This is a genomic window from Klebsiella sp. CTHL.F3a, assembly GCF_019890895.1.
In the GTDB taxonomy this organism is placed as follows: domain Bacteria; phylum Pseudomonadota; class Gammaproteobacteria; order Enterobacterales; family Enterobacteriaceae; genus Klebsiella; species Klebsiella grimontii.
Map to the genome: position 1 here is coordinate 1,539,720 of NZ_CP082360.1, position 56,332 is coordinate 1,596,051.

General features: G+C 57.8%; 54 protein-coding genes and 1 pseudogene. 42 read left to right on the forward strand and 13 right to left on the reverse strand.

Annotated elements, in window-relative coordinates:
- Nucleotides 1-119 precede the first annotated feature (119 nt).
- Together purN and purM are read right to left on the reverse strand one after the other, a co-directional pair.
- Nucleotides 120-761 carry a phosphoribosylglycinamide formyltransferase gene (purN, locus tag K7H21_RS07370; protein ID WP_004123497.1) on the reverse strand — a complete coding sequence of 214 codons (642 nt, stop codon included), beginning with the start codon at nt 759-761 and terminating at the stop codon, nt 120-122.
- Nucleotides 758-1,795, reverse strand: coding sequence for a phosphoribosylformylglycinamidine cyclo-ligase (gene purM, locus K7H21_RS07375; protein ID WP_004123495.1), 1,038 nt, complete (start codon nt 1,793-1,795; stop codon nt 758-760). The genes purN and purM overlap by 4 nt, the downstream gene beginning before the upstream one ends.
- Before the next feature lie 265 nt (nt 1,796-2,060).
- Between purM and bglK the strand changes: the two genes are divergently transcribed.
- The 5 genes from bglK (at nt 2,061) to K7H21_RS07400 (ending at nt 7,386) form a co-directional block, all read left to right on the forward strand.
- Nucleotides 2,061-2,954 carry a beta-glucoside kinase BglK gene (gene bglK / locus K7H21_RS07380; RefSeq protein WP_223035676.1) on the forward strand — a complete coding sequence of 298 codons (894 nt, stop codon included), beginning with the start codon at nt 2,061-2,063 and terminating at the stop codon, nt 2,952-2,954.
- Nucleotides 2,955-2,963: 9 nt separating this feature from the next.
- Entirely contained in the window at nt 2,964-4,394 is a 1,431-nt protein-coding gene (locus tag K7H21_RS07385) for a 6-phospho-beta-glucosidase (RefSeq protein WP_112165530.1), read from the forward strand.
- A 183-nt stretch (nt 4,395-4,577) separates the two neighbouring features.
- Complete coding sequence (gene upp, locus K7H21_RS07390) at nt 4,578-5,204, forward strand: uracil phosphoribosyltransferase (RefSeq protein ID WP_004123492.1); 627 nt, start codon at nt 4,578-4,580, stop codon at nt 5,202-5,204.
- Between the two features lie 95 nt (nt 5,205-5,299).
- Nucleotides 5,300-6,589 carry a uracil permease gene (uraA, locus tag K7H21_RS07395; protein ID WP_223035677.1) on the forward strand — a complete coding sequence of 430 codons (1,290 nt, stop codon included), beginning with the start codon at nt 5,300-5,302 and terminating at the stop codon, nt 6,587-6,589.
- 95 nt (nt 6,590-6,684) lie between these two features.
- Entirely contained in the window at nt 6,685-7,386 is a 702-nt protein-coding gene (locus K7H21_RS07400) for a DnaA inactivator Hda (RefSeq protein ID WP_211811628.1), read from the forward strand.
- Nucleotides 7,387-7,414: 28 nt separating this feature from the next.
- On the opposite strand, the gene arsC is transcribed toward K7H21_RS07400, so the two are convergent.
- Together arsC and bepA are read right to left on the reverse strand one after the other, a co-directional pair.
- Nucleotides 7,415-7,774 (reverse strand): arsenate reductase (glutaredoxin), encoded by a 360-nt coding sequence (gene arsC, locus K7H21_RS07405; RefSeq protein WP_223035678.1) that lies wholly within the window; start codon nt 7,772-7,774, stop codon nt 7,415-7,417.
- A 9-nt stretch (nt 7,775-7,783) separates the two neighbouring features.
- Nucleotides 7,784-9,247 (reverse strand): beta-barrel assembly-enhancing protease, encoded by a 1,464-nt coding sequence (gene bepA, locus K7H21_RS07410; RefSeq protein ID WP_004123486.1) that lies wholly within the window; start codon nt 9,245-9,247, stop codon nt 7,784-7,786.
- Between the two features lie 229 nt (nt 9,248-9,476).
- Between bepA and K7H21_RS07415 the strand changes: the two genes are divergently transcribed.
- Nucleotides 9,477-10,544, forward strand: coding sequence for an AI-2E family transporter (locus tag K7H21_RS07415; RefSeq protein ID WP_004123481.1), 1,068 nt, complete (start codon nt 9,477-9,479; stop codon nt 10,542-10,544).
- 78 nt (nt 10,545-10,622) lie between these two features.
- Here the strand turns inward: K7H21_RS07415 and bcp are convergent, their stop codons facing one another.
- Both bcp and K7H21_RS07425 read right to left on the reverse strand, forming a co-directional pair.
- Nucleotides 10,623-11,093 (reverse strand): thioredoxin-dependent thiol peroxidase, encoded by a 471-nt coding sequence (bcp, locus tag K7H21_RS07420; RefSeq protein ID WP_004104423.1) that lies wholly within the window; start codon nt 11,091-11,093, stop codon nt 10,623-10,625.
- A gap of 3 nt (nt 11,094-11,096) precedes the next feature.
- Nucleotides 11,097-11,666, reverse strand: coding sequence for a glycine cleavage system transcriptional repressor (locus K7H21_RS07425; RefSeq protein WP_004123480.1), 570 nt, complete (start codon nt 11,664-11,666; stop codon nt 11,097-11,099).
- A gap of 153 nt (nt 11,667-11,819) precedes the next feature.
- Between K7H21_RS07425 and dapA the strand changes: the two genes are divergently transcribed.
- The 6 genes from dapA (at nt 11,820) to ypfH (ending at nt 18,350) form a co-directional block, all read left to right on the forward strand.
- Entirely contained in the window at nt 11,820-12,698 is an 879-nt protein-coding gene (gene dapA, locus K7H21_RS07430; protein ID WP_004123477.1) for a 4-hydroxy-tetrahydrodipicolinate synthase, read from the forward strand.
- A 16-nt stretch (nt 12,699-12,714) separates the two neighbouring features.
- Complete coding sequence (bamC, locus tag K7H21_RS07435; RefSeq protein ID WP_004123476.1) at nt 12,715-13,749, forward strand: outer membrane protein assembly factor BamC; 1,035 nt, start codon at nt 12,715-12,717, stop codon at nt 13,747-13,749.
- A gap of 108 nt (nt 13,750-13,857) precedes the next feature.
- Nucleotides 13,858-14,571 (forward strand): phosphoribosylaminoimidazolesuccinocarboxamide synthase, encoded by a 714-nt coding sequence (gene purC, locus K7H21_RS07440; RefSeq protein WP_004104417.1) that lies wholly within the window; start codon nt 13,858-13,860, stop codon nt 14,569-14,571.
- A gap of 120 nt (nt 14,572-14,691) precedes the next feature.
- Nucleotides 14,692-15,561, forward strand: coding sequence for a KPN_02809 family neutral zinc metallopeptidase (gene ypfJ / locus K7H21_RS07445; protein ID WP_004123474.1), 870 nt, complete (start codon nt 14,692-14,694; stop codon nt 15,559-15,561).
- 12 nt (nt 15,562-15,573) lie between these two features.
- Nucleotides 15,574-17,574, forward strand: coding sequence for a tRNA(Met) cytidine acetyltransferase TmcA (locus tag K7H21_RS07450; RefSeq protein ID WP_223035679.1), 2,001 nt, complete (start codon nt 15,574-15,576; stop codon nt 17,572-17,574).
- Between the two features lie 77 nt (nt 17,575-17,651).
- On the forward strand, nt 17,652-18,350 hold the full coding sequence (ypfH, locus tag K7H21_RS07455) for an esterase (protein WP_004123469.1): 699 nt from the start codon (nt 17,652-17,654) through the stop codon (nt 18,348-18,350).
- A 220-nt stretch (nt 18,351-18,570) separates the two neighbouring features.
- Here ypfH and K7H21_RS07460 read toward each other — a convergent pair whose 3' ends face one another.
- From K7H21_RS07460 to K7H21_RS07470, 3 genes are read right to left on the reverse strand one after another with little or no spacing between them, the layout of a single operon-like run.
- Nucleotides 18,571-18,774: a YpfN family protein gene (locus K7H21_RS07460; RefSeq protein ID WP_004123464.1), complete on the reverse strand. Its 204-nt coding sequence runs from the start codon at nt 18,772-18,774 to the stop codon at nt 18,571-18,573.
- A gap of 27 nt (nt 18,775-18,801) precedes the next feature.
- Nucleotides 18,802-19,929: a succinyl-diaminopimelate desuccinylase gene (dapE, locus tag K7H21_RS07465; RefSeq protein ID WP_004123461.1), complete on the reverse strand. Its 1,128-nt coding sequence runs from the start codon at nt 19,927-19,929 to the stop codon at nt 18,802-18,804.
- Nucleotides 19,930-19,932: 3 nt separating this feature from the next.
- Nucleotides 19,933-20,286, reverse strand: a complete 354-nt coding sequence (locus K7H21_RS07470) for an ArsC family reductase (RefSeq protein ID WP_004123458.1) — start codon at nt 20,284-20,286, stop codon at nt 19,933-19,935.
- A 386-nt stretch (nt 20,287-20,672) separates the two neighbouring features.
- Between K7H21_RS07470 and ypfM the strand changes: the two genes are divergently transcribed.
- On the forward strand, nt 20,673-20,732 hold the full coding sequence (gene ypfM / locus K7H21_RS07475) for a protein YpfM (RefSeq protein ID WP_100181659.1): 60 nt from the start codon (nt 20,673-20,675) through the stop codon (nt 20,730-20,732).
- A 137-nt stretch (nt 20,733-20,869) separates the two neighbouring features.
- Here ypfM and acrD read toward each other — a convergent pair whose 3' ends face one another.
- The gene (acrD, locus tag K7H21_RS07480; protein ID WP_087828504.1) at nt 20,870-23,983 is read right to left on the reverse strand and encodes a multidrug efflux RND transporter permease AcrD; all 3,114 of its coding nucleotides are present in this window, start codon (nt 23,981-23,983) and stop codon (nt 20,870-20,872) included.
- A gap of 381 nt (nt 23,984-24,364) precedes the next feature.
- Between acrD and aegA the strand changes: the two genes are divergently transcribed.
- The 3 genes and pseudogenes from aegA (at nt 24,365) to K7H21_RS07495 (ending at nt 28,118) form a co-directional block, all read left to right on the forward strand.
- A complete protein-coding gene (gene aegA, locus K7H21_RS07485; RefSeq protein WP_004123454.1) occupies nt 24,365-26,329 on the forward strand; it encodes a formate-dependent uric acid utilization protein AegA in 1,965 nt (654 codons plus the stop codon).
- Between the two features lie 58 nt (nt 26,330-26,387).
- Nucleotides 26,388-26,985 (forward strand): annotated as a pseudogene (gene nudK, locus K7H21_RS07490) (GDP-mannose pyrophosphatase NudK).
- Nucleotides 26,986-27,050: 65 nt separating this feature from the next.
- Nucleotides 27,051-28,118: a DUF1176 domain-containing protein gene (locus K7H21_RS07495; protein ID WP_024359326.1), complete on the forward strand. Its 1,068-nt coding sequence runs from the start codon at nt 27,051-27,053 to the stop codon at nt 28,116-28,118.
- On the opposite strand, the gene tkt is transcribed toward K7H21_RS07495, so the two are convergent.
- On the reverse strand, nt 28,087-30,081 hold the full coding sequence (gene tkt / locus K7H21_RS07500; RefSeq protein WP_139529060.1) for a transketolase: 1,995 nt from the start codon (nt 30,079-30,081) through the stop codon (nt 28,087-28,089). The two genes, K7H21_RS07495 and tkt, sit on opposite strands and share 32 nt — an antisense overlap.
- A gap of 290 nt (nt 30,082-30,371) precedes the next feature.
- Between tkt and maeB the strand changes: the two genes are divergently transcribed.
- The 18 genes from maeB to eutR all read left to right on the forward strand — a co-directional run bounded on the left by maeB (nt 30,372) and on the right by eutR (nt 47,653).
- Nucleotides 30,372-32,651, forward strand: coding sequence for an NADP-dependent oxaloacetate-decarboxylating malate dehydrogenase (gene maeB, locus K7H21_RS07505; RefSeq protein WP_223035680.1), 2,280 nt, complete (start codon nt 30,372-30,374; stop codon nt 32,649-32,651).
- Between the two features lie 158 nt (nt 32,652-32,809).
- Complete coding sequence (gene eutS, locus K7H21_RS07510; protein ID WP_004123425.1) at nt 32,810-33,145, forward strand: ethanolamine utilization microcompartment protein EutS; 336 nt, start codon at nt 32,810-32,812, stop codon at nt 33,143-33,145.
- 12 nt (nt 33,146-33,157) lie between these two features.
- Nucleotides 33,158-33,637, forward strand: coding sequence for an ethanolamine utilization acetate kinase EutP (eutP, locus tag K7H21_RS07515; protein ID WP_049112883.1), 480 nt, complete (start codon nt 33,158-33,160; stop codon nt 33,635-33,637).
- A complete protein-coding gene (eutQ, locus tag K7H21_RS07520; protein WP_223035681.1) occupies nt 33,615-34,307 on the forward strand; it encodes an ethanolamine utilization acetate kinase EutQ in 693 nt (230 codons plus the stop codon). Before eutP ends, eutQ begins: the two co-directional genes overlap by 23 nt.
- Entirely contained in the window at nt 34,304-35,107 is an 804-nt protein-coding gene (eutT, locus tag K7H21_RS07525) for an ethanolamine utilization cob(I)yrinic acid a,c-diamide adenosyltransferase EutT (RefSeq protein ID WP_004123421.1), read from the forward strand. Before eutQ ends, eutT begins: the two co-directional genes overlap by 4 nt.
- Nucleotides 35,104-36,120, forward strand: coding sequence for a phosphate acetyltransferase (pta, locus tag K7H21_RS07530; RefSeq protein ID WP_004123420.1), 1,017 nt, complete (start codon nt 35,104-35,106; stop codon nt 36,118-36,120). Before eutT ends, pta begins: the two co-directional genes overlap by 4 nt.
- Nucleotides 36,121-36,156: 36 nt before the next feature.
- The gene (gene eutM, locus K7H21_RS07535) at nt 36,157-36,447 is read left to right on the forward strand and encodes an ethanolamine utilization microcompartment protein EutM (protein WP_000387720.1); all 291 of its coding nucleotides are present in this window, start codon (nt 36,157-36,159) and stop codon (nt 36,445-36,447) included.
- 114 nt (nt 36,448-36,561) lie between these two features.
- The gene (gene eutN / locus K7H21_RS07540; RefSeq protein ID WP_004123418.1) at nt 36,562-36,849 is read left to right on the forward strand and encodes an ethanolamine utilization microcompartment protein EutN; all 288 of its coding nucleotides are present in this window, start codon (nt 36,562-36,564) and stop codon (nt 36,847-36,849) included.
- 11 nt (nt 36,850-36,860) lie between these two features.
- Nucleotides 36,861-38,264, forward strand: coding sequence for an aldehyde dehydrogenase family protein (locus K7H21_RS07545; RefSeq protein ID WP_004123415.1), 1,404 nt, complete (start codon nt 36,861-36,863; stop codon nt 38,262-38,264).
- Nucleotides 38,265-38,274: 10 nt separating this feature from the next.
- On the forward strand, nt 38,275-39,114 hold the full coding sequence (gene eutJ / locus K7H21_RS07550; protein WP_004123414.1) for an ethanolamine utilization protein EutJ: 840 nt from the start codon (nt 38,275-38,277) through the stop codon (nt 39,112-39,114).
- Nucleotides 39,104-40,291, forward strand: a complete 1,188-nt coding sequence (gene eutG, locus K7H21_RS07555; RefSeq protein ID WP_004123413.1) for an ethanolamine utilization ethanol dehydrogenase EutG — start codon at nt 39,104-39,106, stop codon at nt 40,289-40,291. The genes eutJ and eutG overlap by 11 nt, the downstream gene beginning before the upstream one ends.
- Nucleotides 40,292-40,461: 170 nt before the next feature.
- Nucleotides 40,462-41,694, forward strand: coding sequence for an ethanolamine utilization protein EutH (gene eutH, locus K7H21_RS07560; protein WP_223035682.1), 1,233 nt, complete (start codon nt 40,462-40,464; stop codon nt 41,692-41,694).
- Nucleotides 41,691-43,094: an ethanolamine ammonia-lyase reactivating factor EutA gene (eutA, locus tag K7H21_RS07565; RefSeq protein WP_142445904.1), complete on the forward strand. Its 1,404-nt coding sequence runs from the start codon at nt 41,691-41,693 to the stop codon at nt 43,092-43,094. Before eutH ends, eutA begins: the two co-directional genes overlap by 4 nt.
- An 11-nt stretch (nt 43,095-43,105) precedes the next feature.
- Complete coding sequence (gene eutB, locus K7H21_RS07570) at nt 43,106-44,467, forward strand: ethanolamine ammonia-lyase subunit alpha (RefSeq protein ID WP_004123409.1); 1,362 nt, start codon at nt 43,106-43,108, stop codon at nt 44,465-44,467.
- A gap of 20 nt (nt 44,468-44,487) precedes the next feature.
- Entirely contained in the window at nt 44,488-45,381 is an 894-nt protein-coding gene (gene eutC / locus K7H21_RS07575) for an ethanolamine ammonia-lyase subunit EutC (protein ID WP_142445930.1), read from the forward strand.
- Between the two features lie 9 nt (nt 45,382-45,390).
- Nucleotides 45,391-46,050, forward strand: a complete 660-nt coding sequence (gene eutL, locus K7H21_RS07580; protein ID WP_004123400.1) for an ethanolamine utilization microcompartment protein EutL — start codon at nt 45,391-45,393, stop codon at nt 46,048-46,050.
- A gap of 10 nt (nt 46,051-46,060) precedes the next feature.
- Nucleotides 46,061-46,552 (forward strand): ethanolamine utilization microcompartment protein EutK, encoded by a 492-nt coding sequence (gene eutK, locus K7H21_RS07585; protein WP_004123393.1) that lies wholly within the window; start codon nt 46,061-46,063, stop codon nt 46,550-46,552.
- A gap of 48 nt (nt 46,553-46,600) precedes the next feature.
- Nucleotides 46,601-47,653: an HTH-type transcriptional regulator EutR gene (eutR, locus tag K7H21_RS07590; RefSeq protein ID WP_004123391.1), complete on the forward strand. Its 1,053-nt coding sequence runs from the start codon at nt 46,601-46,603 to the stop codon at nt 47,651-47,653.
- 132 nt (nt 47,654-47,785) lie between these two features.
- Here the strand turns inward: eutR and hemF are convergent, their stop codons facing one another.
- A complete protein-coding gene (gene hemF / locus K7H21_RS07595) occupies nt 47,786-48,685 on the reverse strand; it encodes an oxygen-dependent coproporphyrinogen oxidase (RefSeq protein ID WP_142469327.1) in 900 nt (299 codons plus the stop codon).
- Complete coding sequence (gene amiA, locus K7H21_RS07600; RefSeq protein WP_004870750.1) at nt 48,685-49,560, reverse strand: N-acetylmuramoyl-L-alanine amidase AmiA; 876 nt, start codon at nt 49,558-49,560, stop codon at nt 48,685-48,687. Before amiA ends, hemF begins: the two co-directional genes overlap by 1 nt.
- A gap of 211 nt (nt 49,561-49,771) precedes the next feature.
- Between amiA and K7H21_RS07605 the strand changes: the two genes are divergently transcribed.
- The 8 genes from K7H21_RS07605 to cysA all read left to right on the forward strand — a co-directional run bounded on the left by K7H21_RS07605 (nt 49,772) and on the right by cysA (nt 56,296).
- Complete coding sequence (locus K7H21_RS07605; RefSeq protein ID WP_004104360.1) at nt 49,772-50,197, forward strand: GNAT family acetyltransferase; 426 nt, start codon at nt 49,772-49,774, stop codon at nt 50,195-50,197.
- Nucleotides 50,184-50,633, forward strand: a complete 450-nt coding sequence (locus tag K7H21_RS07610; RefSeq protein WP_223035683.1) for a DUF2919 domain-containing protein — start codon at nt 50,184-50,186, stop codon at nt 50,631-50,633. Before K7H21_RS07605 ends, K7H21_RS07610 begins: the two co-directional genes overlap by 14 nt.
- A 63-nt stretch (nt 50,634-50,696) precedes the next feature.
- Nucleotides 50,697-51,272 (forward strand): RpoE-regulated lipoprotein, encoded by a 576-nt coding sequence (locus K7H21_RS07615; RefSeq protein WP_004123384.1) that lies wholly within the window; start codon nt 50,697-50,699, stop codon nt 51,270-51,272.
- A 96-nt stretch (nt 51,273-51,368) separates the two neighbouring features.
- Nucleotides 51,369-52,268: a Dyp-type peroxidase gene (locus tag K7H21_RS07620; RefSeq protein ID WP_004123382.1), complete on the forward strand. Its 900-nt coding sequence runs from the start codon at nt 51,369-51,371 to the stop codon at nt 52,266-52,268.
- A 219-nt stretch (nt 52,269-52,487) separates the two neighbouring features.
- Nucleotides 52,488-53,504 carry a thiosulfate/sulfate ABC transporter substrate-binding protein CysP gene (gene cysP / locus K7H21_RS07625; RefSeq protein WP_223035684.1) on the forward strand — a complete coding sequence of 339 codons (1,017 nt, stop codon included), beginning with the start codon at nt 52,488-52,490 and terminating at the stop codon, nt 53,502-53,504.
- Entirely contained in the window at nt 53,504-54,337 is an 834-nt protein-coding gene (cysT, locus tag K7H21_RS07630; protein WP_004123378.1) for a sulfate/thiosulfate ABC transporter permease CysT, read from the forward strand. The genes cysP and cysT overlap by 1 nt, the downstream gene beginning before the upstream one ends.
- Nucleotides 54,337-55,212: a sulfate/thiosulfate ABC transporter permease CysW gene (cysW, locus tag K7H21_RS07635; protein ID WP_004123376.1), complete on the forward strand. Its 876-nt coding sequence runs from the start codon at nt 54,337-54,339 to the stop codon at nt 55,210-55,212. Before cysT ends, cysW begins: the two co-directional genes overlap by 1 nt.
- Nucleotides 55,202-56,296, forward strand: a complete 1,095-nt coding sequence (cysA, locus tag K7H21_RS07640; protein WP_004123374.1) for a sulfate/thiosulfate ABC transporter ATP-binding protein CysA — start codon at nt 55,202-55,204, stop codon at nt 56,294-56,296. The genes cysW and cysA overlap by 11 nt, the downstream gene beginning before the upstream one ends.
- Nucleotides 56,297-56,332 lie beyond the last annotated feature (36 nt).

The window sequence follows — 56,332 nt, forward strand, 5'->3', positions numbered from 1 at the left end:
AGCGATTCACTCTGTCACAACTATATGACAGTAAGAAGAACTATTTCTTCAATATGATTGATTGTTAAACGATTTTAATCAAAAAAAAGCCCCGCGTGGATAAAACGCAGGGCGATGGGTTACTCTTCGGCGGCGTAGCCTTGCGGCGGTAGCTTTATTTCATCAAGCCAGGCTTCGTTTCCTTCCGCGCGCAGGCGGCCATCGACAAACCAGCTGATTGCCAGGGGATAGATATCGTGTTCCTGAGCTTGTACTCGGGCGGTAATGTCGTCTTCGGTATCTTCAGCGAACACTGGTACCTTAGCCTGCAGAACCACCGGGCCTCCGTCCAGCTCATCGGTCACAAAATGCACCGACGTCCCGTGCTCCTCATCGCCATTTTCCAGCGCCTGACGATGGGTGTGCAGCCCCGGATATTTTGGCAGCAGGGAAGGGTGGATATTCAGCATACGCCCCTGATAGTGGGCGACAAACGCCGGGCTAAGAATCCGCATGTAGCCGGCGAGAACCACCAGATCCGGCGCGTAAGCGTCGATCTCGTGCATCAGCTCGCGGTCGAAAGCTTCCCGGTTGGCAAACTGGCTGGCGGCGAGCGCGTGAGCCGGAATATTGGCCGCGCGGGCGCGCTCAAGGCCGAATGCGTCGGCCTTGTTGCTGAAGACTGCACGCAGGGTGCCGTTGATTTTTTTCCGGGCGCAGGCGTCAATAATCGCCTGCAGGTTGCTACCGTTACCGGAAATCAGCACCACGATGTTTTTCATTCAATAACCACACGCTGTTCGGAATCAGAGGCTTTGATATACCCTATTTTCCATGCGCTTTCACCTTTGTCGTTCAGGAAGGCAATGGCTTTATCCGCTGCTTCCGCCGGCAGCGCGATAACCATGCCGACGCCGCAGTTAAAGGTGCGATACATTTCGTGGCTGCTGACGTTACCGGCGGTTTGCAGCCAGTTGAATACGTCCGGCCACTGCCAGGAGGATTCATCGATGACTGCCTGAGTGTTGTCCGGCAGCACGCGCGGAATGTTTTCCCAGAAGCCGCCGCCGGTCAGGTGGGCGATGGCGTGCACGTCGACGTTGGCAATCAGGTCGAGTACGGATTTCACATAAATTCGGGTCGGCGCCAGCAGATGGTCGGCCAGCGGCTTACCGTTGAGATCGGTGGTTTGCGGGTCAACGCCGCTGACTTCGATAATTTTGCGCACCAAAGAGTAGCCGTTAGAGTGCGGGCCGCTGGAAGCCAGCGCCACCAGCACGTCGCCATCGGCCACTTTGCTACCGTCGATAATTTCTGATTTTTCTACCACCCCAACGCAGAAACCGGCCACGTCATAATCTTCGCCGTGGTACATGCCCGGCATTTCCGCCGTCTCGCCGCCCACCAGCGAGCAGCCTGACTGCAGGCAACCTTCGGCAATGCCGCTGATTACGCTCGCCGCAGTATCGACATCCAGTTTGCCGGTCGCGTAGTAATCAAGGAAGAACAGCGGCTCTGCGCCCTGAACCACGAGGTCGTTTACGCACATAGCGACCAGGTCGATACCGATAGTGTCGTGACGCTTCAGGTCCATCGCCAGACGCAGCTTGGTGCCGACGCCGTCGGTGCCGGAGACCAGAACCGGTTCGCGATATTTCTGCGGCAGCGCGCACAGCGCGCCGAATCCGCCCAGTCCACCCATCACTTCCGGGCGGCGGGTTTTCTTCACCACGCCCTTAATACGGTCGACGAGAGCGTTGCCTGCATCAATATCCACGCCGGCATCTTTATAGCTGAGAGAGGTTTTATCGGTCACTGCGAAGTCTCCACGCGTTTGCGGTAGCAATAAAAAACGGCGCAATTCTAACAGGGATAGCAAACGTTTGCGAGCCTGCTTTGCAGTCGACGTTAAACGGCCGTTAAGTGCGCAAATTTGATACTGTTCACGAAAATGAAACCGGGTACATTCTTCTGCTTGCCAGCGTTGCCGGGAATAATCATCATGCCAATGAAACCGGTTTCTTTTGTGCTGCAAGCAGAGAGAAACCGCGAATTTGATGGATTCTGGAGGAAAGCTGAGGATGAAAATTGCCGCATTTGATATCGGTGGCACGGCGTTAAAAATGGGGGTAATGACGCGCGAAGGCACGCTGCTGGAGAAAGGAAAGCAGGCCATCATCGACAGCGACGGCGACCAGATCCTGCAGGCAATGCTGGCGTGGATCGCCGCGCATCCGGCGTGCGAAGGGGTGGCCATCAGCGCGCCCGGCTACGTTAACCCGCATACCGGCTTTATCGAAATGGGCGGCGCCATCCGTAAATTCGATAACTTCGCCATCAAGAGCTGGCTTGAGCAGCAGCTGCGCCTGCCCGTGGCCATTGAGAACGATGCTAACTGCGTGCTGCTGGCCGAGCGCTGGCGGGGTAAAGCTGCCGATATGAGCAACTTTCTGGTCCTGACCATCGGTACCGGCATCGGCGGGGCTATTTTCTGTAATAACCAACTGGTCCACGGCGCGCGTTTCCGCGCCGGGGAGTTCGGCTATATGCAAACCGCGCGTCCGGGTACCCGCGATGTACGGCGCTATTCGATGAATGAAAACTGCACGCTGCGCGTGCTGCGCCATCGCTACGCTGAGCATATCGGTAAGGCGCTGGAAGAGGTGACCGGCGAAGAGATTTTTGACCGCTACGATGCGGGCGACGCCACCTGTCGACGTCTGGTCGCGGAATTCTTTAACGGCCTGGGCACCGGGCTATATAACCTCGTCAACTTATTCGACCCGCAAACGATTTTGATTGGCGGCGGGATTGTGGAACGGCCGGGCTTTCTGGCGCTGCTGCGCGAACATCTGGCCTGGTTTGGCATTGCGGAATATATCGACACCGTTAGCCACGGCAACGATGCCGGGCTGGTAGGCGCGGTTTACCATTTCAATCAGCAATACCGGTCGCATAGCGGCGACTGCGCATAGGGAGAGAACATGTCCGGATTTAAAGAAGGTTTTCTGTGGGGCGGCGCGGTGGCGGCGCATCAGCTGGAAGGCGGCTGGAAAGAGGGCGGTAAAGGGGTGAGCGTCGCCGACGTGATGACCGCAGGCGCGCACGGCGTACCGCGCGAAATCACCGATGGCGTGCAGCCGGGGAAAAACTACCCCAACCACGAAGCGATTGATTTTTATCATCGCTATAAAGACGACATTAAGCTGTTTGCCGAAATGGGCTTCAAATGCTTCCGCACCTCCATTGCCTGGACGCGCATCTTCCCGCTGGGCGATGAGCAAGAACCTAACGAAGCCGGGCTGCAGTTTTACGACGACCTGTTCGATGAGTGCCTGAAGCACGGTATTGAGCCGGTAATTACGCTCTCCCACTTCGAAATGCCGTACCATCTGGTGACGGAGTATGGCGGCTGGCGTAACCGTCAACTGATTGATTTCTTCGTCCGCTTTGCCCGGGTGGTGTTTGCCCGCTACCAGCATAAAGTGAAGTACTGGATGACCTTCAATGAGATCAATAACCAGGCCAACTTCCACGAAGATTTTGCGCCGTTCACCAACTCCGGACTGAAATATCTGCCGGGTGAGGACCGCGAGCCGGTCATGTTTCAGGCGGCGCACTATGAGCTGGTCGCCAGCGCGCTGGCGGTTAAAGCCGCCCGCGAAATTAACCCGTCATTGCAGATTGGCTGCATGATCGCCATGTGTCCGATTTACCCGCTGAGCTGCGCGCCCAACGACATGATGATGGCGATGAACGCCATGCATCGCCGCTACTGGTTTACCGACGTTCACGTGCGTGGCCGTTATCCGCAGCACCTGTTGAACTACTTCGAGCGTCGCGGTTTTGCGCTGGACATCACCGAAGAAGACCGCGTAGCGCTGACTCAGGGCTGCGTCGACTATATCGGCTTTAGCTACTATATGTCGTTTGCCACGAAAGCAACGGATGATAATCCGCAGCTGGATTATGATGAAAGCAAGAGCCTGGTTTCCAACCCGTACGTGCAGAAGTCAGACTGGGGCTGGCAGATTGATCCGGTCGGGCTGCGCTACTCCCTGAACTGGTTCTGGGACCATTACCAGCTGCCGCTGTTTATCGTTGAGAACGGCTTCGGCGCCATCGACGTGCGCGAAGCGGACGGATCGGTAGACGATCAGTATCGTATTGACTACCTTTCCGCCCATATCGCCGAGATGAAAAAAGCGGTAGTTGAGGATGGCGTCGACCTGATGGGCTATACCCCGTGGGGCTGTATCGATCTGGTTTCCGCGGGAACCGGTGAGATGAAAAAACGCTACGGCTTTATCTACGTGGATAAAGATAATGAGGGCAACGGCACGCTGGCGCGTAGCCGTAAGAAATCTTTTACCTGGTATCAGCAGGTGATCGGCAGCAACGGCGAAAAGCTATAAAACTGCCGTAAAGCCCCATTCAGCCCCGCCTTCGCGGGGTTTTTTTATTTTGTCTTATACTGGCTCAGGCAGCGTAAAGCATTTTGGTTGATCCCGGTCAAACATATCGGCTATGGCGTAAAAGGTAAAAGGCGGTATAATCCGGCGATTTTTTTTGTGGCTGCCCCTCAGAGGAGAAAGAGAATGAAGATCGTGGAAGTGAAACACCCACTCGTCAAACACAAGCTGGGCCTGATGCGTGAGCACGACATCAGCACCAAACGCTTCCGTGAACTCGCCTCAGAAGTTGGCAGCTTACTGACTTATGAAGCAACTTCCGATCTGGCGACTGAAAAAGTCACCATTGAAGGCTGGAACGGCCCGGTTGAAATTGAGCAGATCAAAGGCAAGAAAATTACCGTTGTGCCGATTCTGCGCGCGGGTCTGGGAATGATGGAAGGCGTGCTTGAGCACGTACCTAGCGCACGCATCAGCGTGGTGGGCATCTACCGTAACGAAGAGACGCTTGAGCCGGTTCCTTACTTCCAGAAGCTGGTATCCAATATTGACGAACGCATGGCGCTGGTGGTTGACCCGATGCTGGCAACCGGCGGTTCAATGATCGCCACCATCGACCTGCTGAAAAAAGCGGGCTGCAGCAGCATTAAGGTGCTGGTTCTGGTGGCGGCGCCGGAAGGCATCGCCGCGCTGGAGAAAGCGCATCCGGACGTTGAGTTGTACACCGCGTCCATTGACCAGGGCCTGAACGAGCACGGATACATTATTCCGGGGCTCGGCGACGCCGGCGATAAGATTTTTGGTACGAAATAATTGATGAAGTAGAAAAAGCCGACTTTGAGAGTCGGCTTTTTTTTGAATAAAACACACCAACAGCAATCAACAAACGACTCTCAGAGGAAAATGCTATGACGCGCCGTGCTATCGGGGTGAGTGAAAGACCGCCGCTTTTACAGACAATCCCGCTTAGTTTGCAACATCTGTTCGCCATGTTTGGCGCAACGGTACTGGTGCCCGTTCTGTTCCATATCAACCCGGCCACGGTACTGCTGTTTAACGGCATCGGAACGCTGTTATATCTTTTCATCTGCAAAGGCAAAATCCCGGCTTATCTTGGATCGAGCTTTGCGTTTATCTCCCCGGTACTGCTTTTGCTGCCGCTGGGTTACGAAGTCGCTCTCGGCGGATTCATCATGTGCGGCGTGCTGTTTTGCATCGTCTCCTTTATCGTCAAAAAAGCTGGAACCGGCTGGCTGGACGTGATGTTCCCGCCGGCGGCGATGGGCGCGATTGTCGCGGTTATCGGCCTGGAGCTGGCGGGCGTGGCGGCGAATATGGCCGGTCTGCTGCCCGCTGACGGACAATCGCCGGACAGCAAAACCATTATTATTTCGATGGTGACGCTGGCGGTGACGGTTTTCGGTTCGGTGCTGTTCCGCGGTTTCCTGGCGATTATCCCGATTTTAATCGGCGTCCTGGTCGGCTACGCGCTCTCCTTCGTGATGGGCGTCGTCGATACCACGCCAATCGCCGAGGCCCACTGGTTTGCGCTGCCGACCTTTTACACCCCGCGCTTTGAATGGTTTGCGATTTTCACCATTCTGCCCGCCGCGCTGGTGGTGATCGCCGAGCACGTTGGACATCTGGTAGTAACGGCCAATATCGTCAAGAAAGATCTGATCCGCGATCCGGGCCTGCATCGTTCAATGTTTGCCAACGGCCTGTCTACGGTGATCTCCGGCTTCTTTGGCTCAACGCCAAACACTACCTACGGCGAGAACATTGGCGTGATGGCGATCACCCGCGTCTACAGCACCTGGGTTATCGGTGGCGCGGCGATCATCGCGATTCTGCTCTCCTGCGTCGGCAAGCTGGCGGCGGCGATCCAGATTATCCCGCTGCCGGTAATGGGCGGCGTCTCGCTGCTGCTGTACGGGGTCATCGGCGCTTCGGGTATTCGCGTGCTGATCGAATCTAAAGTCGATTACAACAAGGCGCAGAACCTGATTCTGACCTCCGTTATCCTGATCATCGGCGTCAGCGGGGCGAAAGTACATATCGGCGCCGCTGAGCTGAAAGGCATGGCGCTGGCGACCATTGTTGGCATCGGTCTGAGCCTGATCTTCAAGCTGATAAGCGTGCTGCGTCCGGAAGAGGTGGTCCTCGACGCTGCGGATAGCGAAGATGCGAAACATTGATCCCTATACCGGGCGGCGATCCCGCCCGGTTCTCTCCTTGCCTATTTCTGTGCTAAACTCTCCGCGTTTTTCTGCAAGCCTATGTTGAGGTCCATCTGAACGCACCGGCACAGCTCTCTTTGCCACTGTATCTTCCCGATGATGAAACTTTCGCGAGTTTCTGGCCGGGCGATAACCCTTCTCTTCTTGCCGCCCTTCAGAACGTGCTGCGGCAGGATCATAGCGGATACATCTATATCTGGTCACGGGAAGGGGCGGGGCGCAGCCATCTCCTGCACGCGGCCTGCGCGGAGCTCTCCCAGCGCGGCGATGCGGTGGGTTACGTTCCTCTGGATAAACGGACGTGGTTCGTTCCTGAAGTGCTGGATGGAATGGAGCAGCTCTCGCTGGTTTGCATCGATAATATTGAGTGTGTGGCGGGCGATGAACTGTGGGAAATGGCGATTTTCGACCTCTATAACCGCATTCTCGAGTCCGGTAAAACCCGGCTGTTGATTACCGGCGACCGACCGCCGCGCCAGCTCAAGCTGGGCCTGCCGGATCTGGCTTCGCGTCTTGACTGGGGGCAAATCTACAAGCTGCAGCCGCTGTCGGATGAAGACAAGCTCCAGGCGCTTCAACTGCGCGCGAGGCTGCGTGGTTTCGAAATGCCGGAAGATGTCTGCCGCTTCCTGCTTAAGCGGCTGGATCGCGAAATGCGTTCGCTGTTTATGACGCTCGATCAGCTCGATCGCGCTTCAATTACCGCCCAGCGCAAGCTAACCATTCCTTTCGTGAAAGAGATCCTCAAGCTTTAGCGGAGCCGTGGCTTGAGGACCCGATCGTTTAGTTAACGATGTCCAGAACCTGTTCCGGCGGACGACCGATGCGGGCCTCGCCGTGGCTGACGACGATAGGCCGCTCAATCAGCTTTGGATTATCAATCATTGCCTGGATCAGCGCTTCTTCGCTGAGCTGCGGATTCGCGAGATCGAGTGATTTATAGAGATCTTCTTTCTGGCGCATTAACTCGCGCGCGCTGGCCATTCCCAGCATCTTCAGCAGCTGGCGCAGCGTTGCGGTATCCGGCGGCGTCTCCAGGTAGAGCACCACTTCAGCATCGATACCGTTAGCCTTCAGCAGGCTCAGGGTGTCGCGACTCTTGGAGCAGCGCGGGTTGTGATAGATTTTGACCGTATCGGACATGAGATCTCCTTACATTTTCTGGTACGGTTTGAAGCGTTCCTGCAGCTGACGCAGCTGATCGATACGCGCATCGTAGCGGGCCTGCTGCAGACTGCCTAATTTGACCTGTGAACTGGCGCTGCTGAGTAGGGTAATGGCCTGATCGAGTCGGCCAACCAGCGCCATGCCCTCCGCGCGCGCTGCCAGCTCCTGATCGCGATTTCCCAGCTTAGCTTCTGCTTGCGCCAGCAAATCCCAACCATTGACGTCATCTTTATTGTTAAAGGTATAGCGGTTAAGGATCGTCGCCGCTTCCCCCGGCTGCCCGCCTTCCAGCAGGGCGTTGGCGAGGTTGAGCTGTAGTACCGGGTTAGTACGCAGTTCGCGGGCGCCCTTCAGGCGGTTAATCGCGTCAGTGGCTCGCTTTTGTCCAAGATCGATATCGGTCGCCAGGTCAAGGTACCAGGCATTTTGCGGTTCGGCGCTCAGCAGCGGCTGTAGCGTTTTGCGCGCCAGATCGTAATTGTTGCTGCCCATCGCCAGCAGCGCGCGGCCGTACTGGGCGGCGTGCTGTTCGCGAATATTGCCTTTTTCCCAGCTGCTCAGCAGGTCGTTGCCTAGCTTATTGTCGCCGGAGGTGTACATTCCCAGCGTTCTGGCTTTTGCCAGGTAGAAGTCAGCCGAGGATTGCACGACCACCGGGCGCATCTGGTTCGCACGGTTGCGGGCGTCGGCGAGACGGCTTTCCGGCAAGGGGTGGGTTAGCAGCATTTCCGGCGGCCGGGTCGAGTAGCGCGACTCGTCAAGCAGCTTGCCCATAAACGCCGGCATCGCCTGCGGATCGAAACCTGAACGTTGAAGGACCTGAATACCAATGCGGTCTGCCTCTTCCTCGTTTTGGCGGGTAAAGCTGATCAGCCCCTGCTGGCTGCCCGCCAGGGTGCCGGTCAGCGCGGCCATACCGGCCTGTGGGCTGGCCATCGCCAGCAGAATCGACCCCAAAGCGCCAACCCAGGTCAGCGGAGCGTTACGCTTTTGGTCTTCCATCGCGCGGGCAAGGTGGCGCTGGGTGACGTGAGAAATTTCGTGCGCCATTACCGACGCCAGCTCGCTTTCATTATCCGAGTAGCGGAACAGCGCCGAGTGCAGTACGACGTTACCGCCGAAGAAAGCAAAGGCGTTTATTTGATCGTTATTAATCAGATAAAAGTGGAACGGAGTGCGCACCGAATTGGCGTGCGACACCAGGCGCATGCCTAAACCGTTGATATATTGCACCAGCAGCGGATCGTTAATTAACGGCGCGCTGCCGCGCAGCTGGCGCACGTAGTAATCTCCCATCTGCATTTCCTGGCCAATGGAGAGCGTGCTTCCTGCGGAGGTGCCCATGTCCGGCAGAGTGTCTGCGGTATCGGCAAAAGCAGGTAATATTGAACCCAGCGTCAGCGACGCTATGACGGTCGCCACCAGCGTTTTCTTCAACTGCCTGAACATAACCTCTGTCCTGTAATGTAGGTGTGCCAGTTTGACCGATTGTGCGGCGTAATGTTCCCTGACCGCAAGCAGGTCCAGCGAGTTTAGCCGTCGTTTGCGGCGTTGCAAATATGATATTCACCCGACCGTTAATGTTTGTGGTTTTACCCATAAAAAGCGAAGTCTTTTTTGTGACATTTCGATACAATTCCTGAGATTGTTACAGCTCCGCTCTTCAGGGAAGGGTTTTATGCTCCAGATGTTAATGCAGTGGTACCGTCGTCGGTTCAGCGATCCGGAGGCGATAGCGCTGCTGGTCATTTTGCTGGCTGGGTTCGGCATTATGTTTTTCTTCAGCGGCCTGCTGGCACCTTTATTAGTGTCGATTGTTCTGGCCTATCTGCTGGAGTGGCCCACCGTCAGACTGGAGCGTATCGGGTTTTCACGTACCTGGGCCACCTCGGTCGTTCTGATTCTGTTCGTCGGCATTCTGCTGCTGATGGCGTTTGTGGTGATGCCGGTTGCCTGGCAGCAGGGTATTTATCTGATCCGCGATATGCCGGGGATGTTGAATAAACTTTCCGATTTTGCCGCGACGGTGCCGCGCCGTTATCCGGCCTTAATGGATGCCGGCATTATCGACGCGATGGCGGAGAACATGCGCAGCCGCATGTTAACCGTCGGCGACTCGGTGGTGAAGTATTCGCTGGCTTCGTTGGTCGGGCTGCTGACCCTGGCGGTCTATCTGGTGCTGGTGCCGCTGATGGTTTTCTTTCTGCTGAAGGATAAAGAGCAGATGCTTAACGCCGTACGCCGTGTGCTGCCGCGCAACCGCGGCCTGGCCGGGCAGGTATGGAAAGAGATGAACCAGCAAATTACCAACTATATTCGCGGTAAGGTGCTGGAGATGATTGTCGTCGGCGTGGCGACATGGATTGGCTTTATCCTTTTTGGCCTCAACTATTCGCTGCTGCTGGCGGTGCTGGTGGGGTTCTCGGTATTAATCCCCTATATCGGCGCGTTTGTGGTCACCATTCCGGTGGTGGGCGTGGCGCTGTTCCAGTTTGGCGCGGGAACCGAGTTCTGGAGCCTGTTTGCGGTGTACCTGATTATTCAGGCGCTGGATGGCAACCTGCTGGTGCCGGTACTCTTCTCGGAAGCCGTTAATCTGCATCCGCTGGTGATTATTCTGTCGGTGGTGATTTTTGGCGGTCTGTGGGGATTCTGGGGCGTGTTCTTCGCGATTCCGCTGGCGACGCTCATCAAAGCGGTGGTGCACGCCTGGCCGGATGGCCTGATAGTGGAAGACGAGCATTAGCGCGAAGCCGCAAGAAATGCCCTAAAAAAAGACGCCGGGTGGTTGAGAACGACCCGGCGTCTTGCGTTTGTCTTAGCGTCAGGCGTTTTCTTTCAGCCAGTTCAGCACCACGTCGTGGTGATTGCTGGTTTTGAAATCATCAAACACATGTTCGATTTTGCCGTTGGCGTCGATGAGGAAGCTAATACGATGGATACCGTCGTAGGTTTTCCCCATAAAGGTTTTTTCACCCCAGATACCAAACTGCTCGCATACCTGATGATCTTCATCAGACAGGAGAGTGAAGTTCAGCAGCTCTTTTTCGGCGAAACGGGAGAGTTTTTCTGGTTTATCCGTACTGATACCCAGTACTTCAACGCCTGCTTTTTTCAGGTCGTCCATATTATCGCGTAAACCGCACGCCTGTACGGTGCAGCCCGGGGTCATGGCTTTCGGATAAAAATAAACCAGAACACGCTGTCCCTGGAAGTCGGTCAAATTTACTTCCTCGCCGTCCTGGTCCGGTAAGCTAAATTTCGGTGCAATATCACCGGCTTTCAGTGGGTTCATCACTCAAACTCCATCCTGTTCATCATGCTGTGAATAATTAACAATGTTAATACTGCCTTGTGCATTCAGTTCTGTACATAGGGCTTTGAACGCTTGTTCGATATTTGATGCATTTTGCGTAGTCGGGCTGTGTGCGGTGATCTGGATAAAAAGCTGCGCTGACTCGTCGTTCGCACCGGGCTGAGTGCGGGAAACCAGCTCGGCAATGTTCATTTTCCACGTATCGCACAGCGCCGTAAATCGCTCAATGATATGCGGTGAATCCGGTACCTCAACCTGAACCCAGACGGTGTTCTGCATCGCCTGAGGCGGCCTCGCGGTTGTACGCTTCATCACGATAAGCAGATCCAGCTCGGCGCCTTTCAGCGGCAGAGTTGACTCAATCAGGTTAATTGCATTCCACGAGCCGGAAAGCAGCATGATAAACGTAAACTCATCGCCAAGCATGGCCAGCCGACTGTCTTCAATATTACAGCCGCAGCTGCTGACGTGACGAGTGATCGTATTCACGATGCCTGGGCGGTCAGCACCCAACGCGGTAATAACCAGATAGTGTTGTAATGAGGCTGTCAAACCTGTTCTTCCTTTAAAAAGGTGAGGTAACGTTAGGAAAGCATAAAAAAAACCGGCATACAACATCCCTGATGGCATCGGGTCTCTTGCTTTTATTGCGACTCCAAACGTAACATTGAGAATCTTGTCCCACTTATGCTCTGAGGATGGCCCATGTTTACGGGAAGTATTGTAGCGCTTGTCACGCCGATGGATGAAAACGGCAACGTCTGCCGGTCAAGCCTGAAAAAACTGATTGATTATCATGTCGCCAGCGGAACCTCGGCGATCGTTTCGGTAGGAACTACCGGAGAGTCCGCAACATTGAGCCATGAAGAGCATGGTGATGTGGTCATGCAGACGCTGGAACTGGCCGACGGGCGTATTCCGGTTATTGCCGGCACCGGTGCAAATGCAACCGCAGAGGCGATTAGCCTGACCAAACGATTCAACGATAGCGGCGTGGTTGGCTGCCTGACGGTAACGCCGTATTACAACCGCCCGACCCAGGAAGGGCTGTTCCAACACTTTAAAGCTATCGCAGAGCATACTGACCTGCCGCAAATCCTGTATAATGTGCCGTCCCGTACCGGTTGCGATATGCTGCCTGACACCGTTGGCCGTCTGGCGGAAATTAAAAATATTATCGGTATTAAGGAAGCGACGGGGAACTTAAGCCGCGTTCATCAGATCAAAGAGCTGGTTTCAGATGACTTTATTCTGCTGAGCGGCGATGACGCGACCGGAATGGACTTTATGCAGCTTGGCGGTCATGGCGTGATTTCCGTAACGACAAACGTTGCGGCGCGTGAAATGGCCGAGATGTGCCGACTGGCGCTAGCAGGTCAATTTGCCGAAGCTCGTGCGATTAACCAGCGTCTGATGCCATTGCATACCAAATTATTTGTCGAACCCAACCCTATCCCGGTCAAATGGGCCTGTAAGGCGTTGGGTCTTGTGGCGACCGATACGTTACGCCTGCCGATGACCCCGATTACCGAAAACGGTACTAAGGTCGTTACCGCAGCGCTGAAGCATGCCGGTTTGCTGTAAAGTTTAGGGAGATTTGATGGCTTACTCAGTACAGAAGTCGCGCCTGGCGAAGGTTGCGGGTGTTTCGCTGGTTCTACTCCTCGCGGCCTGTAGTTCTGACTCGCGCTATAAGCGTCAGGTGAGCGGCGACGAGGCCTATTTGCAGGCAACGCCGCTTAGTGAACTTCACGCGCCAGCAGGGATGATCCTGCCGGTTCAGGTGGGTGATTATAATATTCCGGTTGCAACCAGCACCGGTAACACAGGCAAAGCCCTGGACATTCGTCCGCCAGCCCAGCCTCTGGCGCTGGTCAGCGGCGCGCGTACGCAGTTCAGCGGCGATACCGCGACGCTGATGGTGGAAAACGGTCGCAGCGGTTCGCTGTGGGCGCAGGTGGCAAGCATCGTGCAGTCGAAAAACTACACTATCGCTAAACGCGACGATGCTAGCCAGACGCTGAATACCGACTGGGTCGAGTGGAATCGCCTCGATGAAGATCAGCAGTACCGTGGTCGCTATCAAATCTCAGTTAAGCAGCAAGGCTATCAGCAGGCGGTGATCGTGAAGCTGGTGAATCTGGAGCAGGCGGGTAAACCTGTTGCCGATCCGGCTTCGCTGCAGCGCTACAGTACCGCCATGCTGAACGTCATTTCCGAAGGTCTGGATCTGAACGCCACTAGCGCGCAGAACGCGGCGCAGAAAAACGCCGGGGCGACCTTCGACGTGCAGAGCGGCGCTGATGATACCGGCCTGCCGATGCTGATCGTTCGCGCGCCGTTTAACCTGGTGTGGCAACGCCTGCCGGGCGCGCTGGAAAAAGTGGGTATGAAGGTCACAGATAGCTCTCGTTCTCAGGGTAGCTTCTCAGTCACTTATAAACCGCTTTCCGACAGCGGCTGGACCGATCTGGGCGCTCGCGACCCGCAGCTGGTATCCGGCGATTATAAACTGCAGGTCGGGGACCTCGATAACCGCAGCAGCCTGCAGTTCATCGACCCGAAAGGCCATACGCTGACGCAGTCGCAAAATGATGCCCTGGTTGCCGTATTCCAGGCCGCATTAAGTAAGTAATTAACAGGGCTGGAGCAATCCGGCCCTTTTTAATGTATAGTGACGCAAACGTGTGCGTCGGCAGAAAAGCACAAATTTTTATCGTTAATCATCACTGGAGTGACAAAGATGCAAAAGCAAGCTGAGTTGTATCGTGGTAAAGCGAAGACGGTATACAGCACCGAAAACCCGGATCTGTTGATACTCGAATTCCGTAACGATACGTCAGCAGGGGACGGCGCTCGCATTGAGCAGTTCGATCGTAAAGGCATGGTGAACAACAAGTTTAACCATTTCATTATGAGCAAGCTGGCGGAAGCGGGTATCCCGACCCAGATGGAAGCGCTGTTGTCCGATACCGAGTGTCTGGTTAAAAAGCTGGATATGGTGCCGGTGGAGTGCGTGGTGCGCAACCGCGCCGCCGGGTCGCTGGTGAAACGCTTAGGCATTGAAGAAGGCATTGAGCTGAACCCGCCGCTGTTCGATCTGTTCCTGAAGAACGACGCCATGCACGATCCGATGGTCAATGAATCTTATTGCGAAACCTTTGGTTGGGTGAGCAAAGAGAACCTGGCGCGGATGCAGGAGCTGACCTACAAAGCTAACGATGTGCTGAAAAAGCTATTTGACGACGCGGGTCTGATCCTCGTGGACTTCAAACTGGAGTTCGGTCTGTTCAAAGGCGAAGTGGTGCTGGGAGATGAATTCTCTCCGGACGGCAGCCGTCTGTGGGATAAAAAAACCATGGATAAAATGGATAAAGACCGCTTCCGCCAGAGCCTCGGCGGCCTGATTGAAGCCTACGAAGAAGTCGCTCATCGCCTGGGCGTGAAACTCGACTAATCCCCCGACGCCAGAAGAAGTTTTCTTCTTCTGGCGCTCTTCTTGCTGTTTCCTGTGGTAATCCTCCGCTGAACCGCCTACGATCTTATTCATTGGTTAATATGATGAATTGAGGTGCTTATGCGCTGGCAAGGACGTCGCGAAAGCGACAATGTGGAAGATCGTCGTGGTCAATCTGGTTCACCTATGGGCGGCGGAGGTGGTTTTCGTCTCCCCAGCGGCAAAGGCGGCATCGTGCTGCTGATTATTGTCCTGGTGGCGGGCTATTACGGCGTAGATTTAACCGGCATGCTGACCGGCGAACCGGTATCACAACAGCAAACCACCACTCAACGCTCCATCAGCCCGCAGGATGAAGAGGCCGCGAAATTCACGAAGGTGATTCTGGCGGACACGGAAGATACCTGGGGCGCGATTTTTAAAGATATGGGCCGCCAGTACGCGCAGCCGAAGCTGGTGATGTATCGCGGCGCGACGCGGACCGCCTGCGGCACCGGCCAATCGGTGATGGGGCCTTTTTACTGCCCTGCGGACAGCACGGTGTATATCGACCTGTCATTCTACGATGAGATGAGAAACAAGCTTGGCGCCGGCGGCGATTTCGCGCAGGGCTACGTTATTGCCCACGAGGTTGGCCATCACGTACAAAAGCTGTTGGGTATTGAACCGAAAGTGCGCCAGCTGCAGCAAAATGCTTCGCAGGCGGAAGCGAATCGTCTGTCGGTAAAAATGGAGCTACAGGCGGACTGCTTTGCCGGCGTTTGGGGCTACAACATGCAGAAGCAAGATTACATGGAGACCGGCGATCTGCAGGAAGCGCTGAACGCCGCAGAGGCGATTGGCGACGATCGCTTGCAGCAGCAGAGCCAGGGGCGCGTCGTGCCGGACAGTTTTACCCACGGAACGTCCCAGCAGCGTTATACCTGGTTTAAACGCGGCTTCGATAGCGGCGACCCGGCGCAGTGCAACACCTTCGGCAACGCGCTGTAATGCTTTTTTGTCATGGATGAACTGCGTCACCTGACGGCGCAGATGGCGCGCGAAGGCATTCGTCGTCTGCTGGTTCTCAGCGGCGACGATGCCTGGACCCTGCGCCAGGCGCAAACAGTACGTACCGCGCTGTCCGGAGACGGGCTGTGGGTTGGTCCGCGTCCGATGCCCGAGCCGTACGTCTCGTCTACCGCCCTGAAATCGCTGCTGGGCCGCGAATTCCAGCACGCCTTTTTCGATGCCCGCGAGGGTTTTGACGTCGCGGCGTTTGCCGCGTTAGCCGGTACGCTGCGCGCCGGGAGCTGGCTGGTATTGCTCGTGCCCGACTTCGTGCAATGGCCGGCTCGTCCTGATGCGGATTCCCTGCGCTGGAGCGACGCTCCCGACCCCATCTCTACGCCGAATTTTGTTTATCGTTTTTGCCAACAGATTAGTGCGAATAACGCGTCCATTCTCTGGCGGCAGGGCGAGGAATGCATGGTGCCGGCATTTGCCGCGCGACCGCGATGGCGTCCCGCCGATGGTCATCCGCAGGTGGAGCAGGCCGCCGTGCTTGCCGAACTGGCCCGTTTCCCTCCCGGTATTGCGGCGCTAACCGCCGAGCGCGGGCGAGGAAAGTCCGCGCTCGCGGGAATGCTTATTCGCCATCTGGGGGGAGATGCCATCGTCACGGCGCCGGCGCGGGGAGCGACGGAGGTCATGGCGGCTTTCGCTGGCGAAAACTTGCGCTTTATGGCCCCCGACGCATTGTTGGCTTCCGGTTGTAGCGCCGGATGGCTGATTGTCGATGAGGCAGCGGCCATCCCCGGGCCGCTGTTGCGCCAGCTTGTCTCCCGCTTCCCGAAGACGCTATTGACCACCACCGTGCAGGGGTACGAAGGGACCGGGCGCGGCTTTTTGCTTAAGTTTTGCGCCAGCTTTGCGCACTTACGGCAGTTTAGCCTGACGGCGCCCATTCGTTGGGCGAGCGGCTGTCCGCTGGAGGCGGCGATCGCGCAGCTGCTGCTGTTTAGCGATGAGACCTTTCAGCACGCGCCAGGCGGCGATATCGCCCTGGAAAGCGTCAGCCAGGAGAGCTGGCGGCGACAGCCAGCGTTACCGGAAGCGATGTATCAACTGCTTTCCGGGGCCCACTATCGCACGTCGCCGCTTGACCTCCGGCGCATGATGGATGCGCCGGGGCAGCATTTTACCTGCGCCCGCAGCGGCAACCGCATCGCCGGGGCGCTGTGGTTGGTCGAAGAGGGCGGTCTGGAGCCATCCCTTAGCCAGGCGGTGTGGGCCGGCTACCGCCGTCCGCGCGGCAATCTGGTGGCGCAGTCGCTGGCGGCGCACGGCGGCAGCCCGCTGGCGGCCACGCTGACAGGGCTGCGCATCAGCCGTATTGCCGTGCATCCGGCTCGCCAACGCGAGGGGTTGGGGCAGCGGCTGGTGGAGCATGCGACGTCGCAGGCTGCGGGCCGGGATTATCTGTCGGTGAGTTTTGGCTACACGCCTGAGCTGTGGCGCTTCTGGCAACGCTGCGGTTTTACGCTGGTGCGATTGGGCACGCATCGGGAAGCCAGCAGCGGCTGTTATACCGCGATGGCGCTCTATCCTCTCAGCGAAGCGGGCCAGCGCCTGGCAAGCGAAGAGGCTCGACGGCTGCAGCGCGATGAGTACTGGCTGCGCGACTGGCGAGATGAGCCTGTGCCGCTGACGGCGCTGAAAGCGGCTATTCTTACTGAAGAAGATTGGCTGGAGGTGGCGGGTTTTGCTTTTGCCCATCGTTCGCTACTGACCTCGGCGGGTAGCCTCAATCGCCTGCTTATGCTGGTGGAGCTGCCGCTTCCGGCGCTACGGGGCCGCCTGCAGCAGCAGGATGAGACCGCGCTTTGCCGAACGTTAGATTTATCCGGACGGAAAGCGCTGCTGGCCAGGCTGCGCGAAGAAGCGGCGCAGGCGCTGCTCAGCCTGGATGAAAACCGCGCCAACGACCTGCGCCAGCAGGTTCACATGCTGCAATTTTTTTAACTAACTCCTTCAGTTAAATGGCATGGTCATATTTCGCCTGCGGCGTAAACTTCCTTGCAGACATTAAGGAGACAGCCATGAAACACGATCATTTTATTGTTCAAAGCCCCGCGACACCTGCACAGCAACTGCTGCTGCTGTTTCATGGCGTCGGCGATAACCCGGTGGCAATGGGGCAAATCGGTAGCTGGTTTGCGCCGCTCTTTCCCGAGGCGCTGATCGTCAGCATCGGTGGCGCGGAGCCGTGCGGCCCGCCTCCGGGGCGCCAGTGGTTTTCCGTGCAGGGTGTCAGCGAAGAAAACCGCCAGCAGCGCGTGGATGCGATCATGCCGACCTTCATTGAAACGGTGCGCTACTGGCAGCAGCAGAGCGGCGTCAGCCCGCAGGCGACGGCGCTGATCGGCTTCTCGCAGGGGGCGATTATGTCGCTGGAGAGCATTAAAGCCGAGCCGGGTCTGGCATCGCGGGTGATCGCCTTTAACGGCCGATATGCGACGCTGCCGGAGACGGCGACGACCGCGACCACCGTTCACCTGATCCACGGCGGCGAAGATCGGGTTATCGATCTGGCGTGGGCGGTAGCGGGGCAGGAAGCGCTACAGCAGGCCGGCGGTGACGTGACGCTGGATATTGTTGAGGATTTGGGGCACGCGATTGACGATCGTAGCATGCAGTTTGCCCTCGATCATCTGCGCTTTACCGTACCGAAGCACTATTTCGACGAGGCCCTCAGCGGCAGCACACCGAAAGATAGCGATATTATTGAGCTGCTGTGAATAATAAACCCGGAGGCGGCGCGATGCGCCTGTCCGGGCAACCGGACCTGCAAACGAGCTGGAAACCGGTAGCCCGGGCAAGGCGCGTTAAGCGCCGCCCCCGGGAAAAGAGCGCAGAGTGGGATATTTTCCCGGAGCCGATACTGCGCATTTGTCCGGGTTACTTGACCCGCGTCGTACAAGCCGGGCGATTTCTTTGCTGCAATCTCAAATAAAATGCTTACTTCTTCTTCGACGGGTCGTTCTTCGGCCAGTCGTCGTCATCGTCCCACTTGTCGTTGAAGTCGCGATGCGGCGGCAGATCCGGCTTATTGTTGAGAAATTTTTTGTGGTCAACGCGGGTCAGATCTTTAATCACGTTGATCATCACGCCCACCAAAAATACCAACACCAGAACCCACCAGTATTTCGTTAGCCAATCCATGCGCTTACCTCTTCTCTATTGATGCCATCAGGCGACCAGCTGTTCCATGATGCGTTGGTACATCCGCGCCAGCAGCTGGAGGTCGGCGGCATTCACACACTCGTTTATTTTATGAATGGTGGCGTTCACTGGCCCCAGTTCAACCACCTGCGCGCCCATACGCGCGATGAAGCGCCCGTCGGAGGTGCCGCCGTTGGTCAGCAGCTGCGGTTTGATTTCATTATAGTGCTCAATGGCGTTAACCACCGCATCAACCAGCTTACCGCGGCTGGTCAGGAACGGCTGGCCCGAGAGCCACCAGTCGACGCTGTAGCGCAGCGAGTATTTCTCGAGCAGGGCCACGACGCGCGCTTTAATCATTTCGTCGGTCAGCTCGGTACTAAAGCGGAAGTTGAACTGGACGAACATATCGCCGGGAATCACGTTGTTGCTGCCGGTCCCGGACTGCACGTTGGCGATTTGCATACTGGTCGGCGGAAAGAATTCGTTGCCCTTATCCCACTCAATATTCACCAGCTCCGCCAGCATCGGCGCGGCGCGGTGAACCGGGTTATCGGCGAGGTGCGGATAGGCCACGTGCCCTTGCACGCCGTGAATGGTCAGGTTGCAGGTCAGCGAGCCGCGACGGCCGTTTTTCACCACATCGCCGACGACTTCGGTGCTCGAGGGTTCACCGACCAGACAGTAGTCCAGCCGCTCGTTGCGCGCCATCAGCGCTTCCACAACCTTAACGGTACCGTTTTTGGCGCTGGCCTCTTCATCCGAGGTGATTAGAAAGGCCAGACGGCCCTTATGGTCCGGATACTGGGCGACAAAGCGTTCGGCGGCAACCACCATCGCCGCAAGCGAGCCTTTCATATCGGCCGCGCCGCGGCCAAACAGCATGCCGTCGCGAATAGTGGGCTCAAAAGGGGGATTAATCCAGCGATCGGCGTCGCCCGATGGAACGACATCGGTATGACCGGCGAACGCCAGCGTTTCCCCGCGCCCGCGCCAGGCCCAGAAGTTTTGGGTATCCCCGAAATCCATCGGTTCAACGGTAAAGCCAATCGCACGCAGACGTTCAATCATTAACGCCTGGCATCCCGCATCATCGGGGCTGAGGGAAGGGCGGCGAATAAGCTGCTGAGCCAGCTCAATGACCGGGCAAGACATAGACTACACCTCGTTAAACTGCTGATAACTTGATTCACTGAAACCCAGCAGCATAGGCTGACCGGGCGCGCAGAGCAATGGGCGTTTAATGATTGCCGGCATTTCCAGCATCAGTTTCGCCGCAGCGTCGGCGTTATTGATGCTGGCGCGGACCGTTTCATCCAGCTTGCGCCACGTCGTCCCTCGGGTGTTAAGCAGCGCTTCCCAGCCGAGTTCAGCGATAAAGGTGTCTAATAAACTGCGATCCAGACCGTCGACACGATAATCATGAAAACGATATTCTATTTGATGGGCTTCCAGCCAGCGGCGGGCCTTTTTTATGGTGTCGCAGTTTTTTATCCCGTACATGGTGAGCATGATTAAACCTTTTCCGTTGAATTAAATGATTGGCTAAGATTCTTCCGAATATATAAGCCTTTAATAAATAATACGTGAATTGTTTTAATAAATATCGTTTTTTCCCCCTGATATATATCCAGGGTTACACTCTGAACGTTTTTTGCGCGCCGAACGGCGGCTACTGCTAGCGGCAGGGCGGATCCTGGCGCGATAGGCTAATGGACGAATGTTGCTAAATGTTGCTGTTGGTCACATTAAATTGCACGAATTGGGCTCATAGTACTTACGAATGAAAGGGGTATTCAGCAGGGAGGTAATGATAGTCATCAGAGCGATAGCGCAAACCATCTTTAAACCATCAATGAATTTGCATAAAATCACCCATAATAATAAGAGAGGCTATTATGATTGAACATGAACTGGGGAACTGGAAAGACTTTATCGAAGGCATGCTTCGTAAATAGTTTTCCGCAATAAAAGCATGGCGATTTCACAGGCAGAATAATAATGCAGTTGAAGCGACCACATGAAAAAGGCGACCTGTCCGGTCGCCTTTTCTGTTATTTAGCCCCGGCGAAAATATCGTCAGGGCGCGTCACGATTATTGCGGCCGTTCCTTGAGCGGGAAGCGGCGGCGCACCAGCACGAAGAACAGCGGCACGAAGAAGATAGCCAGCACCGTAGCGGAAATCATACCGCCCATCACCCCGGTGCCGACGGCATGCTGGCTGCCGGAGCCCGCCCCGGTACTGGTGGCCATCGGCAGTACGCCGAAGATAAACGCCAGCGAGGTCATCAGGATCGGCCGCAGACGCTGGCGGCAGGCGGAGAGGGTGGCGGTAAGTAAATCTTCGCCTTTCTGATTCAGCTCATTGGCAAATTCGACAATAAGAATGGCGTTTTTCGCCGACAGACCGATCACCGTCAACAGGCCCACCTGGAAATAGACATCGTTTTCCAGCCCGCGCATCCAGGTCGCCAGCAGTGCGCCGATAACCCCCAGCGGCACCACCAGCATCACCGAGAACGGCACCGACCAGCTTTCGTACAGCGCCGCCAGGCACAGGAACACCACCAGCAGCGAAATGGCGTACAGCGCTGGTGCCTGCGCCCCGGAGAGGCGTTCCTGATAGGACATCGCCGTCCATTCGAGACCAAAGCCGTTCGGCAACTGCTGGGCCAGCTCTTCCATAATCGTCATGGCGGTACCGGTACTGACGCCCGGCGCGGCTTCACCGACGATTTCTACCGCCGAGTAGCCGTTATAGCGCTCCAGACGCGGCGAACCGGTCGCCCAGCGTGAGGTGGCGAAGGCGGAAAAGGGCACCATCGTGCCGCTGCTGTTGCGTACGTACCACAGATTGATATCGTCCGGCAGCATGCGATACGGCGCCGCCGCCTGAACGTAGACCTTCTTCACGCGGCCGCGGTCCATAAAATCGTTGACGTAGCTTGACCCCCACGCGGTCTGCAGCGTGTCGTTGATATCGTCAATAGAGACGCCCAGCGCCTGCGCTTTACGCTGATCGATATCCACCTGCAGCTGCGGGCTATCGTCGAGGCCGTTGTGGCGCACGCGGGTGAGCTGGTTATTTTTAGCGGCCAGCTCCAGCAGGGTATCGCGGGCGGCCATCAGTGCTTCGTGCCCGTTGCCCGCGTGATCTTCCAGTTCCATATCGAAACCGGCGGAGCTGCCCAGACCGCTGATGGCAGGCGGGCTGCTGGCAAAAACGCGGGCTTCTTTAATTTTATTAAACGCTTTGGTTGCACGCTCGATGATGGCGAAAGAGGAGCCGGTGGTGGGATCGCGTTGGTCCCAGTCCTTCAGGCGTACGAACATACGCGCCACGTTCTGGCCGTTGCCGCCGGGGCCGGAACCGATGGTCGCAAACACCGATTCAACGTTTTGTTTCTCATTTTTCAGGAAGTAGTCTTCCGCCTGCTGCACCACCTTCAGGGTTTGCTGCTGGGTTGAACCGCTTGGTAGCTGCACCGAGGTGGTAAACATGCCGCGGTCTTCCAGCGGCAGGAACGACGTAGGCAGATGCAGGAACAAAAAGACCATTCCGCCCAGCAGCAGGACGTAGATCATTATCCAGCGCAGCGAGCGATGAAGAATTTTGCCGACCGCGGTTTCGTAGCGGCTGGCGTTACGGTTAAAGGTGCGGTTAAACCAGCCGAAGAAGCCCCGTTGTCCGTGGGTTTCGCCTTTGTGAACCGGTTTTAACAGCGTGGCGCACAGCGCTGGCGTCAGGATCATCGCCACCAGAACCGACAGCACCATCGCCGAGACAATGGTAATAGAGAACTGACGATAGATCGCGCCGGTGGTGCCGCCGAAGAAGGCCATCGGCACAAATACCGCCGATAACACCATGGCGATACCGACCAGCGCGCCCTGGATCTGGCCCATTGATTTTCGCGTCGCTTCACGCGGCGAGAGGCCCTCCTCACTCATGATACGCTCGACGTTCTCCACCACCACGATGGCATCGTCCACCAGCAGGCCTATCGCCAGCACTACTGCGAACATGGTTAAAGTGTTAATGCTGTAGCCGCAGGCGTAGAGGACGGCAAAGGTCCCCATCAGCACTACCGGAACGGCGATCGTGGGAATCAGCGTGGCGCGAAAATTTTGCAGGAACAGATACATCACGAGGAACACCAGCGCGATGGCCTCAAGCAGCGTTTTCACCACGTCGGTAATCGACGCCTTCACGAATGAGGTGGTTTCGTAAGCGACTTTATATTCCAGGCCGTGCGGGAAGTACTGGGAGAGTTCGTTCAGGCGGTCGATCACGCGTTCGGCGGTCGCCATTTCGTTCGCGCCGGACGCCAGTTTTATCCCCAGTCCGGATGCCGCCTGGCGGTTGTAGCGGCTGAGGTAATCGTATTTTTCCGCCCCCATCTCGACGGTGGCGACATCGCCAAGGGTGACCTCCGAACCGTCCTGATTAACCCGCAGGGTAATATCACGGAACTGTTCCGGCGTTTGTAACAGCGATTGTGAATTAATCGTCGCGTTGAGTGCCTGTTTATCCACCGACGGCGTGCCGCCCAGCTGGCCGACGGCGATCTGCGCGTTTTGCGAAGAGATGGCATCAGTGACGTCTTTTGCCGTCATCTGAAAGCTGTTGAGTTTGGCCGGATCGAGCCAGATGCGCATCGAATATTGCGAACCATAGGCGTCAATATCGCCTACGCCGTTGACCCGGCTGAGCGGGTCCTGAATATTACTGGCAACGTAATCGGCGATATCCTGTTTATCCATACTGCCGTCGGTAGAGACGAAGGCGATCGTCAGGATATTGGTATCCCCGGTTTTACGCACCGTTACGCCCTGGTTCTGGACGGCCTGCGGCAGTTTACGCATCGCCGATTGCAGCTGATTCTGCACCTGCTGGACGGCTTCATCCGGATCGGTCCCGGCGGTAAAGCTCAGCGTCACGGTGGCCTGCCCGGTGCCGCTGCTCTGGGATGACATATACATCAGGTTGTCGAGGCCGGTCATATTCTGCTCGATAACCTGAGTGACCGTATTTTCCAGCGTCTGTGCCGAAGCGCCGGGATAGTTCGCTGTGATCCGCACGTTGGGTGGGGCAAGTTCGGGATATTGCTCAACGGGAAGCGACAAAATTGCGAGGGTACCGGTCAGGCATAAAAGGATTGCCAGAACCCACGCAAAAATGGGGCGATCGATAAAAAAATTCGCCATCAGAATTAGGACCTCATTTTGCACATTTTTTTGTTATTGCACAGCCTGTGACACTCTAGCGGCAAGCCCTCAGGCAATCGTGGAGAAAATAAGGAGATAGTGTAATTTATCGTGTGCCTTTTATGGCAGCGTAAAGAATTCTCTTTCTTCCTCTATCTGCTCCTTCCTTTCGGCGCGCCGCCGCGGTGGCGCAAACGTAGCGCATTATTACTTAGCTAAATAAAACGTCATTTCATTTAAGTCAAAAAAATTGATCCACCTCGGGTTATTACCAAAAAATCGGCAACCTGTGCAAATGCACATTGTTCCTGCACCGTTTTGTCGGGTAATAGATAGTCATGCGAATTGAGGGGTTATTCACCACGAAGACTGAAGGATGTCATGAACCACTTTATTTTAAGCGATAGTCATAAGTGCATCGGATGCAAGGCTTGTGAAGTTGCCTGCGTCATGGCGCATAACGATGAGCAGCATGTATTGACCCCGCAGCGTTTTTTGCCGCGTATTACCGTTATCAAGCGCGAGCAAAAACGTAACGCCGTAACCTGCCACCATTGTGAAGGGGCGCCGTGCGCCCGCAGTTGTCCAAATGACGCCATCAGCCAGCTTAACGGCAGCGTCCAGGTGAATCAGGAGAAATGCATCGGCTGTAAATCCTGTATGGTTGCCTGCCCGTTTGGCGTGATGCAGATCGTCCTGACGCCGGTAGAGGAGGGCAGAGTCAAAGCGACGGCGCACAAATGTGATTTGTGCGATGGTCGCGAAGAGGGGCCCGCCTGTGTGCAAAACTGCCCGGCCGGGGCGCTGGAGCTGGCGACGGACAGTACGCTGATGAATCTGGCGAAACAGCGGCGTCAGCGCGCGGCGCGTCTGGGTCATCCCGGCGCGGCGGTATTGGCGTGTTCCGCCGGAAAAGTCGCGCAGATGGCCGCGACGCCGCCGCGCGGCGAGCCCGACAAGCTAACTGCCGAAGCGCGTAAGGCCAATTTTGCCGAAATTTATCTGCCGTTCACTGCCGGACAGGCTAATCGCGAGGCGGAACGCTGCCTGAAGTGCGGCGAACACAGCATTTGTGAATGGACCTGCCCGCTGCACAACCACATTCCGCAGTGGATTGAGCGGGTGAAAGAGGGGGATATCGCCGCCGCCGTTGAGCTTTCTCATCAGACCAACTGCCTGCCGGAAATAACCGGCCGAGTCTGCCCGCAGGATCGCCTGTGCGAAGGGGCCTGCACGCTGCGCGATGAGCACGGTTCGGTGACCATCGGCAATATTGAACGCTATATCTCCGACCAGGCGCTGGCCAACGGCTGGCGGCCGAATCTTTCGCAGGTCGTTGAAAGCGGCAAGCGGGTGGCGATTATCGGCGCGGGTCCTGCCGGGCTTGCCTGCGCCGACCGGCTGGTGCGCAACGGCGTGAGTCCGGTGGTCTTTGATCGCCATCCGGAAATCGGCGGCCTGCTGACCTTTGGTATTCCGGCCTTTAAGCTGGATAAATCTCTGCTGGCCCGGCGGCGGGAAATCTTTACCCAGATGGGCGTGCGCTTTGAGCTGAACTGTGAGATAGGCAAAGATATCCCGCTGACGACGCTGCTTGATGACTATGATGCGGTATTTATTGGCGCCGGAACCTATCGCTCGATGAAAGCGGATCTACCGAACGAAGACGCGCCCGGCGTATATGACGCGCTGCCGTTCCTGATCGCCAACACCAAACAGGTGATGGGGCTGCTTGAGCTGCCGGAAGAGCCTTACGTCAACACCGAAGGGCTGAACGTCGTGGTGCTCGGCGGCGGCGATACGGCGATGGACTGCGTGCGCACCGCGCTGCGCCATGGCGCGAAGCAGGTGACCTGCGCCTATCGTCGCGATGAAGCCAACATGCCCGGTTCGAAGAAAGAGGTGAAAAACGCGCGCGAAGAGGGGGCATTATTTGAATTTAACGTCCAGCCGGTGACCCTGGAGCTGAACGAAGAGGGGCATGTCAACGGCGTACGCTTTCTGCGCACCCGGCTTGGCGCGCCTGACGCTCAGGGGCGCCGCAGCCCGTCTCCGATCCCCGGAAGCGAGTTTGTCATGCCCGCCGACGCGGTGATCATGGCCTTTGGTTTCCATCCGCACGGTATGCCGTGGCTGGAATCCGTCGGCGTTAAGCTCGACAGTCGCGGCCGAATTAAGGCCAATGTGGAAAGCCGCTACCGCTATCAGACCACCCATCGCAAAGTATTTGCCGGCGGCGATGCGGTGCGTGGCGCCGATCTGGTGGTGACCGCCATGGCAGAAGGCCGCCACGCGGCGCAGGGGATCATGGACTTCCTCGAGGTTAAATCGATTCCGCTTCACTGACGACAAAGCGGGTTCCGCAGCGTAATATGACATCGTTATTTCACGCTGTGGGGCCCGTATGTCACTCAATATCAACGTTATCAAAGATAAAATCCTCTCCGAAAACTGGTTCGTTTTGCGCAACATGACCTATGAGCTGACGCGCAGCGATGGAAGCGTGGTTCGCCATAAACGTGAAGTCTACGATCGCGGCAACGGCGCTACCATCTTGCTGTATAACCGCCATAAGCAGACCGTCGTGCTGGTTCGCCAGTTCCGCATCGCGACCTGGGTTAACGGCAACGAAGACGGGATGTTGATCGAAACCTGCGCCGGGCTGCTGGACAGCGACGAGCCGGAGGCGTGCGTGCGCAAAGAAGCCATTGAAGAGACCGGCTTCGAAGTCGGTGAAGTGCGCAAACTGTTTGAACTGTTTATGTCGCCCGGCGGCGTCACCGAGCTTATCCATTTCTTTATTGCCGAATATAATGATACTCAGCGGGCCAACGGTGGTGGCGGCGTTGATGATGAAGATATTGAGGTGCTGGAGCTTCCTTATAACCGGGCGCTGGAGATGATGGCGAACGGGGAGATCCGCGATGGCAAAGCGGTGATCCTGCTGCAATATTTGCAAACCTCCGGGCTGATGAACGGGGATCTCTGATAAATCCGATTGAGTAAAACCTCGCCGCTGGTGAACATAGCCGCTGTGTATGGCGTTTTCTCCGGGGTTGTGCCGCTCATGTTGCATCGGGTTATTTTATTTCTGCTTTTCGGTTTACTGCCGACATCGCTGGTGCGGGCGGCGCCGGCGCAACAGCTCTTCAATGACTGGCAGGTAACCTGCAACAATCAGAATTTCTGCGTGGCCCGCAACGTCGGGCTGCATCATGGCCTGGTCATGACCCTCACCCGCAGCGCCGGGGCGGCCACCAGCGCCAGCCTGCGTATTGAGCTCGGCGGCGTGGGCAACCCGGTCGCGGCGCTGGCGCCCATTGCGCCGCGCCTTCGCCTCGATGGTAAACCCCTGTCTTTGGGCGATAAACATTGGCAGATCGCCGACAAACTGCTTAAAACCGACGATAGCGTCACCATTGATGCTTTCCTGCAGCAGGTGCAGGACGCGCAGACGATGACGCTTGAAAATGGCCTACAGAGTATCTCGTTACAGGGGCTGAAAGCCGCTCTGCTGTTTATCGATAACCGGCAGAAGCGCGTGGGTAGCGAAACCGCGTGGGTGGGAAAGGGGGAAGAGCCGCCGCTCAGCGTTCCACCAGCGCCTGCGCTGCGGTCGGTAGCGAGAATCGACGTCGCGCAATCGCCCCTTAGCCGCGATGAACTTAACGATCTCATGGATTACGGCAACGAGCGCATGAACAGCAGCGCCTGTTCGCTGGATCCGTTTCGCCGCGAGGTTCGGGTTGCCGCGCTAACCGACGATAAGGTTTTGCTAATGACCAGCTGCGAAGCGGGCGCCTACAACACCATTTGGCTGGCCTGGCTGGTGTCGCGTCAGCGACCGTATATTGCTCACCCGCTACGGCTTACGCTGCCTTTCCAGCCGCCCGGCGATGTGCCGCGTGACGTAGAGCTGGTGAACGCCCGCTACGACGATCGACGCCAGGAGCTGGTGACGCTGGATAAAGGGCGCGCGCCCGGCGACTGCGGGACGCAAACGCGCTGGCGCTATGACGGCCAGCGCTTTAGCCTGGTACGCTACGCGCAGCAGCCGCAGTGCGATAACTGGCAGGGGCCAGACGCCTGGCCCACGCTATGGGTTACCCGTTCTGTACCTCGTCCCCTACGCTGACGATATGCTCAACGGTGAAGCCGAAGTAAGGGAAAAGTTTATCGGCCGGGGCCGATTCACCGTAGCCGGTCATACCGACAATTTTTCCTTTGAGTCCCACATATTTATACCAGTAGTCGGCGATCCCGGCCTCCACGGCAACGCGGGCGCTGACGTCTGATGGCAGTACGGACTCCCGATAGGCTTCATCCTGGGCATCAAATACGTCGGTCGATGGCAGGGAGACCACGCGCACGTTCACCCCTTTGGCCAGCAGCTTTTCTGCGGCCAGTACGGTGATCTCGACCTCTGAACCGGTGGCTATCAGGATCAGGTCCGGCTTGCCGCCGGCGTCCTTCAGTACGTAGCCGCCGCGGGCGATATTCTGTACCTGTTCCGGCGTGCGCGCCATTTGTGCCAGATTTTGCCTTGAGAGGATTAGCGCCGTCGGCCCGCTATGACGCTCTACCGCCAGTTTCCACGCCACCGCGGCCTCGACCTGATCGCATGGTCGCCAGGTGCTGAAGTTTGGCGTCAGGCGCAGGCTGGCCAGCTGTTCTACCGCCTGGTGCGTCGGACCATCTTCGCCGAGACCGATGGAGTCGTGGGTATAGACCATGATTTGCCGCGCTTTCATCAACGCCGCCATACGCGCCGCGTTGCGGGCATATTCGACGAACATCAGGAAGGTGGCAGTATAAGGTACAAACCCGCCGTGGTGGGCGATGCCGTTGGCGATGGCCGTCATCCCGAATTCACGTACGCCGTAGTGAATATAGTTGCCCGCCGGATCTTCTTTCAGCGAAGTCGAACCTTTCCAGATAGTCAGGTTACTTGGCGCGAGGTCAGCGGAGCCGCCCAACAGTTCTGGTAGATGCGGGCCGTAGGCATCAAGGGCGTTTTGCGAAGCCTTACGCGTGGCGATTTTCGCCGGGTTGGCCTGCAGCTCAGCGATATATTTCCGCGTTGTTTCATCCCACGACTCAGGCAGTCCGCCGCTCATGCGCCGCGTAAACTCAGCTGCCAGCTGAGGATGGACCTGCTGATAGGCGGCAAACTTCTCCTCCCAGCTTTTCTGCGCTTTTTGTCCCTTTTCACGCGCGTCCCAGGCGCGGTAGATCTCTTTTGGGATCTCAAACGCCGGATGATGCCAGCCCAGCTGCTGGCGCGCCAGCGCCACTTCCTGTTCGCCCAGCGCGGCGCCGTGGGCCTCTTCTTTCCCGGCTTTATTCGGTGAACCAAAGCCTATTACCGTACGGCAGATAATCAGCGAAGGTTTGTCCTTCACGCTCTGGGCTTCCAGAATCGCTTTCTTCACGGCTTCGGGATCGTGGCCGTCAATTTCATGAACCACATGCCAGTGATAGGCCTCGAAGCGTTTTGCCGTGTCATCGGTAAACCAGCCTTTGGTTTCGCCATCAATGGAAATACCGTTGTGGTCGTAGAAGCCGATGAGCTTACCCAGTCCTAACGTACCCGCCAGAGAGCAGACTTCGTGAGAAATCCCCTCCATCAGACAGCCATCGCCCATAAACACGTAGGTAAAGTGATCGACGATCTCATGGTCTGGCTGATTAAACTGCGCCGCCAGCGTACGCTCGGCGATAGCCAGCCCCACCGCGTTCGCCAGCCCTTGCCCCAGCGGCCCGGTGGTGGTTTCAACCCCCGGGGTATAGCCGATTTCCGGGTGCCCCGGCGTTTTGGAATGCAGCTGACGGAAGTTTTTTATCTCTTCGATGGGCAAGTCATAGCCCGTCAGATGCAGCAGGCTGTAGAGCAGCATCGACGCGTGGCCGTTGGAGAGAATAAAGCGGTCGCGATCGTACCATTGCGGGTTTTCAGGATTGTGCTTAAGGAAATCGTTCCACAGCACCTCTGCGATATCGGCCATGCCCATCGGCGCGCCGGGGTGGCCGGAGTTGGCTTTCTGGACTGCATCCATACTCAGGGCGCGGATGGCGTTAGCGAGTTCTCTACGGGACATAATGTGCTCCTGAAACAATAGGTTGCATGAGTTTTTATTGGTTTAGGATAGAGAGGATGATGAGTTGCATAACTAAAAAGCATAGCAGACGGGGCTATCATTGCTTCTGAAACTAAGTTACATAAACATTATAAATCGATAACAAATATAACTTTGTTATGGCGAGAGTTTGGCGGTGTTCAAAGTTTACGAAGCCGTCAGGCGAGATACTAGGTGACCCTTTAGGGTGAACACCAGGTAGGCCATTACGCTTCACCCCCCTACGATCGATACGTGAAAGGAACGATAAAATGGATGAGCAGTTAAAACAAAGCGCCCTTGATTTCCACGAATTCCCGGTCCCCGGAAAAATCCAGGTCTCCCCGACAAAACCGCTGGCAACCCAACGCGATCTGGCCCTGGCCTACTCGCCGGGCGTCGCCGCGCCCTGTCTGGAAATCGAGAAGGACCCGCTGGCAGCCTATAAATATACCGCGCGCGGCAACCTTGTGGCGGTGGTCTCCAACGGCACGGCCGTACTGGGGCTGGGCAACATCGGCGCGCTGGCCGGTAAGCCGGTGATGGAAGGCAAAGGCGTTCTGTTTAAAAAGTTCGCCGGCATCGATGTGTTCGATATTGAAGTCGATGAGCTGGACCCGGACAAATTTATCAACGTCGTCGCGGCGCTGGAACCGACCTTCGGCGGTATTAACCTCGAAGATATCAAAGCGCCGGAGTGCTTCTACATCGAGCAAAAGCTGCGCGAGCGCATGAATATTCCGGTCTTCCATGACGATCAGCACGGGACGGCGATTATCAGTACCGCGGCGATTCTCAACGGACTGCGGGTGGTGGAGAAAAACATTTCCGACGTGCGGATGGTGGTTTCCGGCGCGGGCGCAGCGGCGATCGCCTGTATGAACCTGCTGGTGGCACTGGGAATGCAGAAACACAACATCGTGGTCTGCGACTCGAAAGGCGTTATCTATAAGGGCCGTGAGCCGAATATGGCGGAAACCAAAGCGGCCTATGCGGTAGAAGACAGCGGCAAACGCACGCTGGATGACGTGATTGACGGGGCGGACATTTTCCTCGGCTGCTCCGGTCCGAAAGTGCTGACTCAGGAGATGGTGAAGAAAATGGCCCGCGCGCCGATGATTCTGGCGCTGGCCAACCCGGAGCCGGAAATTCTGCCGCCGCTGGCGAAAGAGGTACGCTCCGATGCGATTATCTGTACCGGCCGCTCTGACTATCCGAACCAGGTAAACAACGTTCTGTGTTTCCCGTTCATCTTCCGCGGGGCGCTGGACGTCGGCGCAACGGCGATTAACGAAGAGATGAAGCTGGCGGCGGTACACGCGATTGCCGAGCTGGCACACGCCGAACAGAGCGAAGTGGTGGCCTCCGCCTACGGCGATCAGGATCTGAGCTTCGGCGCGGAATATATCATTCCGAAACCGTTCGACCCGCGGCTGATCGTTAAGATCGCCCCAGCGGTGGCGAAAGCGGCGATGGACTCCGGCGTGGCGACTCGCCCGATCGTCGATTTTGATGCCTACATTGAGAAGCTCAGCGAGTTCGTCTACAAAACGAACCTGTTTATGAAGCCGATTTTCTCCCAGGCGCGCAAAGAGCCGAAGCGGGTGGTACTGGCGGAAGGCGAAGATACCCGCGTCCTGCACGCGACTCAGGAGCTGGTCTCTCTTGGGCTGGCGAAACCGATCCTGATCGGCCGCCCGGGCGTGATTGAGATGCGAATCCAGAAGCTGGGGCTGCAGATTAAAGCCGGGATTGATTTTGAGATCGTGAATAACGAATCCGACCCGCGCTTTAAAGAATACTGGAACGAATATTACAGCCTGATGAAGCGCCGCGGGATCACTCAGGAGCAGGCGCAGCGGGCGGTGATCAGCAACACCACGGTGATCGGCGCGATCATGGTGCAGCGCGGCGAAGCCGATGCGATGATCTGCGGCACCATCGGCGACTATCACGAGCACTACAGCGTCATACAGCCGCTGTTCGGCTACCGCGATGGGGTCCATGCGGCCGGGGCGATGAACGCGCTGCTGCTGCCGAGCGGCAACACCTTTATCGCCGACACTTATGTCAATCACGATCCGTCGCCGGAGCAAATTGCCGAAATCACCCTGATGGCGGCGGAAACGGTTCGTCGTTTCGGTATTGAACCGCGGGTGGCGCTGCTGTCGCACTCGAACTTCGGCTCCTCGGACTGCCCGTCCGCCAGCAAAATGCGCCATGCGCTGGAGCTGGTGAAGGCGCAGGCGCCGGAGCTGATGATCGATGGCGAAATGCACGGTGATGCCGCGCTGGTGGAAAGCATTCGTAATGAGCGGATGCCGGACAGCCCGCTGAAAGGTTCGGCCAATATTCTGGTGATGCCGAATATGGAAGCCGCGCGTATTAGTTACAACTTACTTCGCGTTTCCAGCTCCGAAGGCGTCACCGTCGGACCGGTGCTGATGGGCGTCGCGAAGCCGGTGCATATCCTGACGCCAATTGCTTCGGTACGACGTATCGTGAATATGGTCGCGCTGGCGGTTGTTGAAGCGCAAACTCAGCCGCTGTAATTTAATTTAATTATTTCAGGCGCGGGAATTCTCCCGCGCTTTTTTATTTCTGTTTATAAGTGATCTATCTCACCTTTCAAATCAACTTGCCGAATTTTGTTATTTACTCCAGCGGAAACTTGTCACGATAAGCGCAAGTTTTAGCGGAGCGGTGAGCCATGGATAAAGAACGCATCATTCAGGAATTTGTACCCGGCAAGCAGGTTACGCTGGCGCATCTGATTGCGCATCCGGGGGCGGAACTGGCGAAAAAGATCGGCGTTCCCGAATCCGGCGCTATCGGCATTATGACCTTAACCCCTGGAGAAACTGCCATGATCGCCGGTGATTTAGCGATGAAGGCCGCCGATGTGCATATCGGTTTTCTCGACCGGTTTAGCGGCGCGCTGGTGATTTACGGCTCGGTTGGCGCGGTTGAAGAGGCGCTGCTGCAGACGGTAAGCGGGCTCGGTAGATTATTAAATTACACCCTCTGCGAGTTAACCAAAAGCTAATTAGAGGCGGCGATGAAACGTATTGCATTTGTCGGTACGGTGGGCGCGGGAAAAACAACGCTTTTTAATGCGCTGCAGGGAAATTATTCCCTCGCGAGAAAAACGCAGGCCGTGGAATTTAATGAAGATGGTGACATCGACACCCCGGGAGAATATTTCAGCCATCCGCGTTGGTACCACGCATTAATAACCACGCTGCAGGATGTCGATACGCTGATTTATGTCCACGCGGCCAACGATACCGAAAGTCGCTTACCCGCCGGGCTACTGGATATTGGCGCGAATAAACGACACATCGCCGCGATTAGTAAAACGGATGTGCCGGACGCCGACGTCGCCGCGGTGCGGCAACTGCTGTACGAGATGGGGTTTCAGGAACCGATTTTCGAACTCAACGGTCACGACCCGCAAAGCGTAAAGCATCTGGTGAATTACCTGAGTGAGCTCAGCCAAAAGGAGGAAGGGGCAGGTGAAGAAACTTATCACAGCTAACGATATTCGTGCGGCCCACGCACGAGGCGAAGCGGAAATATCGGTTGTGCTGCGCGCCAGCATCATCACCCCGGAAGCCCGCGAAGTCGCGGAGCTGCTGGGCGTCGCCATCCACGAGTGCGATGAATCTGCGCCAGAGCCTGCGGCACCGGCGGCAGAGGATAAAACCGAAAGCCAGCGCATTCGCGAAACCATTATCGCGCAGCTGCCGGAAGGGCTGTTTACCGAAAGCCTGGTGGCGCAGCTGATGGAAAAAGTGATGAAGGAGAAGCAGTCGCTGGGGATGGACGCGATGCAGCCCAGCTTTAAGGCGGTCACCGGTAAAGGCGGTGTAAAAGTTATTGACGGCGGCAGCGTGAAGTTCGGCCGCTTCGACGGCGCGGAGCCGCACCGGGTCGGCCTGACGGATTTAATTACCGAGCAGGACGGCAGCAGCATGGCCGCCGGGTTTATGCAGTGGGAAAACGCTTTTTTCCCGTGGACGCTGAACTATGACGAGGTCGATATGGTGCTGGAGGGCGAACTCCACGTGCGCCATGAAGGCGAAACCATGGTGGCCAGGGCCGGGGACGTGATGTTTATCCCGAAAGGCTCCAGCATTGAATTCGGTACGCCGTCGACGGTGCGTTTTCTGTACGTCGCCTGGCCTGCGAACTGGCAATCGCTATGAAAGATTTCATCACCGAAGCCTGGCTCAGAGCGAATCATACGCTCAGCGAAGGGGCAGAAATTCATCTGCCCGCCGACGCCCGCCTGACGCCATCGGCCCGGGAGCTGCTGGAAAGCCGCCGTTTGCGCATCAAGTTTATCGACGAGCAGGGCAGCCTGTTCGTTGATGACGAAGCGCAGCAGCCGCAGCCGGTGCACGGTTTGACCAGCAGCGACACGCACCCGCAGGCCTGTTGCGAACTGTGCCGTCAGCCGGTGAAGAAAAAGCCGGACACCCTGACCCATCTGACGGCCGACAAAATGGTCGCCAAAAGCGACCCGCGGCTGGGTTTTCGCGCCGCCCTCGACGCCAGCATCGCCCTGGCAGTATGGCTGCAAATTGAACTGGCGGAGCCCTGGCAGCCGTGGCTGGCGGATATCCGTTCGCGCCTCGGCAACATTATGCGCGCCGACGCCCTGGACGAACCGCTGGCGGCACAGTCCATCGTCGGGCTGAACGAGGATGAACTGCATCAGCTTTCCCACCAGCCGCTGCGCTATCTCGACCACGATCATCTGGTGCCGGAAGCCAGTCACGGCCGCGATGCCGCGCTGCTCAATCTGCTGCGCTGCAAAATTCGTGAAACGGAAACGGTCGCCGCGCAGGTCTTTATTACCCGCAGTTTTGAGGTATTGCGCCCGGACCTTCTGCAGGCGCTGAACCGCCTCTCCAGCACCGTCTACGTGATGATGATTTTAAGCGTTGCCAGGCATCCGCTGACCGTCAGCCAAATCCAACAGCGTCTGGGAGGGGAGCAATGATTATTGAACGCGCCCGTCAGCTCGCTTTGCGTTCGCCCGCCCGGGTGGTGTTTCCGGACGCGCTGGATATTCGCGTCCTCAAAGCGGCGCACTACCTCCAGCAGCAGGGGCTGGCAAAGCCGATTTTGATCGCCAGCCCTTTCGCCCTGCGCCAGTTCGCCCTAAGCCACCGCCTGCCGATGGACGGTATGCAGATCGTCGACCCGCTCAGCAACCGGCAAATACGCGCAGCGTTTGCCCGGCGCTGGCTGGACCGCGCCGGGCAAAAAACGCCGCCGGACGCCGAGGAAAAACTCAACGACCCGCTGATGTTCGCCGCCGCCATGGTCGGCGCCGGTCAGGCCGACGTATGTATTGCCGGCAATCTCTCCTCGACGGCGAATGTGCTGCGCGCCGGATTACGCATTATTGGCCTTCAGCCTGGCTGTAAAACGCTGTCGTCGATTTTTCTGATGCTTCCGCAGTACGCCGGACCGGCATTAGGGTTCGCCGACTGCAGCGTAGTGCCGCAGCCGACGGCGGCGCAGCTGGCGGATATCGCCATCGCCAGCGCGGAGACATGGCAGGCCATCACCGGCGAAGAGCCGCGGGTGGCGATGTTGTCGTTTTCCAGCAACGGCAGTGCCCGTCATCCCAACGTCGCCAACGTACAGCAGGCCACCGGGATCGTACGCCAGCGCGCCCCGCAGCTGATGGTTGATGGCGAACTGCAGTTTGACGCCGCCTTCGTACCGGAGGTCGCCGTGCAAAAAGCGCCCGCCAGTCCGCTACAGGGCCGGGCCAACGTGATGGTTTTTCCCTCGCTGGAGGCGGGCAACATTGGCTACAAAATCGCCCAGCGCCTGGGCGGCTACCGCGCGGTCGGGCCGCTGATTCAAGGACTTGCCGCGCCGCTTCACGACCTCTCTCGAGGCTGTAGCGTGCAGGAAATTATCGAACTGGCGTTAGTGGCAGCCGTGCCGCGCCAGACTGACGCGAGCCGGGTAAACCACTCGCAAACACTGGTTGTATAAACGGTCCCGTTCTGGACCCCATGAGAGGAAAACACAATGGAAGCATTAGGAATGATTGAAACCCGGGGCCTGGTTGCGCTGATTGAGGCCTCTGACGCGATGGTAAAAGCCGCGCGCGTGAAGCTGGTTGGCGTGAAGCAGATTGGCGGCGGTCTGGTGACCGCGATGGTGCGCGGCGACGTGGCGGCGTGCAAAGCGGCCACCGATGCGGGTGCCGCGGCGGCGCAGCGCATTGGCGAGCTGGTCTCTGTGCACGTTATTCCGCGCCCGCATGGCGATCTGGAAGAGGTATTCCCCATCAGTTTTAAAGGCGACAGCAATATTTGACTCACGGCCGGATAAGCCGCGCAAGCGTCGCTATCCGGCATTAACGCGCGCTATTGCCTGATGGCGCTGCGCTTATCAGGCCTACGACTCACCACGTAATCCAGGGAGGCGGGTATGAAACTGGCAGTCGTCACGGGACACATTGTCTGCACCGTCCGCCATCAGGGGCTGGCGCACGACAAGCTGCTGATGGTGGAGATGATTGATGCCGCAGGGAAGCCTGACGGGCAGTGCGCCGTCGCCACCGATAGCATCGGCGCGGGAGCCGGGGAATGGGTTCTGCTGGTGAGTGGAAGCTCGGCGCGACAGGCGCACCGCAGCGAGGCGTCTCCTGTCGATTTGTGCGTCATCGGTATCGTCGATGAAGCGGTGGCCGGCGGTCAGGTGATTTTCCATAAATAGGACTGAACATCATGAATCAACAGGATATTGAACAGGTGGTGAAAGCGGTACTGCTGAAAATGACGGACAGCAGCAAGCCGGACAGTACCGTTCATGAGATGGGCGTCTTCGCCTCCCTTGATGACGCCGTCGCGGCAGCAAAAGTGGCTCAGCAGGGGTTGAAAAGCGTGGCGATGCGTCAGTTGGCGATTCACGCCATTCGCGAGGCGGGCGAAAAGCACGCCAGGGAATTAGCGGAGCTGGCGGTTAGCGAAACCGGCATGGGCCGCGTGGAGGATAAATTTGCCAAAAACGTGGCGCAGGCGCGCGGCACGCCGGGCGTGGAGTGCCTCTCTCCACAGGTGCTGACCGGCGATAACGGCCTGACGCTGATTGAAAACGCGCCGTGGGGCGTGGTGGCCTCGGTCACCCCATCCACCAACCCGGCGGCGACGGTGATTAATAACGCCATCAGCCTGATTGCCGCGGGCAACAGCGTGGTGTTCGCCCCGCATCCGGCGGCGAAAAAGGTCTCTCAGCGGGCGATTATGCTGCTCAACCAGGCGGTGATTGCCGCGGGTGGTCCGGCCAATCTACTGGTCACCGTGGCGAACCCGGATATCGAAACGGCCCAGCGGCTGTTTAAGTACCCCGGCATTGGTCTGCTGGTGGTCACCGGCGGGGAAGCCGTGGTGGAATCCGCGCGTAAACATACCAATAAACGTTTGATCGCCGCTGGGGCCGGTAACCCGCCGGTAGTGGTCGACGAAACCGCCGACCTGGCGCGCGCCGCGCAGTCCATTGTCAAAGGCGCCTCGTTTGATAACAACATCATCTGCGCCGACGAAAAGGTGCTGATCGTGGTCGATAGCGTTGCCGACGAACTGATGCGCCTGATGGAAGGCCAGCAGGCGGTGAAGCTCAGCACCGCTCAGGCCGAGCAGCTTCAGCCGGTGCTGCTTAAAAATATCGATGAGCGCGGCAAAGGCACCGTCAGCCGCGACTGGGTTGGCCGCGACGCCGGCAAGATTGCCGCAGCCATCGGCCTGAACGTTCCGCAGCAGACGCGCCTGCTGTTCGTTGAAACCCCGGCCAGCCATCCGTTTGCCGTCACCGAACTGATGATGCCGGTGCTCCCGGTGGTACGGGTTGCCAACGTCGACGAAGCCATCGCGCTGGCGGTTCAGCTGGAAGGCGGCTGCCACCATACGGCGGCGATGCACTCGCGCAATATCGACAACATGAACCAGATGGCGAACGCCATTGATACCAGCATTTTCGTCAAAAACGGGCCGTGCATCGCCGGGCTCGGCCTGGGCGGGGAAGGCTGGACCACCATGACTATCACCACGCCAACCGGGGAAGGGGTGACCAGCGCGCGCACCTTTGTCCGCCTGCGCCGCTGCGTGCTGGTAGACGCCTTCCGAATTGTATAAGGGGCGACCGATGGCACACGACGAACAACGTTGGCTCACGCCCCGGCTGCAAAAAGCGGCAACCCTGTGTAACCAGACGCCTGCGCTCAGCGGTTCGCCGCTGTGGCTGGGTGTGGATTTAGGCACCTGCGATGTGGTGTCGATGGTGGTCGACGGTGACGGGCAGCCGGTTGCGGTGTGCCTCGACTGGGCGGACGTGGTGCGCGACGGCATCGTCTGGGATTTCTTCGGCGCCGTTACCATCGTGCGCCGCCATCTCGACGCGCTGGAACGGCAGCTTGGCTGCCGCTTCACTCATGCGGCGACCTCATTTCCTCCGGGTACCGATCCGCGTATTTCGATCAACGTGCTGGAGTCCGCAGGGTTAGAGGTGAGTCACGTACTCGATGAACCGACCGCGGTGGCGGACCTGCTGCAGCTCGATAACGCCGGCGTGGTGGATATCGGCGGCGGCACCACAGGGATCGCCATCGTGAAGCGCGGCAAAGTGATCTACTCCGCCGATGAAGCGACCGGTGGCCACCATATCTCCCTGACTCTCGCTGGTAACCGCCGCATTCCGCTGGAAGAGGCGGAGCAGTTCAAGCGCAGCAACGCGCAGGAGATTTGGCCGGTGGTGAAGCCGGTGTACGAAAAGATGGCGGAGATCGTCGCTCGTCATATTGACGGTCAGGAAATTGCCGATTTGTGGCTGGCGGGCGGCTCCTGCATGCAGCCGGGCGTGGATGCGCTGTTTCGTAAGCGCTTCCCGGAATTACAGGTGCATTTACCGCAGCACAGCCTGTTTATGACCCCGCTGGCGATAGCCAACAGTGGAAGAGAGAAAGCGGAGGGAATCAATGCAAGCTGAACTGCAGACGGCGCTTTTTCAGGCATTCGACACCTTGAATTTGCAGCGGGTGAAAACCTTCAGCGTGCCGCCGGTGACGCTGTGCGGCCTCGGCGCGCTCAGCGCCTGCGGCCAGGAAGCGCAAGCGCGAGGCGTAAAGCATCTGTTTGTGATGGTCGACAGCTTCCTGCATCAGGCGGGAATGACTGCCGGGCTTGCGCGCAGCCTGGCGGTGAAAGGCGTGGCGATGACCGTCTGGCCCTGTCCGCCAGGGGAGCCGTGCGTTACCGACGTCTGCGCGGCGGTGGCGCAGCTGCGCGAAGCGAAGTGCGACGGCGTGGTGGCCTTTGGCGGCGGTTCGGTGCTGGACGCGGCGAAAGCGGTGGCGCTATTGGTCACCAACCCGGAGCAAACGCTAAGTGAGATGACGGAAAGCAGCATACTGCGCCCGCGTCTGCCGCTGATTGCGGTGCCGACGACCGCCGGAACCGGCTCAGAAACCACCAACGTGACGGTGATTATCGATGCGGTCAGCGGGCGCAAGCAGGTGCTGGCCCACGCCTCGCTCATGCCGGACGTGGCGATTCTCGACGCCGCCCTGACCGAAGGCGTTCCGCCCCAGGTGACGGCGATGACCGGGATAGACGCGCTGACCCACGCCGTAGAGGCATACAGCGCGCTCAACGCGACGCCCTTTACCGATAGTCTGGCGCTTGGCGCGATAGCGATGATTGGCCAGGCGCTGCCTAAGGCCGTGGGCTACGGTCACGATCTTGCCGCCCGCGAAAGTATGCTGCTGGCTTCCTGCATGGCGGGAATGGCTTTTTCCAGCGCCGGTCTGGGCTTATGCCATGCGATGGCGCATCAGCCCGGCGCGGCGCTGCATATTCCCCACGGCCAGGCCAACGCCATGCTGCTGCCAACGGTGATGGCGTTTAACCGCATGGTATGCCGCGAGCGGTTCAGCCAAATCGGCCGGGCGCTCACCGCTAAAAAAACCGATGACCACGAGGCAATTGCCGCCGTAGAGGCGTTGATCGCCGAAGTGGGCCTGAGTCAACGACTCTCAGATGCCGGCGCAAAGCTTGAGCATTTCAGCGCGTGGGCGCAGGCGGCGCAGGAGGACATTTGTCTGCGCACCAATCCACGCACCGCTGCCCGGGAGCAGATTATCGAGCTGTACGCGGCGGCGCACTGATGCGGCCTTAACACCGGCGAATTTTCCCGGAGGCGATGCTGCGCATCTGTCCGGGCTACAAGCCTGGCAAGCCGCGCTGAACCGGTAGCCCGGGCAAGGCGCTTTGCGCCGCCCCCGGGGGAAGGCCGCAGAGTGTTAATACAAATCATAAATGACAGGGAGTAAAGGCTATGGGAATTAACGAAATCATCATGTACATCATGATGTTCTTTATGCTGATTGCCGCCGTGGACAGGATCCTGTCGCAGTTTGGCGGTTCGGCGCGCTTTCTCGGCAAGTTTGGCAAAAGTATTGAAGGATCCGGCGGCCAGTTCGAAGAGGGCTTTATGGCGATGGGCGCGCTGGGCCTGGCGATGGTCGGGATGACCGCGCTGGCGCCGGTACTGGCGCATCTGCTCGGGCCGGTGATTATTCCGCTGTATGAAATACTCGGCGCCAACCCGTCGATGTTCGCCGGAACGCTGCTGGCCTGCGATATGGGCGGCTTCTTCCTCGCAAAAGAGCTGGCGGGCGGCGACGTGGCGGCATGGCTCTATTCCGGCCTGATCCTCGGGGCGATGATGGGGCCGACGCTGGTGTTCTCCATTCCGGTCGCGCTCGGCATTATCGAGCCCTCCGACCGCCGCTACCTGGCGCTGGGCGTACTGGCCGGGATCGTCACGATTCCGATCGGCTGTATCGCCGGCGGCCTGGTGGCCATGTACTCCGGCGTGGAGATTAATGGACAGCCGGTAGAGTTCACCTTCGCGCTGATCCTGATGAATATGATCCCGGTGCTTATTGTCGCGGTGCTGGTAGCGCTGGGGCTGAAGTTTATTCCGGAAAAAATGATCAACGGCTTCCAGATCTTCGCCAAATTTCTGGTGGCGCTGATCACTATCGGCCTGGCGGCGGCGGTCATCAAGTTTCTGCTTGGCTGGGATCTGATCCCAGGACTCGACCCGATTTTTATGGCTCCCGGCGACCAGCCCGGCGAGGTGATGCGCGCTATCGAAGTTATTGGTTCGATCTCCTGCGTGCTGCTCGGCGCTTACCCGATGGTACTGCTGTTGACCCGCTGGTTTGAAAAGCCGCTGATGCGCGTCGGTAATCTGCTGAAAATCAATAATATGGCCGCCGGCGGCATGGTGGCGACGCTGGCTAACAACATCCCAATGTTCGGCATGATGAAGCAGATGGATACCCGCGGCAAAGTGATCAACTGCGCGTTCTCCGTGTCTGCCGCTTTCGCGCTGGGCGACCACCTGGGCTTCGCCGCCGCCAACATGAACGCCATGATTTTCCCGATGATCGTCGGCAAGCTGATCGGCGGCGTCACCGCTATCGGCGTGGCGATGCTGCTGGTGCCAAAAGATGAAAATGTACCCGCGGCAGCGAAAACCGAAGCGGAGGCGCAATCGTGAAAACTCGCCAGCTGCTGAGCGTTGGTATCGATATCGGCACCACTACCACTCAGGTGATCTTCTCCCGCCTTGAACTGGTTAACCGTGCGGCGGTGTCGCAGGTGCCGCGCTACGAATTTATCAAACGCGAAATTAGCTGGCAAAGCCCGGTCTTCTTCACCCCTGTCGATAAGCAGGGCGGTCTAAAGGAGGCAGAGCTCAAGGCGCTGATCCTGGCCCAGTATCAGGCCGCCGGCATTGCCCCCGAATCGGTGGACTCCGGGGCGATCATTATTACCGGCGAAAGCGCGAAAACCCGCAACGCCCGGCCGGCGGTGATGGCGCTCTCTCAGTCGCTCGGCGATTTCGTGGTGGCCAGCGCCGGGCCGCACCTGGAGTCGGTGATTGCCGGTCACGGCGCCGGGGCACAAGCCCTGTCGGCACAGCACCTGTGCCGGGTTCTCAACATTGATATCGGTGGTGGCACGTCAAACTATGCCCTGTTTGACGCCGGCAAAGTCAGCGGCACCGCCTGCCTCAACGTCGGCGGTCGCCTGCTGGAGACCGACAGCCAGGGGCGCGTGGTCCATGCGCATCAGCCTGGACAGATGATTGTCGATGCGGTTTTCGGTCCTGGAACCTGCGCCCGCTCGCTGACCGCCGGGCAGCTGGCCCAGGTGGCGCGGCGGATGGCGGAGCTGATCGTCGAAGTCATTGACGGCGCGCTCTCTCCGCTGGCGCAACGGCTGATGCAAACCAGCCTGCTGCCCGCAGGGGCGATACCCGAGGTAATTACCCTTTCCGGCGGAGTGGGCGAGTGCTATCGCAACCAGCCCGCCGACCCGTTCTGCTTTGCGGATATCGGGCCGCTGCTGGCTACGGCGCTACATGAGCATCCGCGCCTGCGTGAGATGAACGTGCAGTTCCCGGCGCAAACCGTGCGCGCCACGGTGATTGGCGCCGGCGCGCACACGCTTTCGCTCTCTGGCAGCACCATCTGGCTGGAGGGAGTTCAGCTACCGCTGCGCAACCTGCCGGTGGCGATCCCGCCTGATGACGCCGATCTGCTGAGCGCCTGGCAGCAGGCGCTGATGCAGCTCGATCTGGATCCTAAAACGGATGCTTACGTGCTGGCGCTTCCCGCATCGCTACCGGTGCGCTACGCCACCCTGCTGGTGGTGATTGACGCCCTATTAGCTTTTGTCGCGCGCTTTCCCAACCCGCATCCACTGCTGGTGGTGGCGGAGCAGGACTTTGGCAAAGCGCTGGGCATGCTGCTGCGTCCTCAGCTGCAACAACTCCCGCTGGCGGTCATCGATGAGGTGAGCGTACGGGCGGGGGACTATATCGACATTGGTACGCCTCTTTTTGGCGGATCGGTTGTGCCGGTGACGGTGAAATCACTCGCATTTCCTTCCTGAGGGAACGACTTATGAAACTAAAGACCACATTGTTCGGCAATGTTTATCAATTTAAGGATGTAAAAGAGGTGCTGGCTAAAGCCAACGAACTGCGTTCGGGGGATGTGCTGGCGGGCGTGGCGGCGGAAAGTTCGCAGCAGCGTGTGGCGGCGAAGCAGGTGCTCTCCGATATGACGGTCGCCGATATTCGTAACAACCCGGTGATTCCGTATGAAGAGGATTGCGTGACGCGCCTGATCCAGGACGACGTCAACGAAACCGCCTATCAACGGATTAAAAACTGGACCATCAGCGACCTGCGCGAATACGTGCTGAACGATGAAGTCAGTAGCGACGATATTGCGTTTGTGCGTAAAGGGCTGACCTCGGAAGTGGTGGCGGCGGTGGCGAAGGTCTGCTCCAACGCCGACCTGATCTACGGCGCGAAGAAAATGCCGGTGATTAAAAAAGCCAACACCACCATCGGCTTGCCGGGCACCTTTAGCTGCCGCCTGCAGCCGAACGATACCCGCGATGACGTGCAGAGCATTGCTGCGCAAATCTACGAAGGGCTCTCTTTCGGCGCGGGCGATGCGGTGATCGGCGTCAACCCGGTGACCGATGATGTGGAGAACCTGACCCGCGTCCTTGATACCGTCTACGGCGTTATCGATAAATTCAATATCCCGACCCAGGGCTGCGTGCTGGCGCACGTCACCACCCAGATTGAAGCGATTCGCCGCGGCGCCCCGGGCGGCTTGATCTTCCAGAGCATCTGTGGCAGCGAAAAGGGGCTAAAAGAGTTTGGCGTGGAGCTGGCGATGCTCGACGAAGCGCGCGCGGTGGGGGCCGAGTTTAACCGCATCGCCGGGGAGAACTGCCTGTACTTTGAAACTGGGCAGGGCTCGGCGCTGTCGGCTGGCGCTAACTTCGGCGCCGATCAGGTGACGATGGAGGCGCGTAACTACGGCCTGGCACGGCACTACGATCCGTTCCTCGTCAATACCGTGGTGGGCTTTATCGGGCCGGAGTATCTCTATAACGATCGGCAGATTATTCGCGCCGGTCTCGAAGATCACTTTATGGGCAAGCTGAGCGGCATCTCAATGGGCTGCGACTGCTGCTACACCAACCATGCCGACGCCGACCAGAACCTCAATGAAAACCTGATGATTCTGCTCGCCACCGCCGGCTGCAACTACATCATGGGCATGCCGCTCGGCGACGACATCATGCTCAACTATCAGACCACCGCATTTCACGATACCGCCACCGTCCGTCAGCTGCTGAATTTACGGCCGTCGCCGGAGTTCGAACGCTGGCTGGAAACCATGGGCATTATGGCAAACGGTCGTCTGACCAAACGGGCGGGCGATCCGTCACTGTTCTTTTGATGACGCGGGGATGACACATGATGGATCAAAAGCAGATTGAAGAAATTGTACGCAGCGTGATGGCGTCAATGGGACAACCGCAAACGGCTGCGCAAGCGCCTGAGGCGGAGGTGGCGAAATGCGCCAGCCGGTGCGAGGTCGCGGCGGAGAGCTGCGCGTTGGATTTAGGTTCGCCAGAGGCGAAAGGCTGGATTGGCGTGCAGCAGCCGCATCGCGCGGAAGTGCTGACCGAACTGAAACGCAGCACCGCGGCGCGCGTGTGTACCGGTCGCGCCGGTCCGCGTCCGCGCACCCTTGCGCTGCTTCGCTTCCTCGCCGACCACTCCCGTTCCAAGGATACGGTGCTGAAAGAGGTGCCGGAGGAGTGGGTGAAAACCCAGGGCCTACTGGAGGTTCGCTCCGAGATTAGCGACAAGAACCTCTACCTGACGCGCCCGGATATGGGCCGTCGGCTGAGTCCGGAGGCGATTGAGGCGCTGAAGGCGCAGTGCGTGGTGAATCCTGACGTTCAGGTGGTGGTGTCCGATGGCCTCTCTACCGACGCGATCACCGTCAACTATGAAGAGATCCTACCACCGCTGCTGTCGGGCCTGAAGCAGGCCGGGCTGAAGGTCGGTACGCCATTCTTCGTCCGCTACGGGCGGGTCAAAATTGAAGATCAGATTGGCGAAATCCTCGGCGCGAAGGTGGTGATTTTGCTGGTGGGTGAACGCCCGGGGCTAGGGCAGTCGGAAAGCCTCTCCTGTTACGCCGTTTATTCGCCGCGCGTAGCGACCACCGTCGAAGCGGACCGGACCTGTATTTCAAATATTCACCAGGGCGGCACGCCGCCGGTAGAAGCCGCCGCGGTGATCGTCGATTTGGCCAAACGCATGCTGGAGCAGAAGGCTTCCGGCATCAACATGACTCGGTAAGGAGGCATCATGCCTGCATTAGATTTAATTCGCCCTTCGGTGACGGCCATGCGCGTGATTGCTTCAGTGAATGACGGCTTTGCCCGCGAGCTTAAATTACCGCCACATATACGTAGCCTCGGACTCATCACGGCGGATTCAGATGATGTGACTTATATTGCCGCTGACGAAGCGACAAAACAGGCGATGGTCGAAGTGGTGTATGGCCGCTCTCTCTACGCCGGCGCGGCTCACGGTCCGTCGCCAACCGCAGGTGAAGTGCTGATTATGCTGGGCGGCCCGAATCCGGCGGAAGTTCGCGCCGGTCTGGATGCGATGGTGGCGCATATCGAAAATGGGGCCGCGTTCCAGTGGGCCAACGATGCCGAAGATACGGCGTTTCTGGCGCACGTGGTGTCACGAACTGGCTCTTATCTCTCGTCTACCTCCGGTATCGCATTGGGCGATCCGATCGCTTACCTGGTAGCGCCGCCGCTGGAGGCGACCTTCGGCATCGATGCGGCAATGAAATCGGCCGACGTTCAGCTGGTGACCTACGTGCCGCCGCCGTCGGAAACCAACTATTCCGCCGCGTTTTTGACGGGTAGCCAGGCCGCCTGTAAAGCCGCCTGCAATGCCTTTACCGATGCCGTTCTGGATATTGCCCGTCATCCAATTCAGCGCGCGTAAGGGGGAAGCGATGATCAACGCCCTGGGATTACTGGAAGTGGACGGTATGGTCGCCGCCGTTGACGCGGCGGATGCGATGCTGAAGGCGGCCAACGTGCGGCTGCTCAGCCATGAGGTCCTCGACCCCGGCAGGCTGACGTTGGTGGTGGAAGGCGACCTGGCGGCATGCCGGGCGGCGTTGGATGCCGGCAGCGCTGCGGCGCAGCGTACGGGGCGCGTTATTAGTCGTCGGGAGATCGGTCGTCCTGAAGAGGATACCCAGTGGCTGATCGGCGGCTTTCAACGGCCGCCGAAAGCGCCCGAGCCGCCTGAGCGGTCCGAGGAAGCGGAATCCTCCGCGCCCTTACTGACGCTGCTGGCGTCGGCGCGTCAGGGAATGACCGCCGGGGAAGTGGCCGCACATTTCGGCTGGTCGCTTGAGGAAGCCAGGAAGGCGCTGGAGCAGCTGTTTTCTACCGGAGCGTTGCGTAAACGCAGTAGCCGCTATCGCTTAAAAAATTAACCTGTCGGAGGTGCCGGGATCGTGAAAACGCTCCCGGTTTAAAAGATCATGAAAAAGAAAACACCGGCCAACCTGCACCATCTTTATCATGAAGCATTACCCGAAGACGTTAAGCTAACGCCGATGGTCGAGGTGGACAACGTCCACCAGCGGCGAACCACCGATGTCTATGAACATGCCCTGACGATTACCGCCTGGCAGCAGATTTACGATCAGCTTCATCCGGGGAAATTCCACGGTGAATTTACCGAAATCCTGCTCGATGATATTCAGGTCTTTCGTGAATATACCGGTCTGGCCCTGCGCCAGTCTTGCCTGGTGTGGCCTAACTCGTTCTGGTTCGGTATTCCGGCCACTCGCGGCGAGCAGGGATTTATTGGCTCACAGTGTCTCGGCAGCGCCGAAATCGCCACCCGGCCCGGCGGCACGGAGTTCGAACTCAGTACGCCGGACGATTACACCATTCTTGGGGTGGTCATTTCAGAGGACGTGATTACCCGCCACGCGGGCTTCCTGCATCACCCGGAAAGAGTGCTGCATATGTTGCGTAACCAGTCGGCGCTGGAAGTCAAAGAGCAGCATAAAGCGGCGCTGTGGGGCTTCGTGCAGCAGGCGCTGGCGACGTTCAGCGAGAACCCGGAAAACCTGCATCAGCCCGCGGTGCGCAAAGTGTTGGGTGATAATCTGCTGCTGGCGATGGGGGCGATGCTGGAGGAGGCGCAACCGATCGTCACCGCCGAGAGCATCAGCCATCAGAGTTACCGGCGGCTGCTGTCCCGGGCGCGGGAGTATGTACTGGAGAATATGTCGGAGCCGCTGACCGTTCTCGACCTGTGCAATCAGCTGCACGTCAGCCGCCGTACGCTGCAAAACGCCTTTCACGCAATTCTCGGAATAGGACCGAACGCGTGGCTGAAGCGTATACGCTTAAACGCGGTGCGCCGGGAGCTGATCAGCCCGTGGTCGCAGAGCGCCACGGTTAAGGATGCCGCAATGCAGTGGGGATTCTGGCATCTGGGCCAGTTCGCCACCGATTATCAGCAGCTGTTCGCCGAGAAACCGTCGCTGACGCTGCATCAGCGGATGCGGCAGTGGGCGTGATGGCGATTGATTTACCGGATGGTGTTTCATGCCGTTATCGTAGGCCTGTAAGCGTAGCGCCATCGGGCAAAGCAGCGCCGGATGGCGGCGTAAACGCCTTATCCGGCCTACGAACCGCGCCATCAGGCAATTTTATACCCAGTCGCGCACCTGAATGAACTTGCCTAGCGCCGCTTCCGGGCTATCCGCTGCCGGCTGGTAGTTATATTCCCAGCGTACCAGCGGCGGCATTGACATCAGGATGGACTCGGTGCGGCCGCCGGTTTGCAGGCCGAACAGGGTGCCGCGATCCCATACCAGGTTAAACTCCACGTAGCGCCCGCGACGGTAGAGCTGAAAATCCCGCTCGCGTTCACCCCATGCTATTTCCCTGCGTCGCTCGACAATCGGCAAATACGCCTCGGTATAGCCGTTACCCACCGCCTGCATAAAGTCAAAGCAATGATCGAAGCTGGGGGTATTCAAATCATCGAAAAACAGGCCGCCGATGCCGCGCTGCTCGTTACGGTGTTTGAGAAAGAAATAGTCATCGCACCACTTTTTATAACGCGGATAAACGTCTTCGCCGAAGGGCTGGCACAGATCGCGGGCGGTACAATGCCAGTGCACGGCATCTTCTTCAAAGCCGTAGTAGGGGGTTAAATCGAAGCCGCCGCCGAACCACCATACCGGATCGGCGCCCGGTTTTTCCGCGATAAAGAAGCGCACGTTGGCATGGCTGGTGGGGATATAGGGGCTGCGCGGATGCACGACCAGCGAGACGCCCATCGCTTCAAAGCTGCGGCCAGCCAGCTCAGGACGGTGAGCAGTAGCGGAAGCCGGCATCGCATCGCCGTGCACGTGCGAAAAGTTAACCCCAGCCTGCTCAAAGATCCCGCCATCGCGCAGCACCCGGCTGCGCCCGCCGCCGCCGCCTTCCCGTCGCCAGCTATCTTCGACAAATTCGTCGCCGTCAACGGCGCTGAGCTTTTGGCAGATAGCATCCTGGAGCTGAAGGAGGAAGGCTTTTACCTGGTGCGCGTCGGGTCTCATTAACGTCTCTTCGAATGGGCTTTCTGGTTATCGAACCAGTGGAAATAGCTGATAATGCCGTTGGCAATCGCTGTGGCGATTTTCTGCCGGAAGGCAGTGGTGCCGAGCAGTTTTTCTTCGTTCGGATTGGTAATAAACGACGTCTCTACCAGTACCGACGGAATCGATGGCGATTTCAGCACCACGAACGCCGCCTGTTCGGTATTGCGGCTGTGCAGCTTATGCACTGGCTTAATCTTTTTCAGGATATGCGAGCCGAGCGTCAGGCTGTTTTTGATGGTATCAGTTTGTACCAGGTCGAACAGCACTTGCTGCAATAGGTGGTCTTTATCCGTCGTTTTCTTGCCGGCCACTTCATCCGCCCGGTTTTCACGGTCCGAGAGATATTTCGCCATGGCGCTACTGGCGCCGCGGTTGGAGAGGGCGAAAACGGAGGCGCCGGCCGCGCTCGGGTTGGTGAAGCCGTCAGCGTGAATTGACATAAACAGATCGGCGCCGTGCTGGTGGGCGATCTCCACGCGGTCATAGAGCGGAATAAAGGTGTCGCCGCTGCGCGTCAGGCGCGCATCGATACCGTTGCTACGCAGGATGCTGCGCACGTTTTTAGCGATCGCCAGCACTACGTGCTTCTCTTTTGAACCGTTATGGCCGATAGCGCCGGTGTCAATACCGCCATGGCCCGGGTCGAGCATCACGACGCGTTTGGCGCCTTTTTTCTTCGCTGCGGGTTTGCTGTGCCCATTGGATGTTTTCAATGGCTGTTGTTCTTTCGCGCTGGCCTGTGAGGCGATCCCTGAAAGCGTGATTGCTGCCAGCCCGGCTTTCAGCACCTGGCGGCGCGAAGCAAGTATTTTTAAAGGTTTAAAAGTGCTCATTCGGCCTGAATTGCAAACAAGTGGTAACCAATGTTATATCGTATCGTGTTTTCTGATACGACCATTCAAAATAAGAATTGTTTTACTTTTCATTTCAATACATGACAAAGTCATATTATGCCATTTTTTGCGGCTCATTGCGCCTGATATTGGCTATCGGGCACAATCGCGCCATAATCTCTGTTTTTAACCGTCAATGGTGGGGAATACCATGGAGATACGCGTTTTTCGCCAGCAAGATTTCGAAGAGGTCATTACCCTGTGGGAGCGTTGCGATCTCCTGCGACCATGGAACGATCCGGAAATGGACATTGAACGTAAGCTGAACCACGATGCCAGCCTGTTTCTGGTCGCCGAGGTTAACGGAGAAGTGGTCGGCACGGTGATGGGCGGTTATGACGGTCATCGCGGGTCTGCCTATTATCTTGGCGTGCATCCTGAATATCGCGGACGCGGTATTGCTAACGCGCTGCTTAACCGGCTGGAGAAAAAGCTGATTGCCCGCGGCTGCCCGAAAATAAACATTATGATACGCGAAGATAATGACGTGGTGCAGGGGATGTACGAACGCCTTGGCTATGAGCATTCAGATGTACTGTGCCTCGGCAAGCGCCTAATTGAAGATGAAGAATACTGAGTTTATCCCCGCCGATTTTGATACCCACGGCCGCCTGCGTTTGCCGTTTCTTTTTTGGTGCGTACTGCTGCTCCAGGCGCGAACATGGGTGCTGTTTCTGATGGCCGGCGCGTCACGGCAGCAGGGCGACGCGCTGCTGAATCTGTTTTATCCGGACCACGATAATTTTTGGCTGGGATTGCTTCCCGGCATCCCGGCGGTGCTGGCGTTTATTATTAGCGGGCATCGTCAGCGCTTTCCCCGGCTCTGGCCCCTGATGCGCTGGTTGCTGACGCTTTCCCAGCTATTGCTGTTGGTCTGGCAACCACTGCTTTGGATGAGCGGCGAATCGCCCTCGGCGCTGACCATCGGCCTGCTGGCGGCGGATCTTTATGCGCTCTGGTGGCTGTTAAGCAGCCGTCGGCTGCAGGCCTGTTTTCGCGAAGAACAGGTTTAACGGCACTTTTTGCCGATCGCGCACTCCAACATGCGTTGAATAAATCAGAAAGGACACTCAGTCATGAAATCGCTACGTTTATTTCTCTGCGCATTACCGCTGGCTTTAACCGGCTGCTCGACGATGAGCTCGGTTAACTGGTCGGCGGCCTATCCGTGGAACTGGTTTGGTTCCTCCACGGAAGTGACCGAACAGGGCGTAGGCAACCTGACGGCGTCAACGCCGCTGAACGAACAGGCGATCGGTGATGCGCTCGGCAGCAGCTACCGCCTGCGCAGCGGCATGAAAACGGCTAACGGTAATATTGTGCGCTATTTCGAAGCGTTAAAAGATGGCAAGGTCGCGCTCACCATTAACGGCGAGAGCGGGACTATCAGCCGCATCGACGTGCGCGATAGCAATATCAAAGCCGCCAGCGGCGTGAAAATTGGTACCCCGTTCAGCGATATCTACAGCAAGGCGTTTGGCAACTGCCAGAAAGGCAGCAACGACAACGGTGCCGTGGTGGAATGCAAGGCCGAGGGCAGCCAGCATATTAGCTATGCTTTCACCGGCAACTGGAGCGGTCCTGAAGAGTTAATGCCCTCCGACGACACGCTGAAGAACTGGAAGGTGAGCAAGATTATCTGGCGCCGCTAATTTGATCTGAAGTGATTCGAGGTCCTGAAAAAGCGGGTACAATAACGCCTTAAAAAAGCCACAGCGTTGTGGCTGTCCTATTTTTCAGGAGGAGCGATGTCTCAGGTTCAGAGCGGCATTTTGCCGGAACATTGCCGTGCGGCGATTTGGATTGAAGCAAATGTCAAAGGCGATGTTGACGCCCTGCGTGAAGCCAGCAAAGTGTTTGCCGATAAGTTAGCCACCTTTCAGGCGAAATACCCGCAAGCGAAGCTGGGGGCGGTGGTGGCTTTTGGCCATAACGTCTGGCGCCAGCTGAGCGGCGGCGTTGGGGCCGAAGAGCTAAAAGACTTTCCGGCCTACGGCAAAGGTCTGGCGCCGTCGACCCAGTACGATGTGCTGATCCACATTCTCTCCGCGCAGCATGAGCTGAACTTCTCTGTGGCGCAGGCGGCCATGTCTGCTTTTGGCGCAGCAGTTGATGTTAAAGAAGAGATTCATGGCTTTCGCTGGATTGAAGAGCGCGATCTGAGCGGCTTTGTCGACGGTACTGAAAATCCGGCCGGCGAAGAGACGCGCCGTGAAGTGGCGGTGATTCAGGATGGCGTCGATGCGGGCGGCAGCTACGTATTCGTGCAGCGCTGGGAGCACAACCTCAAGCAGCTTAATCGCATGAGCGTCCCTGACCAGGAGATGATGATCGGCCGCACCAAAGAAGCCAACGAAGAGATTGACGGCGACGATCGTCCGGACACCTCTCACCTGAGCCGCGTGGATCTGAAAGAAGAGGGAAAAGGGCTGAAGATTGTCCGTCAGAGCCTGCCGTACGGCACCGCCAGCGGTACCCACGGCCTCTACTTTTGCGCTTACTGCGCCCGTCTGTACAACATTGAGCAGCAGCTGCTGAGCATGTTCGGCGATACTGACGGTAAGCGTGATGCGATGCTGCGTTTTACCAAACCGGTGACCGGCGGATACTACTTCGCGCCTTCGCTGGATAGACTGCTGGCGCTGTAAGATTTCCCCTCTCCCCACAAGGGGAGGAAACCGTTCGGCACCGCAGGCAAGCGTCGAACGGTTTCCGGTTCTGAATGCGTGATTCAGATAAGCTTTGCCATTTCCTTATTCTCTTTTCGACTTCCAAATCGCCAAACGGTATATAAAACCGTTACTCCTTTCATAGCCGTTATAAATATGATGATCAGCAGAAAATCATCATATTGATAAGGGTGCGCAATGGCCGTTAAATCATTAACAAAAGGATATCTGGCGCTGGCTGCTTCTGTGCTGCTGGTTGCGCAGGCGCAGGCGACGGAACTGCTGAACAGTTCCTACGATGTTTCCCGCGAGCTGTTTGCCGCCCTTAACCCGCAGTTTGAACAGCAGTGGGCGAAAGATAACGGCGGCTATAAGCTGACGATTAAACAATCTCATGCCGGGTCATCAAAACAGGCGCTGGCGATTCTGCAAGGGCTTAAGGCCGACGTGGTGACCTACAATCAGGTGACCGACGTCCAGATTCTGCACGACAAAGGTAAACTGATCCCGGCGGACTGGCAAAGCCGTCTGCCGAATAACAGCTCGCCGTTTTACTCGACGATGGGATTCCTGGTGCGTAAAGGCAACCCGAAAAATATCCACGACTGGAATGACTTAGTGCGTTCCGACGTGAAGCTGATTTTCCCGAACCCGAAGACCTCCGGCAATGCCCGTTACACCTACCTGGCTGCCTGGGGGGCCGCGGACAAAGCTGACGGCGGCGATAAAGCGAAAACCGAGCAGTTTATGACTCAGTTTCTGAAAAACGTCGAGGTGTTTGATACCGGTGGGCGCGGCGCAACTACCACCTTTGCCGAGCGTGGGCTTGGCGATGTGCTGATTAGCTTCGAGTCTGAAGTGAATAACATTCGTAAACAGTACGAAGATCAGGGCTTTGAGGTGGTCATTCCTAAAACCAATATCCTCGCTGAATTCCCGGTTGCCTGGGTGGATAAAAACGTGCAGGCCAACGGAACGGAGAAAGCGGCGAAAGCCTACCTGAACTGGCTCTATAGCCCGCAGGCGCAGACGGTCATCACGGACTATTACTATCGCGTGAACAACCCGAAAGTGATGGATTCCCTGAAAGAGAAATTCCCGCAGACCGAGCTGTTCCGCGTGGAAGATAAATTTGGTTCCTGGCCGGAAGTGATGAAAACCCATTTTGCCAGCGGCGGTGAGCTGGACAAACTGCTGGCGGCGGGGCGTAAGTAATGTTTGCAGTATCGACTAAACGCGTGCTGCCGGGCTTTACCTTAAGCCTCGGGACCAGCCTGCTGTTCGTCTGCCTGATCCTATTGTTACCGCTCAGCGCGCTGGTGATGCAGCTTGCCCAGATGAGCTGGGCGCAGTACTGGGATGTGGTCACCAACCCGCAGGTGGTAGCGGCCTATAAAGTGACGCTGCTCTCGGCGTTTGTGGCGTCGATTTTTAACGGCGTGTTCGGTCTGCTGATGGCGTGGATCTTAACCCGCTACCGCTTCCCGGGCCGCACGCTGCTTGATGCTCTGATGGATTTGCCGTTTGCGCTGCCGACGGCCGTTGCCGGCTTAACCCTCGCGTCGCTCTTCTCCGTGAACGGGTTGTACGGCGAGTGGCTGGCGAAATTTGATATTAAAGTCACCTATACGTGGCTCGGTATCGCGGTGGCCATGGCCTTTACCAGCATCCCGTTTGTGGTGCGTACCGTGCAGCCGGTGCTGGAAGAGCTGGGCCCGGAATATGAAGAAGCGGCGGAAACCCTGGGCGCCACGCGCTGGCAGAGCTTTCGCAAGGTGGTGCTGCCGGAGCTTTCCCCGGCGCTGATGGCCGGCGTTGCGCTGTCCTTTACCCGCAGCCTCGGGGAGTTCGGCGCGGTGATTTTTATCGCCGGCAACATTGCGTGGAAAACGGAAGTGACCTCGCTGATGATTTTTATCCGTTTGCAGGAGTTCGATTACCCGGCGGCGAGCGCGATCGCTTCGGTGATCCTCGCTGCCTCGCTGCTGCTGCTGTACTCGATTAACACTCTGCAAAGTCGCTTTGGTCGACGTGTGGTAGGTCACTGATGGCGGAAGTTACGCAATTGAAGCGATACGATGCGCCCCGCATCAACTGGGGTAAATGGTTTCTGATAGGTGCGGGCGTGCTGGTTTCTGCCTTCATCCTGATTGTGCCGATGGTCTATATCTTCGTGCAGGCCTTTAGCAAAGGCCTGATGCCGGTGCTGCAAAATCTTGCAGACCCGGACATGCTGCACGCCATCTGGCTAACGGTCATGATTGCCTTGATTACCGTACCGGTAAACCTGGTTTTCGGTACGCTGCTGGCGTGGCTGGTGACGCGCTTTACCTTTCCAGGCCGTCAGCTGCTGTTGACGCTGCTGGATATACCTTTTGCCGTCTCGCCGGTGGTGGCGGGTCTGGTTTATCTGCTGTTTTACGGTTCTAACGGTCCGCTGGGCGGCTGGCTCGATGAGCATAACCTACAGATTATGTTTGCCTGGCCGGGTATGGTCCTGGCGACCATTTTTGTGACCTGTCCGTTTGTGGTCCGCGAACTGGTGCCAGTGATGATGAGCCAGGGCAGTAATGAAGATGAGGCGGCGATTCTGCTCGGCGCTTCGGGCTGGCAGATGTTCCGCCGGGTTACGCTGCCCAACATTCGCTGGGCGCTGCTCTACGGCGTGGTGCTGACTAACGCCCGCGCGATTGGTGAATTCGGCGCCGTGTCGGTGGTTTCCGGCTCAATTCGCGGCGAAACCTTATCGCTGCCGCTACAAATTGAACTACTGGAGCAGGATTACAATTCCGTCGGTTCCTTTACCGCCGCCGCCCTGCTGACGTTAATGGCTATTTTGACCCTATTTTTGAAGAGTATGGTGCAATGGCGTTTGGCCAATCAGGAAAAACGCGCGCAACTGGAGGGAAATCATGAGCATTGAGATTGCCAATATTAAGAAGTCTTTTGGTCGCACGCAGGTGCTGAATGATATCTCGCTGGATATCCCCTCCGGACAGATGGTCGCGCTGCTGGGGCCGTCAGGCTCCGGGAAAACCACGCTGCTGCGTATCATCGCCGGGCTGGAAAATCAGTCCAGCGGCCATATCCGTTTTCACGGTACCGACGTCAGCCGCGTGCATGCACGCGACCGTAAAGTCGGCTTCGTGTTCCAGCACTACGCGCTGTTTCGCCATATGACGGTGTTCGACAATATCGCCTTTGGCCTGACGGTACTGCCGCGTCGTGAACGACCAAATGCTGCCGGCATCAAGGCAAAAGTCACCAAACTGCTGGAGATGGTCCAGCTGGCGCATCTGGCGGATCGCTATCCGGCCCAGCTTTCCGGCGGGCAGAAGCAGCGCGTCGCGTTAGCGCGCGCGCTGGCGGTTGAACCGCAGATTCTGCTGCTGGATGAACCTTTTGGCGCGCTGGACGCCCAGGTACGTAAAGAATTGAGACGCTGGCTGCGTCAGCTGCACGAAGAGCTGAAGTTTACCAGCGTATTTGTCACGCACGATCAGGAAGAGGCGACCGAAGTTGCCGATCGCGTGGTGGTCATGAGCCAGGGCAATATCGAACAGGCCGATGCGCCCGATCGGGTATGGCGCGAGCCGGCCACTCGTTTTGTGCTGGAGTTCATGGGCGAAGTTAACCGCCTGAAGGGAACCCTTCGCGGCGGTCAGTTCCACGTCGGCGCGCATCGCTGGCCGTTGGGCTATACCCCGGCGTACCAGGGGCCGGTCGATCTGTTCTTGCGTCCGTGGGAAGTGGATATCAGCCGTCGTACCAGCCTGGATTCGCCGCTGCCGGTACAGGTGCTGGAAGCGAGCCCGAAAGGCCACTACACCCAATTAGTTGTGCAGCCTCTCGGGTGGTATGACGAACCGCTAACCGTGGTGCATCAGGGTGAAGATGCGCCGCACCGCGGGGAACGCCTGTTTGTTGGCCTGCAGAACGCGCGTCTGTACAACGGCAATGAACGTATTGAGCCGCGTGAGGAGCTTGCTCTGGCTGAATCGGCCTGATAGCTTATTGCATAGTTTATCGCCCGGTGGCGCTTC

What these genes read in the sequence shown, in the direction of transcription:
- purN (WP_004123497.1), bottom strand. Translation starts at nt 761, where the DNA reads ATGAAAAACATCGTGGTGCTGATTTCCGGTAACGGTAGCAACCTGCAG.
- bglK (WP_223035676.1), top strand. Translation starts at nt 2,061, where the DNA reads ATGAAAATTGCCGCATTTGATATCGGTGGCACGGCGTTAAAAATGGGG.
- K7H21_RS07385 (WP_112165530.1), top strand. Translation starts at nt 2,964, where the DNA reads ATGTCCGGATTTAAAGAAGGTTTTCTGTGGGGCGGCGCGGTGGCGGCG.
- upp (WP_004123492.1), top strand. Translation starts at nt 4,578, where the DNA reads ATGAAGATCGTGGAAGTGAAACACCCACTCGTCAAACACAAGCTGGGC.
- uraA (WP_223035677.1), top strand. Translation starts at nt 5,300, where the DNA reads ATGACGCGCCGTGCTATCGGGGTGAGTGAAAGACCGCCGCTTTTACAG.
- arsC (WP_223035678.1), bottom strand. Translation starts at nt 7,774, where the DNA reads ATGTCCGATACGGTCAAAATCTATCACAACCCGCGCTGCTCCAAGAGT.
- bepA (WP_004123486.1), bottom strand. Translation starts at nt 9,247, where the DNA reads ATGTTCAGGCAGTTGAAGAAAACGCTGGTGGCGACCGTCATAGCGTCG.
- K7H21_RS07415 (WP_004123481.1), top strand. Translation starts at nt 9,477, where the DNA reads ATGCTCCAGATGTTAATGCAGTGGTACCGTCGTCGGTTCAGCGATCCG.
- bcp (WP_004104423.1), bottom strand. Translation starts at nt 11,093, where the DNA reads ATGAACCCACTGAAAGCCGGTGATATTGCACCGAAATTTAGCTTACCG.
- dapA (WP_004123477.1), top strand. Translation starts at nt 11,820, where the DNA reads ATGTTTACGGGAAGTATTGTAGCGCTTGTCACGCCGATGGATGAAAAC.
- bamC (WP_004123476.1), top strand. Translation starts at nt 12,715, where the DNA reads ATGGCTTACTCAGTACAGAAGTCGCGCCTGGCGAAGGTTGCGGGTGTT.
- purC (WP_004104417.1), top strand. Translation starts at nt 13,858, where the DNA reads ATGCAAAAGCAAGCTGAGTTGTATCGTGGTAAAGCGAAGACGGTATAC.
- ypfJ (WP_004123474.1), top strand. Translation starts at nt 14,692, where the DNA reads ATGCGCTGGCAAGGACGTCGCGAAAGCGACAATGTGGAAGATCGTCGT.
- K7H21_RS07450 (WP_223035679.1), top strand. Translation starts at nt 15,574, where the DNA reads ATGGATGAACTGCGTCACCTGACGGCGCAGATGGCGCGCGAAGGCATT.
- ypfH (WP_004123469.1), top strand. Translation starts at nt 17,652, where the DNA reads ATGAAACACGATCATTTTATTGTTCAAAGCCCCGCGACACCTGCACAG.
- K7H21_RS07460 (WP_004123464.1), bottom strand. Translation starts at nt 18,774, where the DNA reads ATGGATTGGCTAACGAAATACTGGTGGGTTCTGGTGTTGGTATTTTTG.
- dapE (WP_004123461.1), bottom strand. Translation starts at nt 19,929, where the DNA reads ATGTCTTGCCCGGTCATTGAGCTGGCTCAGCAGCTTATTCGCCGCCCT.
- K7H21_RS07470 (WP_004123458.1), bottom strand. Translation starts at nt 20,286, where the DNA reads ATGCTCACCATGTACGGGATAAAAAACTGCGACACCATAAAAAAGGCC.
- acrD (WP_087828504.1), bottom strand. Translation starts at nt 23,983, where the DNA reads ATGGCGAATTTTTTTATCGATCGCCCCATTTTTGCGTGGGTTCTGGCA.
- aegA (WP_004123454.1), top strand. Translation starts at nt 24,365, where the DNA reads ATGAACCACTTTATTTTAAGCGATAGTCATAAGTGCATCGGATGCAAG.
- K7H21_RS07495 (WP_024359326.1), top strand. Translation starts at nt 27,051, where the DNA reads ATGTTGCATCGGGTTATTTTATTTCTGCTTTTCGGTTTACTGCCGACA.
- tkt (WP_139529060.1), bottom strand. Translation starts at nt 30,081, where the DNA reads ATGTCCCGTAGAGAACTCGCTAACGCCATCCGCGCCCTGAGTATGGAT.
- maeB (WP_223035680.1), top strand. Translation starts at nt 30,372, where the DNA reads ATGGATGAGCAGTTAAAACAAAGCGCCCTTGATTTCCACGAATTCCCG.
- eutS (WP_004123425.1), top strand. Translation starts at nt 32,810, where the DNA reads ATGGATAAAGAACGCATCATTCAGGAATTTGTACCCGGCAAGCAGGTT.
- eutP (WP_049112883.1), top strand. Translation starts at nt 33,158, where the DNA reads ATGAAACGTATTGCATTTGTCGGTACGGTGGGCGCGGGAAAAACAACG.
- eutT (WP_004123421.1), top strand. Translation starts at nt 34,304, where the DNA reads ATGAAAGATTTCATCACCGAAGCCTGGCTCAGAGCGAATCATACGCTC.
- pta (WP_004123420.1), top strand. Translation starts at nt 35,104, where the DNA reads ATGATTATTGAACGCGCCCGTCAGCTCGCTTTGCGTTCGCCCGCCCGG.
- eutM (WP_000387720.1), top strand. Translation starts at nt 36,157, where the DNA reads ATGGAAGCATTAGGAATGATTGAAACCCGGGGCCTGGTTGCGCTGATT.
- eutN (WP_004123418.1), top strand. Translation starts at nt 36,562, where the DNA reads ATGAAACTGGCAGTCGTCACGGGACACATTGTCTGCACCGTCCGCCAT.
- K7H21_RS07545 (WP_004123415.1), top strand. Translation starts at nt 36,861, where the DNA reads ATGAATCAACAGGATATTGAACAGGTGGTGAAAGCGGTACTGCTGAAA.
- eutJ (WP_004123414.1), top strand. Translation starts at nt 38,275, where the DNA reads ATGGCACACGACGAACAACGTTGGCTCACGCCCCGGCTGCAAAAAGCG.
- eutG (WP_004123413.1), top strand. Translation starts at nt 39,104, where the DNA reads ATGCAAGCTGAACTGCAGACGGCGCTTTTTCAGGCATTCGACACCTTG.
- eutH (WP_223035682.1), top strand. Translation starts at nt 40,462, where the DNA reads ATGGGAATTAACGAAATCATCATGTACATCATGATGTTCTTTATGCTG.
- eutB (WP_004123409.1), top strand. Translation starts at nt 43,106, where the DNA reads ATGAAACTAAAGACCACATTGTTCGGCAATGTTTATCAATTTAAGGAT.
- eutC (WP_142445930.1), top strand. Translation starts at nt 44,488, where the DNA reads ATGGATCAAAAGCAGATTGAAGAAATTGTACGCAGCGTGATGGCGTCA.
- eutL (WP_004123400.1), top strand. Translation starts at nt 45,391, where the DNA reads ATGCCTGCATTAGATTTAATTCGCCCTTCGGTGACGGCCATGCGCGTG.
- eutK (WP_004123393.1), top strand. Translation starts at nt 46,061, where the DNA reads ATGATCAACGCCCTGGGATTACTGGAAGTGGACGGTATGGTCGCCGCC.
- eutR (WP_004123391.1), top strand. Translation starts at nt 46,601, where the DNA reads ATGAAAAAGAAAACACCGGCCAACCTGCACCATCTTTATCATGAAGCA.
- hemF (WP_142469327.1), bottom strand. Translation starts at nt 48,685, where the DNA reads ATGAGACCCGACGCGCACCAGGTAAAAGCCTTCCTCCTTCAGCTCCAG.
- amiA (WP_004870750.1), bottom strand. Translation starts at nt 49,560, where the DNA reads ATGAGCACTTTTAAACCTTTAAAAATACTTGCTTCGCGCCGCCAGGTG.
- K7H21_RS07605 (WP_004104360.1), top strand. Translation starts at nt 49,772, where the DNA reads ATGGAGATACGCGTTTTTCGCCAGCAAGATTTCGAAGAGGTCATTACC.
- K7H21_RS07610 (WP_223035683.1), top strand. Translation starts at nt 50,184, where the DNA reads ATGAAGAATACTGAGTTTATCCCCGCCGATTTTGATACCCACGGCCGC.
- K7H21_RS07615 (WP_004123384.1), top strand. Translation starts at nt 50,697, where the DNA reads ATGAAATCGCTACGTTTATTTCTCTGCGCATTACCGCTGGCTTTAACC.
- K7H21_RS07620 (WP_004123382.1), top strand. Translation starts at nt 51,369, where the DNA reads ATGTCTCAGGTTCAGAGCGGCATTTTGCCGGAACATTGCCGTGCGGCG.
- cysP (WP_223035684.1), top strand. Translation starts at nt 52,488, where the DNA reads ATGGCCGTTAAATCATTAACAAAAGGATATCTGGCGCTGGCTGCTTCT.
- cysT (WP_004123378.1), top strand. Translation starts at nt 53,504, where the DNA reads ATGTTTGCAGTATCGACTAAACGCGTGCTGCCGGGCTTTACCTTAAGC.
- cysW (WP_004123376.1), top strand. Translation starts at nt 54,337, where the DNA reads ATGGCGGAAGTTACGCAATTGAAGCGATACGATGCGCCCCGCATCAAC.
- cysA (WP_004123374.1), top strand. Translation starts at nt 55,202, where the DNA reads ATGAGCATTGAGATTGCCAATATTAAGAAGTCTTTTGGTCGCACGCAG.